The organism is Bradyrhizobium erythrophlei (assembly GCF_900129425.1).
Lineage (GTDB): Bacteria > Pseudomonadota > Alphaproteobacteria > Rhizobiales > Xanthobacteraceae > Bradyrhizobium > Bradyrhizobium erythrophlei_C.
Window position 1 is genome coordinate 8,138,752 of record NZ_LT670817.1, and the last position, 57,671, is coordinate 8,196,422.

General features: G+C 61.8%; 50 protein-coding genes (1 of these 50 running past the window's edge). 19 read left to right on the top strand and 31 right to left on the bottom strand.

All coding sequences use genetic code 11. From position 1 onward, the window contains the following. The 7 genes in view from B5527_RS38740 to B5527_RS38770 are tightly spaced (at most 25 nt apart) and all read right to left on the bottom strand, a layout consistent with a single transcriptional unit that may run on beyond the window. Positions 1 to 913, bottom strand: partial view of an LLM class flavin-dependent oxidoreductase gene (locus B5527_RS38740; RefSeq protein WP_079606186.1) — the 5' portion only. The gene continues 131 nt to the left of window position 1, outside the view; 913 of the gene's 1,044 nt are visible here — the first part of the coding sequence; its start codon is at positions 911 to 913; the stop codon falls past the left edge of the window. 4 nt (positions 914 to 917) lie between these two features. After that, positions 918 to 2,009: an ABC transporter substrate-binding protein gene (locus B5527_RS38745; RefSeq protein ID WP_172842800.1), complete on the bottom strand. Its 1,092-nt coding sequence runs from the start codon at positions 2,007 to 2,009 to the stop codon at positions 918 to 920. Position 2,010: 1 nt separating this feature from the next. Further along, a complete protein-coding gene (locus B5527_RS38750; RefSeq protein WP_079606188.1) occupies positions 2,011 to 4,332 on the bottom strand; it encodes a xanthine dehydrogenase family protein molybdopterin-binding subunit in 2,322 nt (773 codons plus the stop codon). A 2-nt stretch (positions 4,333 to 4,334) separates the two neighbouring features. Beyond that, positions 4,335 to 4,811, bottom strand: coding sequence for a (2Fe-2S)-binding protein (locus B5527_RS38755; protein ID WP_079606189.1), 477 nt, complete (start codon positions 4,809 to 4,811; stop codon positions 4,335 to 4,337). After that, a complete protein-coding gene (locus tag B5527_RS38760; RefSeq protein ID WP_079606191.1) occupies positions 4,801 to 5,679 on the bottom strand; it encodes an FAD binding domain-containing protein in 879 nt (292 codons plus the stop codon). Before B5527_RS38760 ends, B5527_RS38755 begins: the two co-directional genes overlap by 11 nt. Before the next feature lie 25 nt (positions 5,680 to 5,704). Continuing rightward, positions 5,705 to 6,484: an ABC transporter permease gene (locus tag B5527_RS38765; RefSeq protein WP_154072774.1), complete on the bottom strand. Its 780-nt coding sequence runs from the start codon at positions 6,482 to 6,484 to the stop codon at positions 5,705 to 5,707. A gap of 11 nt (positions 6,485 to 6,495) precedes the next feature. Further along, the gene (locus tag B5527_RS38770) at positions 6,496 to 7,326 is read right to left on the bottom strand and encodes an ABC transporter ATP-binding protein (protein ID WP_245332422.1); all 831 of its coding nucleotides are present in this window, start codon (positions 7,324 to 7,326) and stop codon (positions 6,496 to 6,498) included. A 396-nt stretch (positions 7,327 to 7,722) separates the two neighbouring features. On the opposite strand from B5527_RS38770, the gene B5527_RS38775 reads away from it, so the two are divergent. Beyond that, the gene (locus B5527_RS38775; RefSeq protein WP_079606194.1) at positions 7,723 to 8,613 is read left to right on the top strand and encodes an IclR family transcriptional regulator; all 891 of its coding nucleotides are present in this window, start codon (positions 7,723 to 7,725) and stop codon (positions 8,611 to 8,613) included. 25 nt (positions 8,614 to 8,638) lie between these two features. On the opposite strand, the gene cofC is transcribed toward B5527_RS38775, so the two are convergent. The 11 genes from cofC to B5527_RS38830 form a co-directional block, all read right to left on the bottom strand. Then, complete coding sequence (cofC, locus tag B5527_RS38780) at positions 8,639 to 9,250, bottom strand: 2-phospho-L-lactate guanylyltransferase (protein ID WP_079606195.1); 612 nt, start codon at positions 9,248 to 9,250, stop codon at positions 8,639 to 8,641. 98 nt (positions 9,251 to 9,348) lie between these two features. Continuing rightward, on the bottom strand, positions 9,349 to 10,011 hold the full coding sequence (gene npdG, locus B5527_RS38785; protein WP_079606196.1) for an NADPH-dependent F420 reductase: 663 nt from the start codon (positions 10,009 to 10,011) through the stop codon (positions 9,349 to 9,351). A 51-nt stretch (positions 10,012 to 10,062) separates the two neighbouring features. Then, complete coding sequence (locus B5527_RS38790) at positions 10,063 to 11,067, bottom strand: LLM class flavin-dependent oxidoreductase (RefSeq protein WP_079606197.1); 1,005 nt, start codon at positions 11,065 to 11,067, stop codon at positions 10,063 to 10,065. A 63-nt stretch (positions 11,068 to 11,130) separates the two neighbouring features. Next, complete coding sequence (locus tag B5527_RS38795) at positions 11,131 to 12,318, bottom strand: M24 family metallopeptidase (protein ID WP_079606198.1); 1,188 nt, start codon at positions 12,316 to 12,318, stop codon at positions 11,131 to 11,133. A gap of 118 nt (positions 12,319 to 12,436) precedes the next feature. After that, a complete protein-coding gene (gene cofD, locus B5527_RS38800; RefSeq protein ID WP_079607834.1) occupies positions 12,437 to 13,405 on the bottom strand; it encodes a 2-phospho-L-lactate transferase in 969 nt (322 codons plus the stop codon). 14 nt (positions 13,406 to 13,419) lie between these two features. Then, positions 13,420 to 14,187 (bottom strand): coenzyme F420-0:L-glutamate ligase, encoded by a 768-nt coding sequence (gene cofE / locus B5527_RS38805; protein WP_079606199.1) that lies wholly within the window; start codon positions 14,185 to 14,187, stop codon positions 13,420 to 13,422. Positions 14,188 to 14,256: 69 nt separating this feature from the next. Continuing rightward, positions 14,257 to 15,504 (bottom strand): M20/M25/M40 family metallo-hydrolase, encoded by a 1,248-nt coding sequence (locus B5527_RS38810; RefSeq protein ID WP_154072775.1) that lies wholly within the window; start codon positions 15,502 to 15,504, stop codon positions 14,257 to 14,259. A gap of 25 nt (positions 15,505 to 15,529) precedes the next feature. Next, on the bottom strand, positions 15,530 to 17,917 hold the full coding sequence (cofH, locus tag B5527_RS38815; RefSeq protein ID WP_079606202.1) for a 5-amino-6-(D-ribitylamino)uracil--L-tyrosine 4-hydroxyphenyl transferase CofH: 2,388 nt from the start codon (positions 17,915 to 17,917) through the stop codon (positions 15,530 to 15,532). After that, a complete protein-coding gene (locus tag B5527_RS38820) occupies positions 17,918 to 19,060 on the bottom strand; it encodes a TIGR03619 family F420-dependent LLM class oxidoreductase (RefSeq protein WP_079606203.1) in 1,143 nt (380 codons plus the stop codon). 51 nt (positions 19,061 to 19,111) lie between these two features. After that, a complete protein-coding gene (locus B5527_RS38825; RefSeq protein ID WP_079606204.1) occupies positions 19,112 to 20,368 on the bottom strand; it encodes a pyridoxal-phosphate dependent enzyme in 1,257 nt (418 codons plus the stop codon). Then, entirely contained in the window at positions 20,368 to 21,573 is a 1,206-nt protein-coding gene (locus B5527_RS38830; protein WP_245332423.1) for a M24 family metallopeptidase, read from the bottom strand. Before B5527_RS38830 ends, B5527_RS38825 begins: the two co-directional genes overlap by 1 nt. Before the next feature lie 300 nt (positions 21,574 to 21,873). Here B5527_RS38830 and B5527_RS38835 point away from each other — a divergent pair, with 300 nt between their 5' ends. The 8 genes from B5527_RS38835 to B5527_RS38870 are packed head-to-tail and all read left to right on the top strand — an operon-like array spanning position 21,874 to position 31,136. Then, positions 21,874 to 22,761 (top strand): branched-chain amino acid ABC transporter permease, encoded by an 888-nt coding sequence (locus B5527_RS38835; protein ID WP_079606205.1) that lies wholly within the window; start codon positions 21,874 to 21,876, stop codon positions 22,759 to 22,761. Beyond that, positions 22,758 to 23,714, top strand: a complete 957-nt coding sequence (locus B5527_RS38840; protein WP_079606206.1) for a branched-chain amino acid ABC transporter permease — start codon at positions 22,758 to 22,760, stop codon at positions 23,712 to 23,714. The genes B5527_RS38835 and B5527_RS38840 overlap by 4 nt, the downstream gene beginning before the upstream one ends. Then, entirely contained in the window at positions 23,711 to 24,505 is a 795-nt protein-coding gene (locus tag B5527_RS38845; protein ID WP_079606207.1) for an ABC transporter ATP-binding protein, read from the top strand. The genes B5527_RS38840 and B5527_RS38845 overlap by 4 nt, the downstream gene beginning before the upstream one ends. Beyond that, complete coding sequence (locus tag B5527_RS38850) at positions 24,502 to 25,239, top strand: ABC transporter ATP-binding protein (protein WP_079606208.1); 738 nt, start codon at positions 24,502 to 24,504, stop codon at positions 25,237 to 25,239. The genes B5527_RS38845 and B5527_RS38850 overlap by 4 nt, the downstream gene beginning before the upstream one ends. Next, a complete protein-coding gene (locus B5527_RS38855) occupies positions 25,239 to 27,311 on the top strand; it encodes a hydantoinase/oxoprolinase family protein (RefSeq protein ID WP_079606210.1) in 2,073 nt (690 codons plus the stop codon). The genes B5527_RS38850 and B5527_RS38855 overlap by 1 nt, the downstream gene beginning before the upstream one ends. A gap of 2 nt (positions 27,312 to 27,313) precedes the next feature. After that, complete coding sequence (locus B5527_RS38860; RefSeq protein WP_079607836.1) at positions 27,314 to 29,059, top strand: hydantoinase B/oxoprolinase family protein; 1,746 nt, start codon at positions 27,314 to 27,316, stop codon at positions 29,057 to 29,059. Positions 29,060 to 29,113: 54 nt separating this feature from the next. Continuing rightward, positions 29,114 to 30,127, top strand: a complete 1,014-nt coding sequence (locus B5527_RS38865; protein ID WP_079606211.1) for a TIGR03619 family F420-dependent LLM class oxidoreductase — start codon at positions 29,114 to 29,116, stop codon at positions 30,125 to 30,127. 40 nt (positions 30,128 to 30,167) lie between these two features. Further along, positions 30,168 to 31,136 carry an LLM class flavin-dependent oxidoreductase gene (locus tag B5527_RS38870; RefSeq protein WP_079606212.1) on the top strand — a complete coding sequence of 323 codons (969 nt, stop codon included), beginning with the start codon at positions 30,168 to 30,170 and terminating at the stop codon, positions 31,134 to 31,136. A 203-nt stretch (positions 31,137 to 31,339) separates the two neighbouring features. Here B5527_RS38870 and B5527_RS38875 read toward each other — a convergent pair whose 3' ends face one another. Then, positions 31,340 to 32,128 (bottom strand): IclR family transcriptional regulator, encoded by a 789-nt coding sequence (locus tag B5527_RS38875; RefSeq protein WP_245332424.1) that lies wholly within the window; start codon positions 32,126 to 32,128, stop codon positions 31,340 to 31,342. A gap of 227 nt (positions 32,129 to 32,355) precedes the next feature. Here B5527_RS38875 and B5527_RS38880 point away from each other — a divergent pair, with 227 nt between their 5' ends. Then, complete coding sequence (locus tag B5527_RS38880) at positions 32,356 to 33,462, top strand: threonine aldolase family protein (protein WP_338065069.1); 1,107 nt, start codon at positions 32,356 to 32,358, stop codon at positions 33,460 to 33,462. 31 nt (positions 33,463 to 33,493) lie between these two features. Continuing rightward, positions 33,494 to 34,627: an ABC transporter substrate-binding protein gene (locus tag B5527_RS38885; RefSeq protein ID WP_172842801.1), complete on the top strand. Its 1,134-nt coding sequence runs from the start codon at positions 33,494 to 33,496 to the stop codon at positions 34,625 to 34,627. 91 nt (positions 34,628 to 34,718) lie between these two features. Here B5527_RS38885 and B5527_RS38890 read toward each other — a convergent pair whose 3' ends face one another. From B5527_RS38890 to B5527_RS38900, 3 genes are read right to left on the bottom strand one after another with little or no spacing between them, the layout of a single operon-like run. Continuing rightward, positions 34,719 to 35,978, bottom strand: coding sequence for an adenosylmethionine--8-amino-7-oxononanoate transaminase (locus B5527_RS38890; RefSeq protein ID WP_079606215.1), 1,260 nt, complete (start codon positions 35,976 to 35,978; stop codon positions 34,719 to 34,721). Beyond that, positions 35,978 to 36,616 carry a dethiobiotin synthase gene (gene bioD, locus B5527_RS38895; protein WP_079606216.1) on the bottom strand — a complete coding sequence of 213 codons (639 nt, stop codon included), beginning with the start codon at positions 36,614 to 36,616 and terminating at the stop codon, positions 35,978 to 35,980. The genes B5527_RS38890 and bioD overlap by 1 nt, the downstream gene beginning before the upstream one ends. Continuing rightward, positions 36,613 to 37,743: an 8-amino-7-oxononanoate synthase gene (locus B5527_RS38900; RefSeq protein ID WP_079606217.1), complete on the bottom strand. Its 1,131-nt coding sequence runs from the start codon at positions 37,741 to 37,743 to the stop codon at positions 36,613 to 36,615. The genes bioD and B5527_RS38900 overlap by 4 nt, the downstream gene beginning before the upstream one ends. 533 nt (positions 37,744 to 38,276) lie before the next feature. On the opposite strand from B5527_RS38900, the gene B5527_RS38905 reads away from it, so the two are divergent. Beyond that, positions 38,277 to 39,377: a serine hydrolase gene (locus tag B5527_RS38905; protein ID WP_245332425.1), complete on the top strand. Its 1,101-nt coding sequence runs from the start codon at positions 38,277 to 38,279 to the stop codon at positions 39,375 to 39,377. A 109-nt stretch (positions 39,378 to 39,486) separates the two neighbouring features. Here the strand turns inward: B5527_RS38905 and B5527_RS38910 are convergent, their stop codons facing one another. The 6 genes from B5527_RS38910 to B5527_RS38940 form a co-directional block, all read right to left on the bottom strand. Continuing rightward, complete coding sequence (locus B5527_RS38910) at positions 39,487 to 40,101, bottom strand: exopolysaccharide biosynthesis protein (RefSeq protein WP_079606218.1); 615 nt, start codon at positions 40,099 to 40,101, stop codon at positions 39,487 to 39,489. A 264-nt stretch (positions 40,102 to 40,365) separates the two neighbouring features. Next, positions 40,366 to 40,668 carry a hypothetical protein gene (locus B5527_RS38915; RefSeq protein WP_079606219.1) on the bottom strand — a complete coding sequence of 101 codons (303 nt, stop codon included), beginning with the start codon at positions 40,666 to 40,668 and terminating at the stop codon, positions 40,366 to 40,368. Between the two features lie 232 nt (positions 40,669 to 40,900). Beyond that, a complete protein-coding gene (locus B5527_RS38920) occupies positions 40,901 to 41,110 on the bottom strand; it encodes a hypothetical protein (protein ID WP_079606220.1) in 210 nt (69 codons plus the stop codon). Between the two features lie 417 nt (positions 41,111 to 41,527). Next, positions 41,528 to 41,737, bottom strand: coding sequence for a hypothetical protein (locus B5527_RS38930; RefSeq protein WP_079606221.1), 210 nt, complete (start codon positions 41,735 to 41,737; stop codon positions 41,528 to 41,530). Between the two features lie 513 nt (positions 41,738 to 42,250). Next, positions 42,251 to 42,418 (bottom strand): hypothetical protein, encoded by a 168-nt coding sequence (locus B5527_RS45025; protein ID WP_154072776.1) that lies wholly within the window; start codon positions 42,416 to 42,418, stop codon positions 42,251 to 42,253. A 90-nt stretch (positions 42,419 to 42,508) separates the two neighbouring features. Continuing rightward, the gene (locus B5527_RS38940; protein WP_172842802.1) at positions 42,509 to 45,475 is read right to left on the bottom strand and encodes an ATP-binding protein; all 2,967 of its coding nucleotides are present in this window, start codon (positions 45,473 to 45,475) and stop codon (positions 42,509 to 42,511) included. Positions 45,476 to 45,734: 259 nt separating this feature from the next. On the opposite strand from B5527_RS38940, the gene B5527_RS38945 reads away from it, so the two are divergent. Next, positions 45,735 to 48,485, top strand: a complete 2,751-nt coding sequence (locus B5527_RS38945; protein ID WP_197689247.1) for a LuxR C-terminal-related transcriptional regulator — start codon at positions 45,735 to 45,737, stop codon at positions 48,483 to 48,485. A gap of 141 nt (positions 48,486 to 48,626) precedes the next feature. Here B5527_RS38945 and B5527_RS38950 read toward each other — a convergent pair whose 3' ends face one another. The 3 genes from B5527_RS38950 to B5527_RS38965 all read right to left on the bottom strand — a co-directional run bounded on the left by B5527_RS38950 (position 48,627) and on the right by B5527_RS38965 (position 51,323). Beyond that, entirely contained in the window at positions 48,627 to 49,238 is a 612-nt protein-coding gene (locus B5527_RS38950) for a helix-turn-helix domain-containing protein (protein ID WP_079606225.1), read from the bottom strand. A gap of 348 nt (positions 49,239 to 49,586) precedes the next feature. Further along, positions 49,587 to 50,387: an acetoacetate decarboxylase family protein gene (locus B5527_RS38960; protein WP_079606227.1), complete on the bottom strand. Its 801-nt coding sequence runs from the start codon at positions 50,385 to 50,387 to the stop codon at positions 49,587 to 49,589. A 135-nt stretch (positions 50,388 to 50,522) separates the two neighbouring features. After that, positions 50,523 to 51,323, bottom strand: a complete 801-nt coding sequence (locus B5527_RS38965; protein ID WP_079606228.1) for an acetoacetate decarboxylase family protein — start codon at positions 51,321 to 51,323, stop codon at positions 50,523 to 50,525. Positions 51,324 to 51,621: 298 nt separating this feature from the next. On the opposite strand from B5527_RS38965, the gene B5527_RS38970 reads away from it, so the two are divergent. The 6 genes from B5527_RS38970 (at position 51,622) to B5527_RS38995 (ending at position 57,649) form a co-directional block, all read left to right on the top strand. Continuing rightward, a complete protein-coding gene (locus B5527_RS38970) occupies positions 51,622 to 51,981 on the top strand; it encodes a hypothetical protein (RefSeq protein ID WP_079606229.1) in 360 nt (119 codons plus the stop codon). Between the two features lie 259 nt (positions 51,982 to 52,240). Beyond that, positions 52,241 to 54,304: an FUSC family protein gene (locus B5527_RS38975; RefSeq protein WP_079606230.1), complete on the top strand. Its 2,064-nt coding sequence runs from the start codon at positions 52,241 to 52,243 to the stop codon at positions 54,302 to 54,304. After that, entirely contained in the window at positions 54,301 to 54,501 is a 201-nt protein-coding gene (locus tag B5527_RS38980) for a DUF1656 domain-containing protein (RefSeq protein ID WP_079606231.1), read from the top strand. The genes B5527_RS38975 and B5527_RS38980 overlap by 4 nt, the downstream gene beginning before the upstream one ends. Positions 54,502 to 54,511: 10 nt before the next feature. Beyond that, a complete protein-coding gene (locus B5527_RS38985; RefSeq protein ID WP_197689248.1) occupies positions 54,512 to 55,660 on the top strand; it encodes an HlyD family secretion protein in 1,149 nt (382 codons plus the stop codon). A 147-nt stretch (positions 55,661 to 55,807) separates the two neighbouring features. Then, positions 55,808 to 57,139: an NAD(P)/FAD-dependent oxidoreductase gene (locus B5527_RS38990; protein WP_079606233.1), complete on the top strand. Its 1,332-nt coding sequence runs from the start codon at positions 55,808 to 55,810 to the stop codon at positions 57,137 to 57,139. 60 nt (positions 57,140 to 57,199) lie between these two features. Further along, a complete protein-coding gene (locus B5527_RS38995; protein WP_079606234.1) occupies positions 57,200 to 57,649 on the top strand; it encodes a hypothetical protein in 450 nt (149 codons plus the stop codon). Positions 57,650 to 57,671 lie beyond the last annotated feature (22 nt).

The window sequence follows — 57,671 nt, forward strand, 5'->3', positions numbered from 1 at the left end:
CCGGCGTTCCCGTCAGCGAATAGGCCTGGGTGAATTTTTCACTCAGGACGTCAGCCGCGTCATCTCCGGCCTTGATCCGGAGCGTGGCGGCCTCGAACTCGCTCTCCGAAATATCGGTTCCGGCGAACAGCGCCTCCTTGGCGGAGGGAATTTGCTGGCTGAGCCCCCAGTAGTTCGGCATCATCTCGCCGACGGCGCGCTTGCCGATCCTTTGGGCTTCGTCGCGATCGCCGTGAACCGCGCAGGGCATATACTGAACGACGCGCGCCAGGCCGTCACGTCCGGCGGCCTTGCGGCTGTCCATCACCTTCGCCGCCGAACGGCGGCCAAACTCCAGCGAACACATGTTGGAAATCAGCAAACCATCGGCGCTTTCGCCGGTCAGTTTGAGCGTGAGGTCACCCCTGCCCGCCACGAAAATAGGAACGTCTCCCCGCGTCGCATAACCGAGTTTCACGTCCCGCACCGAAAACGCCTTTCCGGTATAGGTGACTTTCTCGCCGCGCAGCAGCGGCTGCAGAATTGCCAGGGTATCCCGCACCGCGACCACGGGCTTGTCCGAACTCGACCCGATCTTCTGCACGGACGAGCCGATGCCGGCGCCGATGCCAAGCATCGCCCGCCCGTCGGAGAGTTCGTCAAGCGCGCCGATCTCCATCGCCATCATGGAGGGATGACGGCTGAACGGATTGAACACACCGGCGCCGATGCGGAGCCGGCTGGTAGCCACCGCGCAGGCCGCCGCCGCCGGCAGCACGCCGCGCGCAAAGGCGTTTTCCGCAAACCATGCGGTCGAGAAGCCGGAGCGATCGGCCGCGATCGCCAGTTCCACGCATCGGCGCGCCGTCAGCATGCCATGCAGCCGAAGGCTGATGCGTGGCAGCGGTCGGGTCTTTCCGTTTTTCGGCGTCATCGCCTTATTTCATCGTAACGAGGTCGAAGTCCCTCGCCTGCTTGCGCACCTTTTCGCGGTCGAACTTGTTGATCTCGGGGATCAGGGCATTGGTGAAAATGCGATCGAGCGGCAGCTCTTCCTTCAGGATGCCATTGGTCTTCATGAAGTCGACCAGGCGCTTCCAGTCGGCGTCGATGAACAGTCCGTAGACGCCCTTGGTCTTCGGCGAATCCCAGATTTCCATCCGCTTGGTGTTGACCATGATGCCGCCCTTCAACGCCTCTTCCGGGCTGACATTCTTCGGCTCGGATTCCGGGAACAGCTTCCAGCTTATCTTCACCGCCGCAGCCGGGTTCGCCACCGAGAACACGTAGCCCTTGGCGACGGCACGCGCAAAGCCCGTCAGCATCTTCGGATTGTCGGCAAGGACTTCGCGGCGGGTGACGAGGCCTACGTCAGGCAGACTGGCGAAGCCCTCGCCCGTATCCAGGTAGCGAATCTTGAAACCGTTGGCTTCGAACTTGTTGGTCTCCTGGGTTGAGAAGATCAGCGCATCGACTGCATTCAGGTTCAAGGCACCGACCGCCTGCGCGCCGCTGCCGACGGCGATGAAGCTGATGTCTCTGACGGGATCGAGCCCGGCTTCCGCGGCGAGCGCCTTGCCGAAGGTCGCCGCCGCACTGCCCATCGCGGCCATGCCGATCCTCTTGCCCTTCAGATCCTTGATGCTCCGGATCGGGCTGTCCGGCTTCACGGTGACCGACCAGATGCTGCGGTAGTTGGCCTCGTAGAAGTATTCGAGATCGAGCGCCCCCGGTGACTGCATGCCGACCAGCGCCTGGCCCGGCGAAGCAAGACCGATGTCGCCGGCGCCGGTGCTGACCGCCAGCGCGACTTCATTGGAGCCGCCGACCGCGATCAGATTGACGTCGAGGCCTTCCTCGGTGAAGTAGCCGAGATATTTCGCGACGCTTAATGGCGAGAACGCCTCGTTGATCAGTTTGGCGGGGATCAGCGCCTTGATCTTGATGTCGGCGGCCTGACCCGGACCCGCCAGCAGGCAGAGGCCGGTCGCCAGCAGGGCCAGCGCGCGGATCGATTTCGGCATGGTCATGTCAAACTCCCGTTCTTGTGGATGGGGATGTCCCGCGCGCCGGCTGGCGCTTGTCTTCGATGAGCTGCCACAGCCGCGGCGGACTGAACGGCAGGTGACAGGGCTCGATGCCGAGCGGCCGCAGCGCCGCGGCAATGGCATTGCCGACTGCGCCGCCGACGGCAATCAGGCCGCCCTCGCCGGCGCCCTTGGCGCCAAGCGGATTGTTCGGACACGGCCGCAACGCCAGCGAGATCGAGCGGATATTCGGAAAATCATCGGCGGTCGGCAGCAGATAGTCGGCGAACGATCCGGTCAGGATCTGGCCCTGATCGTCGTAATGGATCTGCTCTAGGAACACGCTGCCGAGGCCCTGCACCACGGCGCCCAGTACCTGGCCATGCAGCGTCGCCGGATTGATGATCCGGCCGACGTCTTCGACGGTCAGGTAGTCCAGAATCTCGACATGCCCGGTGCGCGGATCCACCGCGACATGCACCGCATGAGCGCCGTAGCTGTAGGTGTGTTTTGAGTTTGAAAAACTGCGTTCCGCAACGACGCCGAGCGCGCCGAGTTCGGCGAAGGTCAGAACGCGGTTGTTGTGCCGGGCCGCGCCTTCGCTGACGTCGACGGCATCCGGCGCGCACTGGAAGATCCCGCTCGCGATGGTGCGGATTTCCGCCTTCAGCGCCTCGACGGCGACGAGCACCGCGTTGCCGCCCATCACCGTGGAGCGCGAATGGAACGAGCCGAAGCCTTCGGTGACCAGCGTGGTCGAACCGTGCAGCAGCCTGATCCGGTCCATCGGCACTTCGAGGGCGTCGGAGGCGATCTGCCCCAGAACCGTTTCCAGTCCCTGCCCGAGCGCCGACGACCCCACCGCGACCGTCACCGTGCCATCGCCGTTGAGCGTGATCCTGGCGCCTTCGCGCGGGCCGGCAGAGCCGCCTTCGATGAACATCGCCAGCCCATAGCCGTGATGGCGGCCGTCGATCAGTTCGCCCTGGCGCTTCGAACGCCGTTTCCAGTCGAACGCCTCAAGGCAGCGATCGAGCACCATCTCATAGGCGCCGCCGTCGCATTCGGTCTCCGCGCTGGGATCGATATGCCGCATCCGCGCCAGCTTGTAGGGCATCTGCGCTTCGGTCACGACATTGCGGCGGCGAAACTCGGCGGGGTCGATGCCAAGATCGAACGCCGCCATGTCGAACAGCCGCTCGCAGAAAAAGCTGGCCTCGAAGCGGCCGGGCCCGCGATAGGTGCCGGCCGGCGTCTTGTTGGTCATGAACACCGCGGCATCGACCGCGATATTCGGCACGTGATAGGGGCCGGAGAGAAACTGCGCGGCATTGCGCGGCGCGGTGAAGCCATTGGTTCGGACATAGGCGCCGAGATCGACATGAATGGTGCCGCGCAGTCCCAGCACGGTGCCGTCGCGCGTGCAGGCGATCTCGATCTCCGCGGACATGTCGCGGGCGTGATTCATCGCGGTGAAGTGCTCGCGGCGATCTTCGACCCAGCGCACCGGACGTTTCACATGCATCGCGCAGAACGGAATCAGGAAATCTTCCGGATAGAACTCGCCGCGCGCGCCAAAACCGCCGCCGACGTCGACCTCCATCATGTCGACGGCCGCTACCTCCAGCCCGAGCATCCGCGCCAACAGGCTCCGGTTGAAGAACGGCACCTTGGCGGCGCCATGCACGGTGAGATGGCGTTTGCGTTCGTCCCAGTCGGCGAACAGGCCGCGGGTCTCCATCGGCATGGCGCCATGGCGCTGCACGCTGAAGGATTCGCGGCGGGTATAGTCGGCCGAGGCGAAAGCGGCATCGGCATCGCCCTTTGCCGCCGTGAACGTCATCGGCCGGTTGCTGCCGGCATCGGGAAACAGCAGGACGCGATCAGCGGAGGCGCTGGCCATATCCGGGACCACATCGAGCGGCGCGATCTCAATTTCAATCAGCGCGGCGGCGTCTTCGGCGATCGACAGATCGTCGGCAATGATGACGGCGATCGGTTCGCCGACATAGCGCACGACGGTGTCGGCGATCACCGGCTGCAGGAACGGCAGCCCCTCATCGAGCACCTGCTGCCGCAGCGGAATCTTTTGAACGCTCGACGGCATATCCGATGCCGTGATGATAGCGCGCACGCCCGGCAGTGCCAGCGCCGCCTCGGCACGGATGGCCATCAACCGGCCATGGGCGACGCTGCTGCGCAGGATCGCGGCGTAGGTGGTGCGGTCGGACTTCAGGTCGGCGACATATTGCCCCTCGCCGCGGAGAAAGCGCCGGTCTTCGGTGCGCTGCACCGGGCTGCCCACCAGCGTGTTGGTCATGCGCATGGTCAGTCCCGATCCGCCGGCCGATACGCGCTACATGCATCCATCACGGCATGGACGATCGGAAGGTAGCCGGTGCAGCGGCAGATATTGCCGGACAGTACCTCGCGAATCCGCTGCTCGCCGGCGTCGGGCTCCTCGGTGAGCAGCGCATGCATCGTGGTCAGGATGCCCGGGGTGCAAAAACCGCACTGCAGGGCGTGATGTTTCCGAAACGCGGCCTGCAGCGGCGAGAGGTCTTCGCCGGGCGCAAGGCCTTCGACAGTGACGACCTCGCTGCCATCGGCCTGCACCGCCAGCATCAGGCAGGAGCGCACCGCGACACCGTCGACGATCACGGTGCAGGAGCCGCAAGCGCCATGTTCGCAGCCGAGATGCGTTCCGGTCTGGCCGGCCCGGTCTCGCAGGAAGTCGGCCAGCGTCAGCCGCGGCGGAACGTCGCCGCTAACCTTCTGCGCATTGAGGATGAAGTTAATGTCCATGCGCGTCCTCTGCGGTCCGGGACATGGATTTCAGCAATACGCGTTCGACCAGCGTGCCGAACAGTGAACGGCGATAGGCCGGCGAGGCATGGATGTCGCCGATCGGAGTGATGGCGTCGCTGGCCACCTTGGCCGCGCCTTCGCACATCGCCAGGTCGGGTCGCCGTCCGCGCAAAAACTGTTCCAATTCGGCGATGCGCGAGGGCATCTCGGTCGCGCCAAAACCGACCACGCGGGGATCGACGACGGCGCCATGGTCATTCAGGTCGTAGGCCAGGCAAACCCCCGCCAATGCAAAATCGCCGCGGCGGCGAGCGAATTCCTCAAAGGCGAATTTGCGGCCGTCCGGCCACGCCGGCAGCCGGACCTCGGTGATGATGTCGGTCGGCCGCAACGCCGTGGTCAGCGGTCCGACGAAGAAATCGCGTGCCGCCATCTCGCGACGGCCGTCGGCGCCGAACACGACGATCACGGCGTCGCAGGCGAGTGCGATGGCGGGCAGTTCAGCCGCGGGATCGGCATGGGCAAGGCTGCCGCCGACGGTACCGCGATTGCGGATCTGATAGTGCGCGATATGGCTGACGCCGGCGCACAACAGGGGATGACCGGTCGCCAGCAGCGGTTCGTTTTCAATGTCGCGCCAGCGCACCCGCGCGCCGAGCGTGACGCCGTCCGCGTCAAAGCCGATTCTGTCCAGACCCGGAATGCGAGCGATGTCTACCAACAGGCTCGGCGTCGCCAGCCGGTAGGCCATCATCGGAATCAGGCTCTGGCCGCCGGCCAGAATCCTGGCATCGACATCGGCGAGCAGCCGCACGGCGCTGTCGAGCGACGTCGGGCGTGCGTAGTCGATGTCGGGCAGCTTCATGTCCAGGCGCGCTCCGGTCCCATCATCAGCCCAGAATCCTGTCTGGCTCGGACCGCACCCAGAACACCAGGCGGCCCTTCGCGTATTTGACGAGGCCGTGCAGCGTCAATCCGATGATGGCGAGGAAGATCAGCACGGCGAACATGCCCGCGACATCGAGATTGAAGTTCAGCGCGGAGATCAGATAGCCGAGGCCGACCTGGGCGCCGACGAACTCGCCGACCACGGCGCCAATCACCGCCAGCACCGACGCGATCTCCAAACCTGCGAAGATGATCACCAGTGCCGATGGAATCCGCAAGTGGCGCAAGGTCTGCATTGGCGTCGCCCCGAAGGCGCGCATCATCTCCAGCTGGTTCAGGTCGATCGAGCGGAAACCGGCGATCACGCTCACCAGCACCGGAAAGAAGCACAGCAGCGCGGTAATGATGACCTTCGAGGTCAGGCCATAGCCGAACCACAATACGAACAGCGGCGCAATGGCGATCTTCGGCACGGTCTGCAACGCCACCAGATACGGGTAGATCAGTTCATCGAGCACCGGCACGGTGGCGATCAGGCTGCCGCACAGCAAACCCGCGAGAGCCCCGGCGAACAGCCCGCTCAAGATCGATGTCAGCGTCGCGGCGAAGTGCGGCCAGATCTCGCCGGTCTGGATCAGCTCGACGAAGCGCTCTGCGATGGCGCTCGGCATCGGCATCACAAGCGGCGAGATGTCGAAGACGCGGCTGATGCCTTCCCACGCGCCGACGACGAGGCAAAGCAGAAGCAGAGATTGCGCCGCCCGGATCGACTTCGAGGTCATGCTGTTGCCTTTCAAAGATCGCGGGCGCGGGCGGATTCCGCACCAAAGATGGTCCGAACCTCGTCGCACAGCGCGCCGAACTGCGGCAACGCCAGCGTCTTCAGATCGCGCGGGCGCTTAAAACCGACATCGAGGATGCTGGAGATGCGGCCGGGGCGCGGCGACATCACCACGACGCGATCGCCCAGCAGCACGGCCTCGGGAATACTGTGGGTGATGAAGAGCACGGTCTTTTTCTCTCCGGAACACCAGCGCATCAATTCGACGTTCATGGTCTCGCGCGTCATGGCGTCGAGCGCGCCGAACGGCTCGTCCATCAGAAGAATTTTCGGGTTTCGGATCAGCGCCCGGCAGATTGCCACGCGCTGCTGCATGCCGCCGGAAAGCTCGAACGGATATTTCCTGCCGAAGTCCGATAGCTCGACCAGCTTCAACAGATCGTGCGCCCGCGCGGTGGTCTCGGCCGAGACGTCGCCCTTGAGCCTTGCGGGCAGCAGCACGTTTTCGAGGACGTTGTACCACGGCAGCAATGTGGCGGCCTGGAACACCACCGAGACATCATCGCGCGGACCGCGGATCGGCTTGCCGGCAATGGTGGCCTTGCCGCCGGTCGGCGCTTCCAGCCCGGCCAGGATGCGTAGCAGCGTGGTCTTGCCGCAGCCGCTGGGACCGACGACGGAGATGAACTCACCCTCGGCGACCGACAGATTGACGCTGGACAGCGCGACGACGCCTTCTCCCGAGCGCGACGAGAACCGCTTGTCGAGCGACGCGATGTCGATCAGGCGGGATTCGCGCAAGCCTCCCGGAATCGGCGCATCCTTCGCCATTGACACATTCATGAGAAGTTCCGTACGCGCATCGAACCCCGTCAGGTTTCCCATCAACGGTATTGCCCTACGTGCTCAATACCGGTACACTGTTCCAACAACAGTAGGCGCGCCGATGCCGGTTCGTCAACGCTGTATTCCGCGCAGTGCGGAACGCGGCAAGGGGCTGTGGTCGGGCGATCGTGTCGGCAAAAGTTCTGCGATTATGGAGCTTCCCGGCGGGTGACGAGTTGTAGCGCGACGCCCGGCTGTTTATTGAGCAGCGATGCCGCATGATGTTGCAACGCGCCGGCATGAAAGCGTGGGCCGTAATGATACGGGCTCGAAGAACGTGACGGACCACGATAGTTCGATTCGATTCAGGGGTGCGACAGATCAGCCCATGCATAAGGCGAAGCCGGGAATTTCATGACTGTCATCGAAAAATCGCCATCCGAGAATCAATCCGTAGCGCGGGCGCTCGCGGTGCTCGATCTCTTGTCATCGACATCATCGCCGCTCGGGGTCCGGGAAATTGCCCGCCAGCTCGGCGTGGCGCCCAGCATTGCCCAGCGCCTGGTCCGCACGTTGGCGAATGCCGGCTATCTAGAGCAGACCGGCGAGGCCTCGCGCTACACCATCGGCTATCGCGCGTTCCAGGTCGGCAACGCCTTCGTGGCCCAGAACAGCATTCATTCTGCCGTGATGCCGGAACTCTATGCACTCGCGGACCTGCACATCAACGGCTTCCTCGGCGTGCTGCGCGACCACGCGGTGGTGTATCTCGCGACCGTGCAAAGCAACGGACCGATCGCCCTCACCCATCGGCCGGGCTCGCAGACCTATCTGCATTCGACGGCGCTGGGAAAGGCGATCCTGGCCGAGATGCCGGATAGCCAGGTTCGGCATCTGCTGGAAGAAGCCTCGCTGCCGCGCCTTACCAACCAGACCAAGATCTCGATCCCGCACCTGCTGGCGGAATTGAAGCAGGTTCGCATACTGGGCTATGCGACCAACGACGAGGAAAACCGCTATGGCGTCTATTCTGCCGGCGCCATCGTCCGGGATTCCGAGAACAGGCCGATCGGCGCGCTGAGCGGCGGCGTGCCGAGTTCGGGGCTGACCAAGAAGGAGCGCAACCGCGTCATCAAGCTGGTGGTCGAAGCTGCCAACAATGCCTCGCGGCGGCTCGGCGCACGGATCGACGGTGGCATTTTCCTGCCGGGGAAAGCTCAGCCGGCGGCCACCCGCAAGCCGGTCGTCAACGCGACCACCATGGCGACGCCAAAGCGCCGCACCGCGCGTCCGGTCGGCACCTAGTTCACTGTCGGGTCGATTGGCGCGCTCACGGCGACAGGGCCTCGCTGCGCGACCAGATTTTCAGGTCCTGCGGTGTATCGAGATCGAACGACAGGTATCGATCCTGCCGTATCACGACGCGATAGCCGAGGGTTTTGGCGGCGTCAGCGTGCTTCGTTGCGCTGCCAATGCCATATCTAAAGCTTGCCGTCCTGATCGGACGCCACAGCAACACATTGGTGCCCTCACCGGCGCGGTCGGCAACGATCATCGCGTCGCAATCGGCTCGAAATTCATCGATCAGATGCCGCAAGCGACTTGACGAAAGCCAGGGCAGGTCGATCGGCAGAACCATGATCTCCGTCGCACCGCGAGCCTCGGCCTGCTTCGCACCCAGCGTTATGGCTCTATTCAGCTCGCAGAGGTCCGATTCAGGACATGCGGTAAAACCGCGGCGTATCGCTTCGGCGAGAACGTCGGGCGATTTGCTGACGACATAGACGTCGGCGATGTCGACCATCTGCGCGACCTGGTCGAACGTATGCGTCAACAACCGCGAATTGAGCGCATGGCGATCGTCCGCCTGCAAGACTTCGGTAAGCCTGGATTTCCCCTCCCGAAGTGACTTGACGGGAATGACGATCGCGAGCGGTTTCATGTCAGATGTCTGCTGCCGGTTCCGTAATGGAGCCCGACTATACCGGCTCTGCAACACCAATGCGAGAAGCGGGCCAAACCGGCGCCGCGCCGAAGATATTAGTCCAGGCCGGTAATGACGATGCCGGCGTCCGGGATCTTGTAGGTGCGGTTGATCCAGATCAGCACTGAAGTCAGGCTTTCGGCCACGGTCGAATTCGCCAGCGGCCCGGCATTGATGCCGCGGAGGCCGGCATCCTGTGCAAGGCCGACGACGATCAGACGCGCGTCCTTGTCGTCGCAGCACACCAACACGTCGCAGGGGATCTTGTGATCGAGCTTCTTCAGCTTGTGCGCCGAAATGTTCTGGAAGGCGGAGACCACCTTCACGCCCGGGCCGACCAGGGTCTGCAGCGCCACCGCGGCGGAGTCCGACGGCGGCAATTGCACGGTGGAAACTTTCGGCGGCACCAGCGGCACGGTGACATCGACCAGAATCTTGCCCTCCAGGTTGCCGGCAAGGCCTTCGACGGTGGACAGCTGCGACGCGTAGGGAACCGTCAGCACCACGATGTCCGCCAGCGCGACCGCATCGGCGTTGGTCGCTCCGGACAGAGCAGACGTTCCGAGGATGGCATTGAGTTCATCCGCGGTGGCCTGCGCCTTGGCGGCGTCCCGCGAACCGATAAAGACCCGATGGCCGGCATTGGCCCAGCGCAGCGCGAGGCCGCTGCCTTCGGCGCCGGTGCCGCCAATCACTGCGATCGTTCTCTGCTCTGACATCGGTCATCCTTCGAATTGGCTTTCGCGCGGCAGCGCGCCGAACGTTTGCGCTTACTTGACGTGCGGCATCACTTCTTCGGCGAAATACTGCACCTGTTCGTTGTATTCCTGCAGCGAATTGACGGCGACCACCATCGCCGCGCAATGATCGACGCCCATGGCGCGCAGCGTCTGGATCTTCTCGATCACCGACGCCGGCGATCCCACCAGGTTCGCCGTAACCTGGTGCTTCGGATCGCGGCCGGTATAGGCCAGCGAGACGCGGTGATGCACGAGGCCACTCTGCATATAGGTCTTTTCGGCTTGCTCGTCGGTCTTGCCGAGCAGCAGCGAAAACTGCGGCGCGATCTCGATCGAGCCCGGATCACGGCCAAGCTCGGCGGCGCGGCCCTTGAGCTGCTTGATGCGCTCATCGATCTCGTTGAACGGACGCCAGCCCGGCAACCAGCCCTGCCCGACCTGCGCGGCGCGTTCGATCGACGCCAGGTTGTGGCCGCCGATATAGAGCGGGAACGGATTCTGCACCGCCTTGGGAAACAGCTCGACATTGGAGAACGAGTAATAGGGTCCCTTATGGGTCGACACCTTGTCGGTCAGCAGGGTGTGCAATGCCTTTAGGCCTTCGTCCATCATGTCGCCGCGGCGAAAGGTCTTGGCCTTGTCGCCGGCCCAGGCCTCGAATTCCTCGCGATAGGCACCGAGTCCGACACCCATCATGAAGCGGCCGCCGGACAACTGGTCGATGGTCGTGATCTGCTTGGCAAGATAGACCGGCTCGCGCATCGGCAGCACCAGCAGCGCGGTACCGACGCGCAACGTCGTGGTGGCCTGTGCGATCATCGCCAGCGTAATCAGCGGCTCGTAGAAATTCGGCGGCGAATTCGGAAACAGCTGGCGGACATAGTTCTGCGTGGTCATGTGGTCGTTGCCCCACACCGAATCATAGCCGAGCTTCTCGCAGAGCACCGCGGTCTTGACGAGGTCCTGCGGCGCGCAGAACGGGATCGGGTAGGCGAGGCCTTCATAGCCGGTCGACAAACATACCGAAAACTTCATGACGTTTCCTTGGTTTCTATCAGGGCCGCCCCGCCGCGGTCGATCAGCGGGCTCGCATCCGCGTCACGCGAGCACCCGCAATTTGCCGTCCCGGGCCATCAGCGATTCGGCGCCGTCCCCGGTGACCAGCATCATGTCCTCGACCTGCAGACCGGCGAAACCGAGTTCGTAATATGGCGTCTCGACGCAGATCACCATGTTCGCCTCGAACACATCGCTGGAGTCGCCGGCGATGTTCGGCGGATCATAGCCTTCGATGCCGATGCCGTGGCCGACATGGCTGCGGTTGTAATGCGGGATGCCTTCCTTCTGAACGGTGTCGACGACCTGCCGGAACAATTCGGAGATCTTCAGGCCGGGCTTGAGAATCTCGTAGGCGCGCTGCACGCCCTTGTAGAGCGCATCGTGATACAACCGCAATTTTGACGAGGGCTCGCCCATGACAGCGATCCGCGAAATATCCGAGCGGTAGTATTGGTAGCGGCAGCCGACATCGAAACGGATCACATCGCCCATTTTCAAGGCCTGGCTGGACGGCTGCACGTTGCTCATGGCGCTGCGGTCGCCGAAGCCGATGCAGCCAGTGACCGGAACGCCGTCGAGCATCGTGGTGCGGCTGTGAAAAACCCGCGCCATCTCGATTTCGGTGATGCCGACCGCAGCGGCGCCCAGCGCCGCCTCGATCGACTGCTCCGAAATGCTGGCGGCGCGGCGCAACCGGACGATCTCATCCGGCGTCTTGATGGCGCGGACATTTTCCATCAGCGCAAATGCCCGCACGAAGGTAGCGTCCGGAAAAGCTGCGACAAGCTGCTCCATGCATTGCGGCGTGATACCGATCTCATCGATTCCGATCCGTGCCTTGGTGAGGCCGCGCTGATTAATCGCGGCGGCCAGCGCCGCAACCGGGCCGGGATACGCCTCGCTGGAGAACAGCGCGATATGGCGCGCGTCGGCGGCGCTGAGCGCCGCGGTCGAGTCGACGTCGGTCTTGAAATAGGAATAACGGCGGACGTCCGCGCTGATATCTTGATCGGCGACCAGATCCAGCAGCGACGTGTTGGTCACGACCGCCGTCTCACCGAGGCCCTTGCGGGGCCGCAGCACATAGGCCTGCGGCCCGCGGCGAACCCACTGCGACATCGCCCAGTAGCCGCTCAGGTAGAGCACGTTTTCCGGGGAGGTGCCGATCACCGCGTCCAGCGACGCCTTCGCCAGGAACTCGTCGAGCCTCGCTTCGTTCAACAGCATGTCTTGGGGCCTGTGCAAATATCGGTACAGTGTTTCAATTACTGTCGCAACTTCCGGCGTGCGAGTCAACGCCGCTTGATGCAGCGGCACGTCGTTCAGCCGGAATGCGGACCGCGCATCAGTGCCTGGACAGCCGTTCGGCGAAGGCAAGCGACTCTCGCGCCAGCGCGACGCGCGACGGCAGGTCGGTCATCAGCGTCGGCGCGGCGTGCACGCGGGCCGCGATGCCCTCGACGTCGGCGGCGTCGCCGCTGTCGATCAGCAGGCCATCGAGCAGGCCGGCATAGTGTTTCGCAATCGAGGCGGAGGTGGTCTCGATCTTCAATTCATTCATGATCTTTGCAGTCGGCCCCTTGACGGCGCGGCCTCCGATGATCGGAGAAACTGCCACAACGGGGGCTCCGCTGCGGGTCATGGCATCGCGAAGACCCGCGACCGCCAGAATCGGATCGATGCTGAGATAGGGATTCGACGGGCAGATGATGATGGCGCCCAGTTGAGGTGATGACAGCGCCGCGCTCACCGACGGGTTCAACCGCGCAGTGTCGGCGCCCTCGAACGAAATACCCTTCACGACCGGTTCGCAGCGGCGCTCGACAAAATAGCGCTGGAAATCCAGCACGCCGGCGTCGGTCGCGACCTTGGTACGCAGCTTGTCGTCGGTGACCGGCAGCAGGCGGGGCGCAATTCCCAGCGTGCTGGCGATGCCTGCGATGACCTCGGTCAGGGTCTCGCCGGCGGCGAGACGCTGCGTCCGCTCGACATGAAGTGCGAGATCGCGGTCGCCGAGCGCGAACCAGCATTCGCCGCCGAGCTGTTTGGTCGCCGCCATGAAATTCCAGGTCTCATCGGCGCGGCCCCAGCCGCGAACCTCGTCGCTCAGCCCGCCCAGCGTATAGATCACGGTATCGAGGTCGGGGCAGATCCGCAGACCCATATGGTCGAAGTCGTCGGCGACGTTGATGACGACGCTCAGCCTGTCTCCGAGCAGTTGTTGCAGGCCCAGCGCGAGCTTGGCGCCGCCGACGCCCCCACAGATCGCGACGACGTTTTTCGACGGATTGAAGGCAGCATCCGGCACCGGCATCTTTGCGTCCCCGGTCAACGAAACATATCCATGTTCTTGGGACGGATCAGCGCAGCCGCGTCGTTCTCCGGTGCGCGGTTCCGGAAGCCACGAACGTGGACGATCGGCGTGCCTTCGGCGCCCTGCCCCATCACCAGCGATGCGGCGGCAGCCAGCTCATCGCCGACAGCGACTTCCGTCACCTTCATCAACCGTCCGAACAGGTCGGGCGATCCGATCAGGTTTTGCAGCGAGGAGATGCCGGCGGCTCCCAGCGCGACGCCGACCACCCCGTTACGCCATGCCCGGCCGAAACTGTCATTGATGATGACGCCCACCGAAACCGCAAAACTCCGATCGAGCGTCGCTTTGATCTCGCGGCACGTTTTGTCGGGATCGACCGGCAGCAGCAGCACCCGCTCCGAGCCCTCGCCGTGCGCGATGTTCGATTCGTCGATCCCGGCATTGGCCATCACAAAGCCGAGCCGATGCGCGACGATGATCACGTTCTTCCTGGTACGCAGCACTTCCGACGATTCTGACAGCACGGCTTCGAGGTGCCGCGCGTCCTTGCCTGTCACCTCAGCCAGTTCCTGCGCCTTGACGGACGGCACGATCTGCCCCAGATCGACATAGCGGTTCTCCGACTTCGAGACGATCTTCTGGGCGATCACGATGACGTCGCCGTCCTGCAGTGTGATCCCCGCGTCCGCCAGTCCGACCTTGATGATTGCGCAGACATCGTCGCCCGGCTGCACCAGCGGGATATTCGGTAGCGCGGTGTAGGTAATCGACCTGGTCATCAGCGGACTCCTGGGGCGGATTCCCTCCCTATAGACGCGCCAGGGCCGAAGATCAAAAGCCGGGCAAGGCTATTTGGTCCGCTTCACGGTGCTGCAGACCTCAATGGCGATATTGGCATAGATTTCGGCGGTGCGGACCATGTCGTCCACCGTCATCGATTGGCCCTTGAAGTTGCGCGGCGGTCCATAGGTAATCGAAGGAATACCCATTTCGTTGAAGATCGAAACGTCGCGCCACATGCTGGAGATCACCGGCGCGGCCAGTTGCAGTTCGGTGCCGAAACTCGCCGCATGGGATTTCTTCAGTCCTTCCAGCAGCACGCCGGTGTCGCCGGCCTCGTAAGAGCGGCGATAGACGAACAGTTCGACCTCGCCGGGAATGTCCTGTGCCTTGAGCAGATCCAGCAATTCGCGGCGGATCGCCAGCGGGTCCGACACCGGCGTCAGCCGGCAATCGAGATAGACCGCGCAGAGTTCGGAGGTGCGCGTGACGTGGTAGGGATTGCCGCCGCGGATCGCGCCGACCACCGCCTTCGGAACGATGACGCCGTCCTTGCAGCGGTAGACGAAACGCTGTTCGTATTGGCGCGCCCATTCCTGCAGCCGCGGTACAAACAGCGCCGCGCGGATGATGGCGTTGGGATGATGGACGTCGACTTCTGCGTTCGGCACGAACGGCGTGTAGAGCTGCGGATCGCCGTGCACGACGATCTTGAAGAACGCCTTGCCGGCCTCGATGGCGGCATAGCCGAAATCGGTGCATTCGGCGACCAGGGCGTAATCCGCGACCCCGCCGTGCTGGATCAGATAGCGGGTGCCGACTTCCTTGCTGAGATATTTTGGTGCCTCGAATTCATCGACGGCCTCGTAGCCGATCTCGCCGGGCACCGCGGACAGCAGCAAATCGCCGCGCAGCCGGATGCCCGAGGCCTTCAACGCCTTGGCGGCGATCAAGAAAGCCGCCATCGGTCCCTTGTCGTTGACAATGCCTTCGCCGAACAAGGTATCGCCCTCACGCCAGGCGCCGTGGTTGATGCCTTCTTCGGGTGCCCGGATGCTCCAGCGATCCTCCTTGCTACGGCCGGTATCGAGGTGGCTGTTGAAGATCAGGCTGTAGCCGTCGCCTTCGCCGGGCAGCGTACCCAGCACGTTGAAGCGTTCCGGCATCATGCCGATCTTGCGCGGCTTGAAACCCTCCCGCTTCATCCAGTCGAGGACGTAGTCGCCGACCTCGGCTTCCTGACCGGCCGGGCTCTCGATGTTGCACAGCGCCAGTGCGAGATCGACGAGTTCGTCACGATTGATCTTGATGCTCACCAAAACCGCCTGTCTTCCGGTCGCTCTACGATACGTTTTCCACGTGTTTCCGCTTGGCGGAGAACGGCGTCATTACCATGTCGGTCAGCGGCGCCGCGCCAAAACTCGCCTCCTGGCGCTCTTTCGGCACCTGCTGATAGAGCGTGGTGCGCTGTTCGAATCGCCGTCCCAGCGATCTGATCACCGCTTCCATCTGCTCGGGCGCGAATTCCTGCCCATGCTGGGTGCCGGCGGCGCGAGAGATGCTCTCGTTCATCAGGGTGCCGCCGAGATCGTTGACGCCGCCCTGCAGAAGCGCCGTGACGCCTTGCTCGCCAAGCTTGACCCATGACGCCTGGATGTTGGTGATCAGCGGGTTCAGCACCAGCCGGGACACCGCATGCATCAGGCGAACCTCGCGCCAGGTCGGGCCGATGCGAGATTGTCCACGCAGCGACATTGGCGCTTCCATGTGCACGAACGGCAGCGGCACGAATTCGGTGATGCCGCCGGTGCGCTCCTGCAGATCGCGCAAATGCAGCAGGTGCTTCGCCCAGCTCTCGTAATGCTCGACATGGCCGAACATGATCGTCGAGGTGGTGCGCAGGCCCACTTCATGGGCGGTACCGATCACGTTGAGCCATTCCTCGGTGTTGAGCTTGTCCGGACAGATGAAGGCCCGAACCTCGTCGTCGAGGATTTCCGCCGCGGTACCGGGCAACGAACCCAGCCCGGCATCACGCAGCATTTCCAGATACCGGCGCACCGGGATATCCAGCGTCGCCGCGCCCTGCGCGACTTCAAGCGGCGAGAAGGCGTGGACATGCATGCCCGGCACTTCGTCCTTCACCGCGCGCAGCAGTTCCAGATAGGTGTCTCCGGTATAGCGCGGATTGATGCCGCCCTGCATGCAGACTTCGGTGGCGCCGCGATTCCACGCCTCGCGGGCGCGCCGCGCCACTTCCTCGAGCGCCAGGTCATAGGGCTTGCCGCGCAGCTGCTCGTGCATCTTGCCCTTGGAGAAAGCGCAAAAGCTGCACTGATAGCTGCAGACGTTGGTGTAGTTGATGTTGCGGTTGACGACATAGCGGACCAGATCGCCGCTCGCCTGGGATCGCAGGGTATCGGCGGCCAAGCAGATCGCATCGACATCGCCGGCCCGGGCCTTGAACAGCGTGGTGACTTCGGATTCCGTGAGCCGCGATCCGGCCGCCGCCCGCGACAGCAAGGCGTCGATGCCGACATTGACCCGCGGACGGCGCGGCGCCAACGGCAACGGCTCCAGCGAACCTGGCATCCAGTCGTCCTCGCGCACAAACCCATCCGCGTCCACGGCGCGGAGCACCCTGGTTGCCAGCTGCTTGTCGAGCCATATCGCGGAACCGGCGACGTAAGCCGGATAGACCGCGAGGCGCTGCTGCAGCGAGAAGCCGGCGCGTTCGGTAGCGGATTCGAGCTTCGCGAGATCGGGCCAGGGTGCTTCGGGATTGACGTGGTCCGCCGTGACCGGAGAGATGCCGCCCCAATCGTTGATCCCCGCTTCCAGCAACCGCGGAAATGCGTCGTAGCTGAGATTGGGCGGCACCTGGATGTTCATTGTCGCGCCGAACACCAGCCGCGTCGCCGCCGCGGTCCAGAGCAGATCGTCAAGATCCGGCTCATCGCAGCCGGCGAAGCGGGTGCCCGGCTTGGCGCGGAAATTCTGCACGATGATTTCCTGCAGGTGACCGTATTGGTCGTGCAGGTCCTTCAGCGCGAGCAGCGACTGAATTCGCTCCAGCCGCGTCTCGCCGATGCCGATCAGGATGCCCGAGGTGAACGGCACGCGCTGGCGGCCGGCGGCTGCGATCATCTCCACGCGCAGCTGCGGATCCTTGTCGGGCGAGCCGAAATGCGCGCCACCGCGTTCGCCGAGTCGCGGCGAAATCGTCTCCAGCATAATGCCCTGGGAGACGCTGACCTTGCGCAACCGTGCGATTTCCGGTTCGGTCATCACGCCGGCATTGATATGCGGCAGCAAGCCGGTTTCCTTCAGGATCAGGGCGCAGACCGATTCCAGATAGTCCACGGTGCTGTCGAAACCGAGTTCGGCAAGAGCGTCACGGGCGGCGGTGTAGCGGAGTTCCGGCTTGTCGCCGAGGGTGAACAGCGCTTCGTGGCAGCCGGCCTTTTCGCCGGCGCGCGCGATCGCCAGCACGTCCTCAGGCGACAGATAGGGTTTTGCGACCTCGCGCGGCGCTTTTGCGAAGGTGCAATAGCCGCAGACATCGCGGCAAAGATGTGTGAGCGGAATGAACACTTTTCGCGAGTAGCTGATCGCGGTGCCATGACCACTACGGCGCAGATCCTGTGCACGCTGAAACAGCTCGGAAAGCGGCATCGTTTGCAGCGAGGCCAGAAGCTTTTCGGGCGAAGCATGCGCAAGCGTATTCATCTACTCTTTCCTCACCGCGACGGCCGCACCAGGCAGAAAGCCATCCTGTCCACCAATCGCCGAATACGCTTCCGGGGCGACTTTGCAATCCATGCATGGACCGGGGCTGATATGCATTGTCACTTCGACGCCCATCACTTCGCGGCCACCTTGGTCATAACGTCGGTGGCGAACCACTCGACCTGCTCGTTCATTCCGGCCACCGAGTTCGCGGGGAACATCAGGGCGCTGCAATGATCGACGCCAATAGCACGCAACTTGTCGATTTTCTCGAGAATCACGTCGGGCGACCCGACCAGATTGGCAACGACCTGATGGCTGAGATCGCGGCCGGTGTAGGAAAGCGACACCCGGTGCGCGACCAGCCCGCTTTCCATATAGCGCTTTTCCGCGGCCTCGAGGGTCTTGTCGACAGTCACCGAGAATTGCGGTGCGATCGATGTCGCCGGGGTTGCGGCCAACCTCGAGGGCACGCGCCTTGAGAGTTGCGATGCGCTCTTCCATTTCCTTCAGGGGCCGCCAGCCCGGCAACCAGCCCTGGCCATAGCGCGCGGCACGCTCGAGCGCTTCCATATTATGGCCGCCGACATAGAGCGGAAACGGCTGTGCCCGGCTCTTCGGAAACATCTCCAGGTCCTTGAAGGTGTAATATTTGCCTTCGTAGCTGCAGCGCGCCTCGTTGAACAGCAACTGCAACGCTTCCAGCCCTTCATCCATCATGTCGCCGCGGCGCGCCTTCTCGACGCGAGAACCGCCCCACGCCAGGAATTCCTCGCGATAGGCGCCGAGACCCACCGCCATGATGAAGCGTCCGTTGCTCATCTGGTCCAGCGTGATCGCCTGCTTGGCAAGATAGACCGGATCGCGCATCGGCAACACCGTCAGCGCCGTGCCGAGCTTGAGCCTGGTGGTGACGGCTCCGATCGCAGCCAGCACCATCATCGGCTCGTAGAAATTCGGCGGCTTCCCCGGGAAAAGATCGCGCACATAATCCTGCGTGGTGACGTGGTCATTGCCCCACACGGAATCATAGCCGAGCCGTTCGCACAATTTTCCCTGTGCGATAAAATCCTCCGGACCGGCGAACGGGACGGGATACATCACGCCTTCGAACCCGGTCGAAAGACACACGCTGAATTTCATCGTTTTCTCTCGGGCTGTTACGCCATTCAGCGAGACGCTGGCGCGTTGTTGCTAGTGAGGAAAAATCCTCGCGGCTTTCAGCGCCGCGACCGCGCCGTTGAAATCTGTCGGAACGGTCAGCAGATCTTTCTGCAAGGAGGCTGTCGTTGCCGGATCTTTGAGGCCGCTGGCCGTCAGCAGCGACACCACGGTTTCCTGCGCGCCGATCCGGCCGGCCTGCGCCAGTTGCTCGACCGCCGCGAGGCCCGCGGCCGAGGACGCTTCGACGAAAAGACCCTCGCCGCTGGCCAGCGTCTGCTGCCAGCGCATCATTTCGTCATTGCCGATGGTCAGCGCGGTACCGCCGGAACGGCGAACGATATCCAGCGCCTGATAGGTGCCGCGGGTGGCGCCGATCGAGACCGCGACGGTCTCGTAATTCTTCCGCACGTCCGGCGGCGTATCGCTGCCGTCGGCCAATGCCGCGCCGATCGATCCGTAGACTTCCGCCGCGACCATCCGCGGCATCCGGCCGGTCCAGCCGAACGCCATCATGTCCTCGAAGCCCCGCCACATCCCGAGCAGCGCGTCGCCATAGCACACCGGCACCACGCACCAGTCCGGCACGTTCCAGTCCATCTGCTCGGCGATCTCATAGGCCAGCGTCTTGTAACCTTCGATGCCGTAGGGGTTGCTGCCGACGACGGGGCCGAAGAACGGCGAGGTTGGAAACCATCCATATTGGCGGACCGCGTGCTCCATCAGGGTCCAGCGATCGGCCTTGTTTTCGCAGGCGATGACTGTCGCGCCGTAGGCACGCATCTGCGTCAGCATCGGGCCGGTGGTGCCCTTGAAGGTAAAGATGACGCAGCGCAGCCCGGCCTTTGCCGAATAGGCCGCCGCCGCCGCGCCGGCATTTCCGGACGAACTCGACACGATCACCTTGGCGCCCATTTTCTTCGCCGAGGATACCGCCATGCAGGCGAGCCGGTCCTTGAACGACCAGGTCGGATTGCGCGTCTCGTCCTTGCCGAACAGATTGGCGACCCCGATGCCGCCGCCGGCCCGATCAAGGCGATGCAACGGCGAGCCGCCCTCGCCGAGGCTGACGCCGTCGGCCCGATCAACCGGAAGCAGATCGCCATAGCGCCACATGCCGCGCTCGGCATCCGCCGCCGGCTTGGCGCGCGCCGTGCGCAGGGCCCCGTCGTACATCACCATCAGGTTGCTGCGCGCAACCGGCCGGCACGCCGGGCAATCTTCGGCAAAATGATCCGCCGGATAGCGCGCGCCGCATCGAACGCATTGGAGGCCGAGGACGGTTGCCATCAGACGATCTGAAGCTCCGTGCTACTCAACATGAAGGAGTCGACGCCGTCCTTGGTGATGACCATCGTGTCCTCGACCTGAAGGCCGGCGAAACCCATTTCGTAATAGGGCGTCTCGACGCAGATCACCATGCCCTCTTCGAAGACCTCGGAATTCGAAGGGGCAATATTCGGTGCATCGTAGCCGTCGAGTCCGATGCCGTGACCGACATGGCTGCGCTGGTAATGCGGGATCCCCTCGCGCCGCACGGTCTCGACGCTGGCCTCGAAAACATCCGCGGCGCGAACGCCCGGCTTGATCATCTCGATGGCGCGGTCGAGGCCGACCCGGATCGCGCGATGGTATTGCGCCAGCTTCTTGCCGGGCTCGCCAAGCACCGCATTTCGCGCGATGTCGGCCCGATAATGCCGGTAGCGACCGCCGACGTCGAAGCGGATGACGTCGCCCCGCGCCAGCTTGCGCTCCGATGGCTGCACATTGGTCATGGCGCTGCGGCTGCCGACGCCGATGCACGCCAGCACCGGCAATCCGCCTTCGCTGATGGTCTTGCCGTGAAACGCCCGGGCGAGATCCAATTCGGTCGCCCCTTCCCGGGCAACGGCAAGCGCGGCCTGGATCGACAAGTCGGCGATCTCAGCCGACCTGCGCAGCCGGGCGATTTCTTCCGGCGTCTTGATGGCGCGGGCATAGCGGAAGATGTCGGCGGCGCGGACCAAAGTCGCGCCGGGCAAGGCCTCGGCCAGCTTGTCCCAGTATTGCGGCAGAATGCCGATTTCATCGACACCGATCCGCGCATTCTGCAGGCCGCGCGCCTTGACCGCCTTGACCAGCGCGCCGACGGCATCGCCATCATCGCCCTGCGCCATCAGCTCTTCGATGCGGGAGTCGTGGGAATCGAGGCCGATCCCGGCCGTGCGATCGATGACGAATTTTCCGAACCGCGAGATGTCCTTCACCCAGACGTCGGGATCGGCGGCCAGATCGATCAGGCCGGTGCTGGCGATCACGACCGGTTCGCCCTTGCCCTCGGCGGGCGTCAGCACATAGGCCTGCGGGCCGCGCCGGATCCACTGGCTCATGGCCCAGAAGCCGCTTGAATAGGTGACGTTTTCCGGCATCGTCGCGACGATGGCGTCGAGCCGCTCCTTCCTCATGCCGGCGAACAGGCGCGTCGCGTTCATCAACATCGTGGTGGCGTCTTTCATGACCAGACAGCTCTGTACCGTTTAACGGTACATTGTTCTGATTATGTAAGCGGCGCGGCGACGCCAAGTCAAGCGCGCGCTCCATCGATCGCGGAACACGCACAGCAGTCGCGGCTGTGAGTGACTAAATTATCGCCCAGGCCCGATCCGGTGCACGTTGACCGGCAATTGCGCGCGCGATGCCGCACCATTGAGCAAACAGCGTTTGAGAAAAATTGACGCGGCTACTCCGTTTCAGTAGACTAAGCGGAACAATGTTCTGGTTATCGGAACAGCTAGCGAATCCAGCCCGCGAATCTCATGGAAGTCAGCGCCACCTATCTGCTGCAATTGATGCTGAACGGGCTGATGCTCGGGCTGATCTACGCGCTGATCGCCGTCGGCCTGGCGCTGATCTTTGGCGTACTGGAAGTCATCAACTTTGCCCATGGCGAACTATTGATGCTCGGCGGCTATGCCATGGCGCTGTCGCTGCCGCTGTTCGGGCTCTCCTATTGGCCGTCGCTCGCGGTTGCGGTGCTGGCGACGTCCCTGGTGGGCGTCGTGCTCTACGAATTTTTCCTGCGCCGCATCGATCAGAAGGAATTCGAGCGCAGCATTCTCACGACGCTCGGGATTTCCATGATCCTGCTGTACGGCATGCAGTATCTGTTCACCGCCACGCCGCTGATGGTTGACACGGCCTACGGCTTCGACGGCATCGAAATCGGAACGGTCCGCATCACAATGACGCGCGTGATCGCCGGCGCGCTGTCGATCGGAGCCTTCACGGGTCTTTATTGCCTGCTGAAATTCACCCAATTCGGCCGCGCCATGCGCGCCATCTCGCAAAACCGCGAGGCTGCCATCATGGTCGGCATCAAGCCACGACACGTTGCGCGCAATGCGGTCGCCCTCGCGGCGGCGCTGTGCGGCCTCGCCGGCGCCGCGCTGGCACCGATCCAGCTGCTGTACCCTGCGATGGGCCAGGCCATCATCTTCAAGGCGTTCGCGCTCGTCGTCATCGGCGGCCTCGGCAACATGATGGGCGCGGTGGTGGTCGCCATCGCGCTGGGCATGATCGAAAGCTGGATCGGCGGCTTCTTCGGCATCGTCTGGCAGGAGGGCGCCATCTTCGCGATCATGATCGTCGCCGTGCTGTTGCGGCCAGATGGCATCTTCCAGCGCGGGGGCATGCGCGTCGGATGATCCAGCCCCCATGGACTCTCGGCGCCGTTGCCGCGGCCGTCGTCTTGCTGCTTTGCCTGCCGCTGTTGACGGGCTCGAACTATTTTATCGGCGTCGCGATTTCCGGCCTGATCTTCCTGACGGCCGCCGCCTCGCTCAATCTGGTTTATGGCTATGCCGGGTTGCTGTCTTTCGCGCAACTCGGCTTCTGGGGCGTCGGCGGCTACTGTTCAGCCTTGGCGGTGATGGATTTCGGGTGGAGCTTCTGGACCGGAGTCCTGTTTGCCGGCGCCGTCAATTTCGCGCTGGCGATGGTGATCGGTGTTCCGATCATCCGCACCACCCGCCATGCCTTTGTCGTCGTCACGCTGACCTTCGCCCTGCTCGCCGGGCTGATCGCCCGGGACTGGGTTGACGTGACCCGCGGCCCACTGGGCATTCCGGGCCTGCCCGCCCCGAGCCTGATGGGATTTGCGTTCGACACCACCGCACGATTCTATTACATCGCGCTTGTTTTCACGCTGGTCGCGCTGGCGTTCCTGTATTGTCTGAAGACATCGCGCATCGGGCTGATTCTCAAGGCGATCAAGCAAAACGATCCCTTGGTCCAGTCCCAGGGCATCTCGCCGGCCTCCTACAAGCTTGCCGCATTCGTGATCGCGGCGGTCATCACCGGCATGGCCGGCGCCATCTTTGCCTTCCATCTCAAGATCATCGATCCGAGCTTTCTGGATTTCTACTACATGCAGACCTTCCTGATCATCGTGATCATCGGAGGTGCCGGCAGCTTCTGGGCCGTGGTGCTGGCCGGCGCCGCCATGGTCGTGCTGCCGGAGGCGCTGCGTTTCTCCAATGAATTGCGCATGGTGATCTACGGCGTCATCCTCGTCGCCGTCATGATGGTCATGCCGCGCGGGATTGCTGGCTGGCTCGACGACCGCCGCATCGCGGCATTGCGCAAGGCGCTGCGATGAACGCGATTCTCAAAATCGCCGGCCTGTCGAAGGCATTCAGCGGCGTGCACGCCGTGCGAAATGCATCGTTCGATGTCGAGGAAGGCAGCATTACCGGCCTGATCGGGCCGAATGGCTCCGGCAAAAGCACCACCATCGACTGCATCAGCGGCTTCCAGCGCCCTGACGCGGGACGGATCGAATTGGGTGGCCGGAACATCACCAATGCCAATCCGGCGACGGTGGCGCGCGCCGGTCTGATCCGCACCTTCCAGAACGTGCGGGTCTACGAGACCTACAATCTGCTCGACAATCTTCTGGTCGCGGAAGCCTCGTTTCGCGGCCTGAGCTGGTATGACGCGCTGATGCGAAGCCGCGCGTTTCGCAACGTGCGCAGGGCCGCGGACGAGCGCGCCCGTGAATTGATCGAACTCGTCGGGCTGACCCGGTTGGTCGAAGCTCCCGCCGCGGTGTTGTCCTATGGCCAGAAGAAGCTGCTCGCCTTCGCCGCGGCCATGATGGCCCGGCCGCGGCTGATCGTGCTCGACGAGCCGGTCGCCGGCGTCAATCCGACCCGGGTCAACGAGGTCGCCGACATCCTGCGCAAGGCCAACCGGACGGGCATTTCCTTTCTGATCGTCGAACATAATGTCGAATTCATCAGCGGCCTCTGCCACAAGGTGATCGTGCTCGAACAGGGCAGCAAGCTGACGGAAGGCTCGCCGGAAGACGTGCGCAACGATCCCCGCGTTCTCGACGCCTATCTCGGCATCGCACCGGCATCCGGGGCCAGCCCGGTGGAGGCGACATGACGCCTTACCCCAAACTGGAGTTGATTGATCTTTGCGCCGGCTATGGTGACGTGCAGATCGTACGCGATTTCTCGACGCGGCTGCAGCCTGGCTCGATCTCCACCCTGATCGGCGGCAACGGCGCCGGCAAATCGACCCTGCTCCGCGCCATCTTCGGCACCAATCGCTGGTTCTCCGGCCAGATCATCCTGAACGGCGATGCCATCGAGCATCTCAGCCCGTCGGAACGTCTGCAGCGCGGCATCGGCTTCGTCCCGCAAGGACGCTGCAACTTTCCGCAGATGACGGTCGCCGAAAACCTCAAGATGGGATGTTACACGTTGCCGGGGCGCACGCACCGCGCGGCTATCGCCCGCGTGACGGCGCAATTTCCCCTGCTGACCCGCAAGTGGTCGGAAATCGCGGGCAACCTGTCGGGCGGCGAACAGCAGGTGCTGGAAACCGCGATGGTGCTGCTTAGCGGGCCGCAATTGTTGTTGCTGGACGAACCGTCGCTGGGCCTTTCGCCAAAGATGCAGGCCGAGGTATTCGCGGTGGCCCGGCAGATTGCCGCGGCAGGCGTCACCGTTCTGGTCGTGGAGCAAAACGTCCATGGCGCGCTGCTGGTGTCCGACACCGCAATTGTAATGGAACTCGGCCGCAAGTTTCTCGAAGGCCCGGCCGCCGAGGTCCGCACGGATCCGCGCATCCGCGAGGCCTATCTCGGCGGCAACATCAAGGAGACGAGTGCGTAATGATTGCGGCACGCCTGGCTGTCGATATCGGCGGCACATTCACCGATTTTGCCCTGGAGGTCGGGGGGCGGCGATTCAGCCGCAAAGTCCTGACGACACCGTCCGCGCCCGAACAGGGTGTGCTCGCCGGCATCGACATGATCCTGGCGGACGCGGCGCTGCGCCCCTCCGATCTCGGCCTGATCATTCATGGCACCACGCTGGCCACCAACGCCATCATCGAGCGCAAGGGCGCGCGCACCGCGCTGCTCGCAACCCGCGGCTTTCGCGACTCCATCGAGATGGCGTACGAGCATCGCTTCGAGCAATACGACATCTTCATGGACAAGCCGGCGCCGCTGGTGCCGCGCAATCTCCGGCTTTCCGTTCCGGAGCGGATCGACGCTACCGGCCGAATCATCGAGCCGCTCGACGAGCAGGCGCTCGCCGATCTCGTGCCCGTCTTGCGCGCCGAAGGCGTCATCAGCGTCGCACTCGGCTATCTGCACTCCTACGCCAACCCGGTTCACGAGATCCGCAGCCGCGATATCCTGAAAGAGATCGCGCCCGACCTTGCCGTCACCATGTCGAGCGAAGTCTGCCCGGAGATGCGCGAATATGAGCGCTGGTCGACGGCTTGCGCAAATGCCTATGTGCAGCCGGTGATGGACCGCTATCTCAAACTGCTCGACGACGAGTTGACCGAGCGCGGTTTTACCTGCCCGATCTTCCTCATCACCTCGGCCGGTGGTCTGACCACGGTGGAAATCGCGCGGCGCTTCCCGATTCGCCTCGTCGAATCGGGCCCAGCCGGCGGCGCCATTCTCGCCACCCACATTGCGCAGGAGCGCGGCCACGATCACATCGTCTCATTCGACATGGGCGGAACAACAGCAAAAATTTGCCTGATCGATAATGGCCAGCCGCATTTCTCGCGATCGTTCGAAGTCGCGCGGCAATACCGCTTCCTGAAGGGCAGCGGCATTCCGATCCGGATTCCCGTCATCGAAATGGTCGAAATCGGCGCCGGCGGCGGCTCGATCGCCGATGTCGATAGTCTCGCCCGCATCCAGGTCGGGCCTGCCAGCGCGGGATCGGAGCCCGGACCGGCCTGTTACGGCCTCGGCGGCCTGAACTGCACCGTGACCGATGCCAATGTGCTACTCGGGCGAATTCAGGTCGATCGCTTTGCCGGCGGAAAGATGCGGCTTGATCCCCAAGCCTCTGCATCCGCGATTGCAAATTCAGTCGGCCGGACATTGAATCTCGACGCCGCGAGCGCGGCGCTGGGTGTCACCGAAGTGGTCGAAGAAAACATGGCAAATGCCGCGCGCGTCCACGCCGTGGAACGCGGACGCGAGCTGACCAACCGGATCATCATCGCCTTCGGTGGCGCGGCCCCGATCCACGCCGCGCGGCTGGCGGAGAAACTCGACATCACCACGGTGATCGTGCCGACCGGCGCCGGCGTCGGGTCGGCGTTCGGCTTCCTGCTGGCGCCGATTGCCTACGAAGTGGTGCGCACGCGTTACACCCATCTCGATGCGGGTTTTGATTTCGCAAGCCTGAACAAGCTGCGTGCGGGGATGCGTAGCGAGGCCGAGGCCGTCGTCCGGCTCGGCGCACCCGATTCGCCATTGATCGAAGGCTGGACCGCCAATATGCGCTACCGCGGCCAGGGCCACGAATTGACGGTGACGATTCCCGCCGGCGAGCTCAGCACGACGTCTGCGGCCGAGCTGGAGCAACTGTTCATCGTGGACTACGCCCAGCAATTCGGCCGCCGGATTCCCGATCTCGATGTCGAAGTGCTCAGCTGGTCGCTGCGGCTGGCCACCGTCGGCGCGCCGATCGAACGCTGCCCACCACCGCCCCCAGATCATGTCGCCAAACCTGCCAGCCACGTCGATGTCATCGATCCCTTAACCGGCAAGCCGGAACTGATCGCGCTGTATAATCGCAGCGCATTGACACCGGGATCGACGATTGCCGGCCCCGCTTTGATCGTCGAGGATGAGACGACGACTTTGGTGACGAAAAGTTTTACCGCGCGAATCGACGCGCTCGGCAGCGTCGTGATGACCAGGACATGACCATGGATGGAAACCTGAACCATACCGAGGATCCGATGTTCGTGATCCATCAGCAGATCATGTGGGACCGCCTGATCTCGGTGGTCGAGGAGCAGGCCCAGACGCTGATACGGATCGGCTTCAGCACCTCGACGCGCGAAGCCGGCGACGTTTCCGCGGGCGTGTTCAACACCTCCGGCCACATGCTGGCGCAGGCGATCACGGGCACACCGGGCCACGTCAATTCGATGGCGCGCGCCGTGGTGCATTTCCTTGACAAATTCCCGGCCGCATCGATGAAGATCGGTGACATCTTCATCACCAATGATCCCTGGAAAGGCACCGGGCATCTGCACGACTTCACCGTGGTGACGCCTGTGTTCCGGCAGCAAAAGCTGGTCGCGCTGTTCGCCAGCACCTGCCATGTCATCGACATCGGCGGCCGCGGCATGGGCCCCGATGCCCGCCAGGTCTACGAGGAAGGCCTCTACGTTCCAATCATGCGCTTCGCCAGCGCGGCTGGAACCAACGAGACGCTGCTCGACATCGTCAAGGCCAATGTCCGCGAGCCGGTCCAGGTGGTCGGCGATATCTATTCGCTGGCGGGCTGCAACGACGTCGGCAGCCGGCAACTGCTCAACATGATGGAGGAGTTCGGCATCGAGACCCTGGATTTGCTCGGCGCCCACATCCTCGAGCGCTCACGCGCCGCGACACTGGAGGCAATCCGCAAACTTCCAAAGGGCACATTCCGCAACAGCATGCGCGTCGATGGCTATGACAAGCCGCTTGACCTCGTCGCTACCATGACGATCGGCGATGACGGCATCGATGTCGATTTCACCGGCACGTCGCCGCCTTCCTCTTTCGGCATCAACGTGCCGTTCTGCTACACCGAGGCCTATGCCAGCTTTGGCGTGAAATGCATCATCGCGCCGAAAATTCCCAACAATGAGGGATCGCTGGCGCTGCTGCGGATGCACGCGCCGGAGAATTGCATCCTCAACGCACTGCATCCGCTCCCGGTCGCGACGCGCCACGTTGTCGGCCAGATGCTGCCGGATCTGGTAATAGGCTGCCTGGACCAGGCGCTGGACGATCAGGTGCCCGCGGAAGGCACGTCGTGCCTTTGGAATCTGTTCGCCTTTGGCGGCTCCAGCCAGATCGACGCCGACTCCACGGAAATGATGAAGGCCCGCGTCTTCAACATCATGTCGTTCCATTCGGGCGGCACCGGCGCGCGGCCCGGCAAGGATGGGCTATCCGCCACCGCGTTTCCCAGCGGCGTGCGCAACGTTCCGGTCGAGGTGACGGAAGCGATGTCGCCGCTGCTGGTCCGCCGCAAGGAATACCGCACAGACTCGGGCGGACCCGGCAAGTATCGCGGCGGCCTCGGCCAGGTCATGGAAGTCGTCACCCTCGACAATGCGGACTTCGCCATCAGCGCCAACTACGACCGCGTGCTCTATCCGGCACGCGGCCGCAATGGCGGCGGCAACGGCATGGCGGGCGCGCTCTCGCTCGGCTCGGGCGGGACGCTGAAAAGCAAGGGACAGCAGACCATTGCGAAACACGAGTCCGTCATCATCGAGATGCCCGGCGGCGGCGGTCTCGGCGATCCCTTCGCCCGCGATCCCGAGCGCGTCGCCGAGGATGTTCGCCTCGGCATGGTCTCGCGTGCGGCCGCATCGCGCGACTACGGTGTCATCCTGCACGACGACGACACGGTCGACCGCGACGCGACGAGAGCGACCCGCCGCCGCACCTGACATTTCGCTGACAACACCCAGAACGAGGCACAAGGTGCCTGACAGGAGCAAACCATGAGTCTGATCGTGAGCGCCGGCCTGCCGACCGGAATGGAAGGCCTGACCTACCCTATTCCGTTTTCCTCCCCGGAAACCCTGATCAGGATCGCGCAGCATGCCGAGAAGCTGGGCTACCACTCGGTCTGGGGCAACGACCACATGACCACCCAGCATTATGTGCGCGAGGAATTTCCGGTGCCGCCGCGGTTCTGGGAGCCGCTGATGACCTACGCCTTCATCGCCGCCAATACCACGACGTTGCGCTTCGGCACCGGCATCCTGGTGCTGCCGATGCGGCGCGACATTGTCGTGCTCGCCAAGCAGATTGCGACGCTCGATCATTTCAGCGGCGGCCGGCTTGAGATCGGTGTCGGCGTCGGCGCCTATCGCGAGGAATTCGATGCGCTGCGTCCCGAAGGCGGCGTACACCGTGGTGACATGGTGGAGGAAGGCGTGCAGGCGCTGCAACTGCTGTTCAAGGAGCGCAACGCGAGCTTCGATGGCAAATATTACAAGTACAAGGATGTCGAGTTCTTCCCCAAGCCGAAGCAGGAAAAATTGCCGATCTATTTCGGCGGCAACAACGAGAACCATATCCGTCGCGTCGCCGAGGGCGCCGATGGCTGGATTCCCGCCGGCATGCCGGCAGACAGACTGAAGACGATGGTGACGCGAATGAAGGAGATGACGGTAGCCGCCGGGCGCGATCCCTCCGAGATCGCCGTGGCGCCGCAATACATCGTCCATGCCGGTAAGAACCACGAGGCTGCCGTGGCCCGCTACAAACAGAGCCAGATGCACAAACATCTCCTGTCGCTGTCAAAATCGACGCTGAAAGGACAGGCCAATCTGGCCATGGAAGACATCAATCTGATCGGCAATCCCGACTCCATCGTCGAGAAGGCGCATAAGCTTAGGGATGCCGGCGTTACGCATCTGCTGGGCCTGTATTTCGCGGCCAACGATGTCCAGGAGCTGCTCGACCAGATGCAGTTCTTTGCCGAAGAGATCACGCCGCGGATAGTATAAGACTATCCCCACTCGGTTCCCTTACGGCCCAAGGCGCGTCATGCCCAGCGAATTTGGACTCTCCTTCGACGGCAGCGAAACGCCGGACACCATGCGCGCCGCGGCCAGGACCGCCGACGAAGGCGGCGCGTCCACCGTCTGGCTGGCGTCGCATCTGTTCCAGCGCGAACCGATCGCGACCGCAGCCTTGGCTTTGGCCCATACAAAAAACATCAGCATTGCGCTGATGGCGATGAGCCCCTACTCGGTTCACCCGCTCTACGCCACGATGGCGGCGGCGACGCTGGACGAATATTTTCCGGGCCGGGTCAAGCTCTGCTTTGGCGTGGGGGCGCCGCGCGATCTGGAAGCGGCGGGTCTTGTCGCAGACCATCCGCTCGGCACCATGCGCGAGGCCATCGGCGTCGCCCGCGCTTTGCTGAGCGGTGAAACCATCGACTTCAAGGGTGAGCGTTTTCGCGTCTCCGGAAGGCGTCTTGCCAATGGCGCCCGTGAGATTCCGATCTTTCTGGCCGCATCAGGCCCGCAGATGCTGGAATTGGCCGGCGCCGCCGCCGATGGCGTGCTGATCAGCGCCGCGACCTCTCCGGCGTTCATCCGCTGGACGCTCGAGCTGGTGCGCAAGGGCGAGCAAACATCCGGCCGCCGCATCCGCAAGGCCGCCTTGGTCTATGTTTCGGCCGATGATGACGAAATCGTCGCGCGTAACCGCCTTCGGCGTCTGCTGGGCTTCATCCTGCGCGGTCAGCATCACGCGCGCAATCTTGAAATGGCGGGCACGGCGCTCGATCAGGCCTCCCTTGTGGCGGCTTACGCCCGCGAGGACTGGGAGGCGGTGAACAGGCTTGTGAACGACGACGTCGTGATGCGTCACAGCGCCAGCGGCACGCCGAGCCAGGTCAGGGCCGCCTTTGCATCCTATGAGTCCGTCGGCATCGATGAAATCGTGGCCTCGGGCATCGGCGACTCAACGCAGCTGAAGAAGGTGCTCGAAACGCTGAAGGGCTAGAGCAAGATGGTTTTAATTTGGATCGGTGTGCGCTTCAGTTCACCTCTCCCCAGCGGGGAGAGGTCGATTTGCGCAGCAAATCGGGTGAGGGGGCGTTGCTCGGCCGATAGACCGTAACCCCTCACCCGGCGCTACGCGCCGACCTCTCCCTATGGGAGAGGTAAAGTTTCCGCTACGTCGCAGCTCAATCTAAGCTCATTTCATCACGCTCTAGCGCCGCGCGTCGCGAGCGAGGCCGGCGGCGCGCCCATCTTGCGCGATACGCTGTCGGCTGCGTTCTTTACCAGCACGCAAAGATTGTCGATATCGCGCTTGTGCAATCCCTGGCGCGGAACGGCGCCGCTCAGCGAGGCTACCACCGCCCCCGAAGCATCGCGCACCGCGGCGCCGACCGAATAGACATTCGGCAGATTTTCCTCATCCGAGATCGCAATTCCGGTCACCCGGATTTCGCGCAACTCGCTCAGCAGCGCCCGCAGCGAGACCTTTGTCTTCCTGGTCAGCTTTTTGTAGGGCTCCCGGCCCATCACCTCGGCCACCTGCTTGTCGGAGAGTGCCGCCAGCAGCACCTTGCCGAACGCCGTCGAGTGCGGCAGCGCCAGCGAACCCGGTGCATTGTTGATGGCAATCGGACCGTTGCTCTTGACGACCTTGAGATAGACCACCGCATGGTCGCGCAATACGCCGAGAAAACTGTTGACCTGGTGCTGCTCCGCCAGCGCCACCAGTTCGGGCGTGCTGGCACGATCGAGATCGTTTTGCGACAGGAACGAGCAGCCGATCCGGAATGCGCGGTAGCCGATGCGGTATTTTTGCGTGTCCGGCGCCTGTTCGGCGAAGCCGGTGGAGGCCAGCGTGCTGAGCAGCCGGTGCACGATCGTCGGCGACAGCGTCATGCGACGGGCGATATCGCGGACACCCAGGGAGCCGTTTTCGGCCAGTAATTCGAGGATATCGACCGCGCGCGCGACCGACTGGCTTTCCGCACCCATGTTATACATTCCGACAAAACGAACATCGTTCGTCACAGCTATGCGACCCGCGCCGGAAGAGTCAATAATGAGCGCTTCCGAGCGAGGTCGCGATTTATAGCGCGACCCGACATTTGTGGCAGCTGGCCACAATTGTGGGCAGTCCCTTGCTTGACAGGTCAGCCTGATTTTTCTCTAATCGGTCGCGGAACGTCGTTCCTATAATAGGAACGAGTTGGGATTGTCTGATGATGGATTTTGCGAGCGATAATGCCGTTGGCGCCAGCCCGCTGGTGATGGAGGCCTTGATCGCCGCAAACCACGGCGCGGTGACCGCCTACGGAAGCGATCCCTGCAGCGCGCGCGCGAAAGAACTGCTTGCAGACGTGTTCGAGCACGAGGTCGCCTGCTTCTTCGTCAGCACCGGCACAGCCGCAAATGCGCTGGCGCTCAGCGCGCTCTGCCCGCCCTGGGGCGCGGTCTTTTGTCACCACCACGCCCACATCGCCAATGACGAATCCGGCGCGCCCGAAATGTTCACCGGCGGCGCCAAGCTTGTCGGCGTCGATGGACCGACCGCAAAGATCAGCCCGGATGCGTTTCGGAAAACCCTGATGGATTTTCCGGCCGGGGTCGTCCGACAGGTTCAGCCCGGCGCCCTCTCGCTCTCGCAGGCCACCGAATGCGGGACGCTCTACTCCTGCGATGAAATCGCGGCGCTGTCCGAGATCGCCCATGCCGGTGGCATCGCGGTTCATATGGACGGCGCGCGCTTTGCGAATGCGCTCGTCTCACTGGGATGCACGCCTGCGGAAATGAGTTGGAAAGCCGGCGTCGATGTGCTGTCGTTCGGCGCAACAAAGAACGGAACATTTGCCTGTGAGGCCGTGATCTTTTTCGATTCGGAAAAGGCCAGGACTTTTGCCTATCGGTGCAAGCGCGCCGGTCACACGCTGTCGAAGGGCCGGCTGCTCGGCGCGCAGATGACGGGCTATCTCAAAGACGATCATTGGCTCGATCTGGCGCGGATCGCTAACGCTCAGACCTCCGATCTCGCCCGGGGGCTGAAAGACATTCCAGGTGTGCGGCTGGCGTGGGACGCGCCAACGAATCAGGTGTTCGCGATTTTGCCGCGTGCCGCCGACGAAGCGCTAAGGCGCGCCGGCGTGCGTTACTACGACTGGGGTTCGCGCGGCCTCGACGCCGGGCAGTCTCCCGCGTCGGACGAGGTTTTCGTGCGCCTCGTGACGTCGTTCGCCACCGAGTCCGGGGCAGTCCGGTCCTTTGTCGGCTTGGTTCGCGAGGCCGTGTCTCGGGATCATGCGACGCCTGTGGCGGCGGGTATCGTGCGTTGATGAACATCAATCATTTCGGAAAGGCTTGACTATGTTGATGAGAACACTGGCTGCGGTGATCGGGCTTTCGCTCGCATTGCCGATGACCGCGAATGCGCAGAACATCGTGATCGGCGCGAGCGTGCCCGATACCGGCCCCGCTGCAGCACCCGCGATGTGGCAGCGCTGGGGTTACCAGTTGGCGCTCGACGAAGCCAACGCCGCTGGTGGCGTGCTTGGCAAGAAGATCGAGCTTCTCGCCTACGACAATCATTGCAATCCGTCGGAAGCCGTCAACGTCGCCAACAAGCTGATCGAAGCCAAGGTCGTCGCCATCGTCGGCGCGCATTGCAGCTCGGCGACGCTGGCGACGATGCCGTTGATCGCCGCTGCGAAAATTCCATTGATCGATGGCATCGCCTCTAGTCCGAAGATCACCGAACTGTCCGGCGTTGGTGGCAATCAGTGGACCTTCAGGATCAATCCCTCCGACGACGACATGATGAACGCGCTTGGCCTTTATCTCGGCCAGGATTCAAAGTTCAAACGCGTTGCCATTCTTGGCGAAGACACCGATTTCGGTCGCGGCGGTGCCGCGGCTTTCGCAGCCGTGGCCAAGAAGAATGGCCTGGAAGTGATCTCCACCGACTTCCACCCGCAGAACTATCCCGATTTCACCTCGCTGCTAACCCGCATCCAGCAGAGCAAGCCTGACGCCATCGCGATCTTCCAGCTCGCCGGCGACCAGATCAATTTCCTGCGCAATGCCATGCAACTCGGCATCAAGATCCCCTACATCGGCCGCTTCGACCCCGGCGGCAACAACCTGCAGATCATCCAGGCCGGCGGGATGGATGGCTCGATCACCGCCTGGACCTACAGCTATCTGGTCGATACCCCCGCGAACAAGGCCTTCGCCGCGGAAGTTGAAAAGCAGCATAAGACGACGCCGGTGCTGCAGACCTGGGCGGGCTATGACGTGATGCGTCTTCTGCTGAAGGCGATCAAGGAGGCCGGATCCACCGACCCGACCGCAATCCGCGATGCGCTGAAGAAGATCGAATTCACCAATGTGATGGGCTCAAAGGTGACCTTCGACGATCACAACCAGGGCGGCAAGGTCGTGCTGATCGAAGGCATCGCCGACAAGCAGGTAAAGATTTTGAAAGAAGTCACGCTGAAGTAACACTCGCGCGGAGGCCACGCGTTCGTCCGCGATGCGTGGCCTCGCAGCAATTGCAATCCAACGTCAATGGGATTGCAGCCATAACCGTCTTTCACGGCATCTCGCCTATGACGTCGGCTATCGCTTGATAAACCATGCCAAGCTCGTTTGCCTCGCTGCAATAAGGCGGCATGATGTAGATCGTGTTGCCGAGCGGCCGGACAAGCAAATTGCGCGACAGGAAGCCCTGATAGAGACGAGGGCCGACGCCAGCCAAATAGCCGGTCTCCCCCGATGCGAGATCCAATGCGGCGATCGAGCCGATCTGGCGGACATTGGTGAACCGCCGGTCGTCGCGGAAGCGATCGAGTCCCAGGGAATGCAGACGGGCGATGGCGGCGACGCGCTCCAGGACCGGTTCCTTGTCCCAGATCTCCAGGTTTGCAAGCGCCGCCGCGCAAGCGATCGGATTTGCCGTATAGGAGCTGGAATGAAAGAAGGTCCGGCTGCGGTCGGTTGAATAGTGCGCGTCGAAAATGTCGGCCCGGCAGAGTGTGACCGCCAGTGGAAGTGAACCGCCGGTGAGTCCCTTGGAATAGCACGCGATGTCGGGTGTTACTCTGGCCTGCTCGCATGCGAATAGCGTACCGGTCCGCCCCCATCCCGTCATGACCTCGTCGGCAATGAACAGGACGCCGTGTGTTTCGCAGACGCGCTTCACCTCCGTCAGCACTTCCGGCGCATAGATCAGCATGCCACCGGCGCCGAGGATGAGCGGCTCGACGATCAGCGCTGCAACGCCTCCCCGCCTGCAAGCGGCACCCAGCGCCCGCAGCGTCGTTTCCTCGCGGCCGGCGGACGGAAACGGCAGCCGCTCGACATCGAACAGCAGGGGATCATAGGGTGCGTTGAAGACGCCGCGTTCGCCGACCGACATTCCGCCGATGGTGTCGCCATGATAGGCGCCCTCAAGAGCCAGAATGCCGGTGCGCTTCTCGCCCCGATGACGCCAGAACCCGAGCGCCATTTTCAAGGCGACTTCAACCGCGGTCGATCCGCTATCCGAAAAGAACACGTATTCGAGTTGCGGCGGCGTCATCGCCACGAGACGCCGCGCAAGTTTCTCCGCGGGCTCGTGCGTGAAGCCGGCGAAAATCACCTGATCGAGACGGTCGGCCTGATCCTTGATCGCCTGCATGATATGGTGGTGACGGTGGCCGTGGGTCACGACCCACCAGGACGAGATTGCATCGAAGATACGCCGGCCATCGGCGGTCGTAAGCCACGCGCCCTCGCCGCTTGCGATCAGCGTGGCATCCGGTTGCACCGCGTGCTGCGTGAACGGATGCCAGATCGGGGAGTTCGATTTCATCATGCAGTCTCCTGCAGGAAGTCTTCAATTCGGAAATGACGGGCGAAAGCCGCCCGCAGCGAGGCACCGGTCAGTGGCTCAAGATGCGGCAGACGGCCAAGGTGGCGTACCTGTCCCAGATCGGCAACGATCCGTTCCGACTCCTGATTTTCGTCGCCGATGAAAACGATGCCGGCAATTGTAATATTTCGAGTTCGCAGTGCTTCAACCGACAAGAGGCTGTGATTGATGGTTCCTAACGTCGTGCGGGCGCAGAGCACGACCGGCGCCTTCCACCGGGCCATGACGTCGATATAAGTGAGCTCGCGTGTCAGGGGGACCAGCAATCCGCCGGCGCCCTCCACCACCAGCGGCCGGTCCGTCTCCGGCAGTAGGAGAGCATCGGGATCGATGACAATTCCATCGCGTTCGGCGGCGAGATGCGGCGAGGCCGGAGTTCGTAATCGGTAGGCTTCCGGCAATACCCGCTCCGGCGAAAGGCCGGACAAGCGCAAAACCGCTTCGCGATCGGTCTCTTCCTCGACTCCCGCCTGAATGGGTTTCCAATAGACCCCATCCAGCGCACCCGCCAGGCCAGCGGCGAAAACCGTCTTGCCGATGCCGGTGTCGGTTCCGGTCACGATGATGCGCACCCTCATGCAGCTTTTCGCAAGTCTTGGGAGAGGGCCTCGAACAACTTTGTCACAGTCGCTTCATCGACATTCAGCGTCAGGGCGATGCGCAGACGTGCCGTGCCCTCAGCGACCGTCGGCGGCCGTATCGCGCGGATATCATAACCCCTGCGCTGCAACGCCGATGCCAGGTTTACGGCCGCCTGATCCGAGCCCACGATCACCGGAATGATGTGCGAGCCGGACGGTTCGATGTTGCATCGGCGGCGAAGCTCAGTCCCTGCGAATTGAACGAGACGCGCGAGCCGCTCCCTCCTCCCGGGGTTCGATCTTGACAGTTCCAGGGCGGAGCGCGTGATCGCAGCGGTCAGCGGCGAAGGCGCGGTCGCAAAAATAAACGGGCGCGCGCGGTTGACCAGAAAATCACGAACTATTCCCGGCGCAAGGATGAAACCTCCGGCCGTGCCGAGCGCCTTGCCGCAGGTGTGCAAGGTGATGACGTTGTCGCGGCCCTCAAAGGCCGCCGCGAGCCCCCGCCCCTGCAGACCGAGTACGCCTGTCGCATGCGCCTCGTCGATGACGACCATAGCCTCGTGGCGATCCGCAACCGCGAGGAGTTCAACGAGGTTCGGACTGTCGCCATCCATGCTGTACAGGCTTTCGACCGACAGCCAGGGCCGCCCCGTTCCTCCGGCCTTGCGCCAACGAACGATCGCGGCGTCGAATGCATCGACATTGTTGTGCGGCACCCCGACGAATTCGGCACGGGTCCGACGGAGTCCTTCGTGGACGCTGGCATGGACTAATTCATCGTGGACGATGAGATCCCCGGTTTGCGGGAGCGTCGAGAAGATGGCGAGATTGGCGACGTAGCCGCCACCGAAATATAATGCGGTTTCGGCACCGAAATGGGCTGCCGCTTCGGTTTCCAGCGCCTCGTGTTCGGGATGGTTGCCTCGCAACAGGCGTGACCCGCCGGCGCCCACAGGCACGCCCCGCGCCACCGCATCGGCAGCCGCGTGCCGCAATTCCGCTGACTCGGCCAGCCCGAGATAGTCGTTCGACGTAAAGTCTATTCCGGAACGTTCGCGCAGCGAGCGCAGCCGCCCTCGATCCGCGAGTTCGCGCAAGTTCGCCTCGAAAACGCCATACATGGTCAGTCACCACTTCCAACGGAAAGCTTACAAGTCTGTTTCCCACGTTTGTATTCGATATCGCGTTACCAAGCAGGATAACAATACGTCTGCAGTGCAACTGGCCCATCAGTTGACCGCGGAGGCAACAGCAAGTACCGACTCACCGTCGAGCCGTTCATCGGAAAGAAGAAGAACTACTCGCCGGCCCAACACCAATCCTTTCTTCGATGACCCGGGGGCCATCATCGTCGACGACGCGCATGCATCAGAGAACTACATCGCCGCCCAATGGACGGTCGGGATAAACCGGTTCGCAGAGGAAGACGAGACTTTGTTTGAAGCCGTGGCGGGCTTGTCGAATGGCCTGCTGACCAAAGCCAAATCGCGTCCGCCCGCAAGTCGGTTGACAACTTCACGGCAAATTGACGGGCGTTTCCCGATAAGCGCCAGAATCGCGCTCGCAAGAGCGTCCCTCGGCTTCAATGTGACGATGGCTCTGGATGGTGACAAGTTCTGCGCGTTGGTGGCGACATCGTCGATTGATAGGCCTGATGATTTTTCCCATTCTGCTACTCGCGCTGGCGCGCGGGTCGGTTGCGGATATTGGTATGGATGCCAAGGTTCAGCACATCGTAACGACCTATCTGGCTCCGGAGGCCATTGGGAAAGCGGGCGGTCTCGCTGTGGCCGTCTACGCTGCGGGCTACACGCAATTTTTCAACTACGGCTTCGCCGACGAATTGACAAAGCGACCAATCACTTCAGACACGCTGTTTAACGTAGCGTCAGTACGCAAACCTTTTGAGGCCATCCTGGTCGCGCTGAGTACGCTTCGTGGCGAACTGAGTCTGGATGATCCAGTGAGCAGGTATGTCCCCGAGTTGCGCGGCGACTACGTCAAAAGCGTAACGATCGGTGAACTGGCAACGCATACGTCCGGACTCTTGCTGCCGACCGATCACCCGCCATGGCCGAACGATTCGTTTACGCTGCAGCAATTCTTCAATATGCTCAACGCATGGACGCCGCAATCAGGCGAGCAGCCGGGGAAGCAGCACATCTATACACATGCGGGGTATGTGCTGCTGCAACTCGCGCTCGAACGTCGCTACGGTCGACCGATCGGTGAGCTTGTCGAAGACCGTATCTTGAAACCCCTCGGCATGAACCAAACGTTCCTCCCCGAGCGCGGGCCGGACAATCGCGCTATAATGGTTCCGGAGCTGTTGAAACGTGTCGTGCAAGGCTACTCCGATACGGGCATAGCGATTGGTCCACCTGGAAACCAGCAGAGTTATTACGATTTCCCTGGCACTGGTCAGATGTTCTCCTCGGCTCGCGATCTTGCCACCTTTCTTGCTGCCTGTATCGATGGCGATGTGATCGATCCGCAATTGCGGCAAGCATTGCAGATGACGCAGCGTGAGATATTTCATGTGACCGAGCAGTTCGGACAGGCGATGGCCTGGGAAAACGTTCATTTGAACGACGTGGACGTTGTTGACAAGCCAGGCGGACTTAATAACGCATCAGCCTATGTCGGCCTCGTGCCGGCACACAAAACCGGCATCGTCCTGCTCGCTAACCGCGGCAATTTCCCGCATGAGATCGCCCGTTACCGCGTGCTTCCGGAATTGGCGCGAGAAGAGTAGCCGTGAATATCGATTGGTTCGCTCAGGCCGTCAGCATTTTTTGGCTGTTACCCGACCTCACCAAACCCGGACGTTCGCGAGAATGCCCGACTGCCCCGGTCATGAATTATCAGAGATCGGCGATCCATTGTGCGCTGACGACCATCTCCCAGACTCCCATCGTTGCGACCGCCATCACGATCATAGCGGCCAGCAAGGCGATCGAGAGCAGGACGCCATCCTCTTCGAGGTAGGCAAGCGATATCAAGGCAATCACCGAGGCGGGGACAACGTTGCTGAGCGGTATCGGAACTAACACCAAGGTGGTGCTCAGGATTAGGACGACGGCACCGACCAAGCGCTTGGTTGATTCGAGCGGCGTATGCCAGCGCGGATGTATCACCCTTTCAAGATATCTGAGCACCGGTATGGATCGTTGCACCGCAGCGGCCAGGTGTCTCGTCGGCAAAGAACGAGTGGCGATGCGGCGCGGGAAGACCGGGGCGGCCTTACCCGCGATCATCTGGACAGCGGGAATCATAAGCAGCAGGCCAGCTATGATCGAGAGCCCTGGTGCGATCGCGACCAGCGCGATCAGGAGCATGATGATTCCGAAGGAGCGCTTGTGCAGGTTATTCGTCAGCCAGGCCAGGGTGAATTGATCCGCCGGTACCTCATCATGCAGCCGCTGCAAGACGACGGTAGCAGGAATAAGCGCTCGCGCGTCGGCAGGCAATCTCGGCATTAAAACGCGTCCTGAGCTGATGGTTTGGCATCCATAGTGCACGTACGCGCGTTGAGTCCAGGCCCGAACGGCCGGCTGTGCCGTTGCGCGCGCTGGAAGGAGAAATAAGTCCGTAACCCGCAGCGACCCTGGCGCAGGCTCCGCGTTCTCGTCCGACATTGTCGCCGGGCAAGCCCCAACGATGGTTGCATGATGCGCCTTTGCCGCTCGTGGCATTGCACCAGAAGGTTTCCCTCGGCGTCCCGCCCGTTAAGTTTCACACGATCAATGCCAGAGGTCGCACGCTGCAACACGATTGAGGTCGGCGAGGCGGTGGTCCGCGCTGGCTCGAAAATCGAGGCTCGCCACCAAGTCGAGCAGCCGTTGATAGGCGCGATCGGCGACCGCGACAGGCAAAGGTTCCTCGTCAAACGCTTCGATGTAGCCGCCGACTAAAGAGCTCAGCAACCGGCACAAGGCTCGTTGCTCGGGCTCGTCCCCGCTCAAAGTTGTGAGTTTTTGCTGGAAGGTGTGGAAGGTCCGCAAGCCGTGATGCTGCTGCAAAAGCCACGCGTGCAAGTCGTTCATGTCAGCCTCTTCAAATCATAGAAGAAGCTACCGATTCATACAGTCCGCCGAGGCTTCGCGCTATGGTGAATTTCGCATCCCTGCGCCGCTGGTTATGCAGCCATCCGCAGACAGTGCGCCAGACTGGGCGTCCGCTCTTCAGCCCTCGGGCAGGCCAGACCCAGAATAACTTCGCATTGACAACTCGGCGCCGATCGGATTGGCGGCGAACTCTCGAGGAAAGCTTTCCACTCTAAATTCCGCTGCCATCCCGCTTGCCGATCACGCAGCGCCATGCCGCCAGGCGCTCGGCGGGATGCTGCTTCATCCACTCCGCCAGCTGCGGCGCGCCCATCAGACAGGATTGCATTGAGACCTCGGCGAAGTCCGAGGTGGTGACGGTCTGCTCGTGGCAATTTGCCGGAGAGGAGAGACTGCAGAGCACGGCGATGATCTTGATCACGACAGGAGAACCCCGTCGCGACGATGGGCATTGGCGCCGCTAACCGTATGACTTGCTGGTGCCTTGTTCTGCTTCTCGCTGACTGGATCAACCGGTGGGAAGATGCTGTCGTATTTCGCGCGGGCCGCTCGAATTAAGCGGGCTCGCTCGCGCTCAGACTTTGGGACAAATCGGATAATTTCGCCCATATTCACTCCCAACATTTGTTAGAGAGGGAGCCCGCAGTTCGAGAACAAGCCTTCCATAAGATGACGGCAATCATTTCATAGAGATTTAAGCTATTAGCCTCAACTTTGAAACTCTGCAGGCGGTAACGAAAGAATAAAAATCTCGTGACTGGGCCGCGCGCCGGGCATCCGTTCGCCTCACATTTCTTCCGCAGGTTGGACTGTGATGCTTTCCATCAAGTCAGATACGCTACTCGTCTTCAGCGTTGGCAGCCGATCGAGCGAATGCTTTGGCCGCATCAACATGCGAGGCTTTCTCAGCTCGCCGCTGGTAGTCGTCGGCAAGGGCCTTAAGCTGACTCGCAATCGCTCGGTCGGTCATGGTTTGGGCAGCGCGAAGCAAAGTCTCTGCTGTTTTTAAGTATTCCTTGCCTCGTTGTGAGAGCCGCTGAAACGTCATAGAGCCCTCACGCGGTTCTCTGTCGCTTGGTCCAAGGCGACTTGGAGCCAAGGTAGCCAATTCAGGTCACTTGCCCGGCGGGCTCTGAAGCGATCGACGCACTTCCTGGAACAAAGGGGGGTTCGCCATGAGTAGTACCGGACGAGACCAAACTTGCCATCACAAGCTGCACATCGCGCGGCTCTGCCGCATCTAAGATTTTCGGAGCAGTTCAGCATTGCAGTCTCCTCTTGGTATTCGTCGTTGTTCGTCGATCATCCTTCTTTCACAGCCGCACTTTATGAGCCTGTGCGCTTTACCAACTTATTCAGCCTAAGACGATCGCGGTCACCGGCTCAATTGAACGTGGGTAATCGTCGGGCATCCAAAGTGGTCACAGAACGATACGAAGGTTTATGGCGCTCGAAAGCCGACCACTTCTCGATGCGAGACTTCGATTAGCTCGGCGGTGTAGGTGCCCTGCGCTTCCGCTTGCGCGGCGAGAGCTCCTGCTTCTTCGTGTCTCACCTACACTCACTCGATTTCGCTTTTGTCGAGTGAGCGGGCGATCAGGTTGAGCGTGTCGCCCGCGACGCCGTAGCAATGCTTGACGCCTGCATTCTGCAAGGTTTCAACAATGATATCCGCGACCAGCTTGCCCATCGAATTCAAACCATGCTGTGACCATTCCTGCCACAACATGCATCCCAACTGCAGGCTTGGGCTTGCATCGGAATGCGAGGACTTGAACCCGACTGCGCAGACAGAGCACAGTACTCGAAGGCTCCAGATCTAGCCGACGGCCTCGGTGTCGGATTGGAGCTGGTTGAGGATCTGCAGGGCGCGCTTGTGAGTGGGGGATACAATTCCGGCTGGTGTTCGATCAAGAGCCGCGCTGAGAGATTTGCAGGCTTCTGCCACGCGATCCTGTTTCAGTAACAGCTCGGCAAGGTCCGTCGCAGCTTTCAATTCAAACAGGCCGGCGGACTGGCGTTTCGCCCAGTCGATTGCCGACAGCAGGCTTCCTTCCGCTTCGAAACAATCCTCGGCCGATCGAGACGCCAGGATGAGCCCTTTCATCCTGAACAAGGCGGGCATGTACAGAAATTTTCCGCCGCGATGCTGCGCTTCAATTGCTCTCTCGGTCATCGTCAGCGCTTCCTGGTGCTCTCCCATGGCAATGAGACCCGCACCGAGGTCGCAGACAAAGTCCATGTTGAGCATTTCGTGACTTTGCGCGTGAAGCTCATCCAAAGCTCTCTTCAGCAGCGGAATCCCCGCGCGGACATCGTTTTGCAGGAGCAGCCACCGACCTCGCAGGCCAGTCGCCACAGCACGGTAGGGTTTCAAGGAATAGGCTGCGGAGAGCTCGGTAAGCTGCGCGATGTATTGTTCCGACCGGCGAGAGTCCGCCAGCGCCAAATAGATTGGAAGAACCAGGCTCAGGGATCGGCAGAGCGTGGCCGGATGATCGGATTTTTCGCTCTCCTCGATGGCGAGTCTAGCGTAGTCAAGTGACTGGTCGAGCAAACCTCTGAACAGCAGACAATGTGCCATCCCCACCAGCAAAAGGCTGCTATGATGAAACAAGTAGTGCCCCGCGCGGAAGCGCGAGCCGGACGCCGAGTGCCTCAGGCCGGATTCGAAATGCGTTAGTGCGGCGAGGTGATTTCCGGCCAAATGATTGGCGGAGCCCAACATCGTTTCGGCGAGCGCCATATCGTCGGGATCCAGGGTTTTTAGGGCGACCTCCTTGCTTCGAGAGGCGATATCAAGCGCACGATAAACGTCGATGTTCCAACGGTAATACATGAAGAGGCCGCTCAGGAGCCGCAGTTCGTAGGCAAAGTCTCGTTGTATGACCGCGACGTCCAGCGCCCGAGAAAAAGCCTCGCCGACACGCTGGCTGCTCCCTTCGGTGTGCATCAGCGCCAAGGACAACGACGCGTAGATCTCCATCTCCCGGCGAGAGTTCTTGTGCTGATCCCCGAGACGGACGATCGCTCGCTCTGCCCAGATGCGGCATTCGATCAACAGGGACAGTTCGAGAAACAGCTGCGTTGAAGCGGCCGCGAGCCTCGTCGCGATCTCGTCGTCACCATGCGACCCAAAGCTCCATTCCAGTGCCGCGCGGATGTTACCCAATTGGCTGGAATGCGTTGAAGCGACCGCGAGTCCGGTCGCGATCTGGTTGTTGCCGCGCGGCCCAAAGCTCCACTTTGGCGCCAGGTGAATGTTTCCCGATGAACCGGGATAGGCGGCGCCGCTTTCAGCCTTTAGCAGAGCCAACAGCGCCGCTCTTTGCGATTCGAGGTATCCGGTGACGTATTCTGCATGCCGGCGGAAGACCACGTCGACTTCGGCATGCTCCTCCAGTTTTTCGAGTGCGTACGCCCGCGTCGTGTCCAGCAACCGATACTGGGCCTGCGTTTCGTCGATCCGAGTTGCTATCAGTGACTTCTCAACCAGGCCGGCGATCGCATCAAAAATCTCTCCGGTGCCTACGCCGAGTTCGCCTGCGACATACCGAGCGCCCTCAAGGGTGAAATGGCCGACGAAAGGAGCAATGCGTCGAAGAACAATCCTCTCGCCGTCAGACAGCAGATTGTAGCTCCAATCCAATGTCGCCTTAAGGGTCCGGTGTCTGGGAACGGCCGTCCGATGGCTTAGTTTCAGCAATTCCAGCCGAGACACCAGCCGGGCAACCGTGTTCTTGAGGCCGAGTGCCGCCACCTGACCCGCCGCCAACTCGATTGCCAACGGTATGCCATCCAGCTTTCGGCACATTTCCGCGACAAACGGCGCCTCCTCGTCGGCGAGAACGACGCTTCCCGCCCTCGCCGCCACGCGCCGTACAAACAACTGCACTGCCGGATATCGAAGCACGGCATTTGCCGCTTGCTCGGACCCGTCCGGCGGAAAATCAAGGGGAAGAACCTGGCAACAATGCTCGCCCTCTACTTTCAGCAATTCGCGGCTCGTGGTCAGAAGATAGACCTGCTCCGTTTCCTGGTAGAGTTGCTCGGCAACCAGAGCGACCGCCTCGATCACGTGCTCACAGCTATCGAGAATGATAAGAAGCTTTCGCGAACGAACGAAGTCGACCAGTTCCAAGCCGGGATCTTTCGATTTGAGTCCAAGTCCCAGGGATGTCGCGACAGCCCCCGCAACGTGCCGCGGATCGGTAAGGCTTTCCAAGTCAACAAAATGGACTTTCCCGCCAAACTCCTCGGCAACGGCGCTGCCAACAGCCAAGGCAACCGTCGTCTTGCCAATGCCGCCGGGGCCGAGCAGAGTTACGAACCGCTCATTTCGAAGCTTGTCGCTAACCTCGCTGACGACCGTTTCGCGCCCAATCATCCTGCGCCGTCGCACGGGGAGCCTGCCTTGCTGGCGGAACTTAGCGTTCTTGCTCTCCATGCCGTCACCGAAGGGGACAACGGTGCCGACGAACGAGTAGCCCCGTCCCTTGATGTTTGCGATGTACCGGTTGCCAAATTGGCCGTCACCAAGAGCCTTGCGGATCGCGGCGACGTGGACCCGGAGGCTCCCCTCCTCGACGGTTACGTCCGACCAGACGTGATCCATGAGTTCCTGCTTTGCGATCACCTCACCCGGACGCTCGGCAAGGTAGATCAGGATGTCGAGCGCCCTGCCGCCAAGGGGCAGTACCACACGGTCGCGCCGAAGCACCCTCTGCCTGCTCGAAAGCTCAAAGGGGCCAAACTGCAGATTTCTTTGAACATCGTCGACAGCCACGGCTCCTGGCCTGGAGTCTGCCTGTCCGGGATGTCCAACCATCCGTGAGAAACCCAAGCGTGCGTTCCTGATAGACATGAGCTTGCTTTGGCTCTCTGCGGGGAGCTTTGCCCAAAAGGATCAGCACTCGGCGACCGGCGGCGGGACGCTTGCAGCCAATGATGCCCGGCGCTTCCCTCTCGCTAGCAGAGGTCGTACACTTCGCCGTTGCTTGTATCCCCCGAATGGGGGAGAGGACCGACGTGGATAGGGGGAGCCCTTGATCCAGCCGCGCTCGAGCCATCCTGCACATGGAACGGGCACCTTGCCCGGCGGAGGACAGCTGCCATTTCTGGCGACCAAGATCGTGCCGGCACGATTCCTGGGGTTGGTCGCACGTCCTCGGCTCCTCGCCATCTTGTCCGAACTCCCGACCAAGCGACTTGGTGTCATCAAGGCGCCCGCGGGTTTCGGCAAGAGTTCACTGGCGGCCGCCTGGGCCGAGAAACTCGAGCAAAGCGGTAATTGCGTCGGGTGGCTGACCATCGATTCAGACGACGACGAGGCCACACGGTTTCTATTTTACGTATCTCAGGCCCTGCACCATGCCTGTCCGGACGTTGGCGCCGGAGCAATTGGGCTGATCCTCGAGAACAACCTGATCGACCCGACAGCAATCCTGTCCAGCTTGATCAATGACCTGGCTGAGATAGAAGATGATGTATACCTGTTTCTCGAAGACTATCACTGGGTCCGCGCTTTTCGCATCCATCAAGCGGTTGCCTATTTTCTGAAGCACGCACCGTCTCACTGTCATGTGGTGCTTACGACGCGCGCCGAACCCCCCCTGCCGCTTGCGACCTTGCGAGCCCAGAATCAGCTGATCGAGATTGATGCTGTAGCCTTGCGATTCGACATGCAGGAGACAAAAGCCTTTCTGGACAGCACCAAGCCTGGCGTTCTGGAACTCGCCGACGTCCAGCTGTTGCAACGCAAGACCGAGGGTTGGCCAGCGGCCCTGCGAATCATCGCCTCGATGCCTTCCCAATCCAGACCCGGCCTAAGGGAGTATGTGCACAACCTATCCGGTTCGCAGCGCCCAATCGCCACCTATTTTGCGGAGCTGCTGGATGGGCTTTCGACCGAGTTGGTCGAGTTCATGCTCCGGACAGCCATTCTCGATCGGCTCTCCGGTCGATTATGCGAAGCCGTCACCGGTGCGAACTCGGGCCGAACAATCTTGGCAACGCTCGCGCAGCGGCAACTTCTTCTCATGCCACTCGACAATGAAGGCGTTTGGTATCGCTATCATGCGCTTCTCGCCGAATATCTGAGGCAAAGGCTGGAGGCGGACCGGGGCATTGAAATTCCCGAGCTGCACCGGCGTGCGGCACTTTGGTATGCCTCCCAGGAATTGTGGACCGAAGCGGTCGAGCACGCGATTGCAGCCGGAGACCCTGATCGTGCGATCAGCTGGATCAAGAATTGCGCAATGGCCTTGATTAAGAGAGGGGATCTCTTCACCCTGCTCGAATGGCAGCGCCAGTTTCCCGATGAACTCATGCGAGGTCAGCCCGAGGTCAGGTTGGCGATCGCCTGGGGATTGGCACTCGCGCTACGTTTTGATGAGGCCTTGCGGCTCGCAACTGAAATAGAGAACTATATCGCCGCTGATCATCTGCCGGAGAGCGATTTGCAGTGCGAGTGCCAGGCGATCCGCTCCGTTGCTATCGCGCTGAAGGACGATAGCGAAAGAGCTCTGCCCTTGGCGGAGGATTGTGTCAACCGATCTCGAGATCCGTGGACCGCAAATGTGGCCTCCAATGTTGTTCGCTTTGGCCACATGCAAGCCGGTGACCTCAAGCAATTCTACGCGACGCCCTGGATACCCTATTCGCTGGAGGACGACCGGAGAAACGTATTCGCGTCGGTATATCGGCGTTGCCTTCAAGGTCTCGCAGAGCTCCGGCAGATACGTCTCGTCGCGGCGGAGGGGCATTACCGTGAGGGGTTGCGCATTGCGGAGCAGCATGTTGGCCCGAACTCGGTAGCGGCGGCTTTGCCTGCCAGTCTTCTTGCACGGATTTTGTACGAGCAAGGCCAATTGGACGAGGCGGAAGCTTTGGTGATCGATCGCGCACCGCTGATCATCTCTGGAACGATGCTGGACTGCGTTCGGAGCGCCTATTTCGTGCTGGTTAGAGCCGCGGCTGCTCGGATGAACCTCGAGCGGGCTCACACGCTCCTGGAGCGGGCTGAAAACCATGGCATCTCACGAGATTGGGGAAGGCTGACGGCAGCTGCGACAGCAGAACAAGCGCGGCTTTACCTCAACGAAGGGCGCGCGGATGAAGGCGCCGCATGCGTCGATCGCCTGGAGCGACTTGCGCGAAAGTACCCTGCGCCCAGGCTTTGCGCCTGGTCGGAAATTCAATGGGACCACAAACTAGCCCACGCTTATTTGTTGGGAAAACGGGAGCGCCCCGAGGAGGCGATGTCAATCCTGCGGGAGCTGCAGCGCGAAACCGAAGCAGCACAGCATCGCTACTTCTTGATCCGAGTTGGAATTCGCATCTCGGCCCTTCAGCTAAGCGTCGGCAAAGCCGCGGACGCAACGAATCGATTTCGCCGTATTCTTGCCGCATGCGCGGGCGGAGGTCTCTATCAGATCATTTTGGACGAGGGTTCGATCATTTCCGACCTCGTCCAGATGGTCCAGAAGAGCGGCAGCACTAACGCGCATTTAATGTCTTATGTCGACAGGCTCGTGGCCGATTCCCAAAGGGCACGGCAAGATCGCTTGGTACCGACCTTCAGAGCCCAGGCTCTGCACGCATTGAGTACACGCGAGACCGAAATCCTCAAGCTGATCGCACAAGGATTGTCCAATAAGGAAATCGCTCGGAGCCTTGATATTGGTCCTGAGACCGTGAAGTCGCACCTCAAGAGCGCCTTCACCAAGCTGGGTGTGGAGAGGCGCGCGCAGGCGGTATCCCGTGCGCAGACCCTGGGCCTTGTCACCACGCAATGAAGCTAAGCCTGGGTACTATTCGATACAGACGATTGGACCGACGAACGAGTGTTTGAGATATATCCGCTGCCAAATTGACGCTCCCCGAGCGCCTTCCAAATGGCCCCATGTGAACCCCCAGGCCCGCCAAGGGGCCGAAGCTCAGCACTTCGCTGCGCTGATCGCTCGCGGCATATTCTCGTCCATGCCGGTTCTTGAGGTGGCCTCGCCAGGGCTTCCGCGCTCACGTCGCCAGTTGGCCGGACTTTGACCAAAGGCCTGTCTGAAGAGCCTGCATAGATGTGCTTGATCCGAAAAGCCCACGCTCAAGGCTATTTCGCTCAGCGGTTCCGCACTGGTCATCATCAGGTGGCAGGCTTTCTCCAGACGCCTTCTCACCACGTAGGCATGTGGCGACTCGCCAACAGCCAGTTTGAACTTACGTGAGAAGTGCGCCTTGCTTCGACGGGCAACAGTACTGAGATCCCGGATGTGAATGGTACGATGTAAGTTGTTGTCAATGTAAGCTCGCACTCGAAGGATCTGCCAAGACGCCAGACCGCCCCTTGTGGAGCCGTTAGCGCCCGAACAACGTTCGATCTCCGCTTGCAGGATGTGCGATGCTGTGACCAGCGACGCCTTGGCCGCCTCCTGATCACGCTCCAACTCTCGCTTGGCAGTTTCAAGCAGCTTGGCTACGCTGTTCGCAACCAGGTGGAACTGTTGATCGGCTGCAATGGAAGATTCCGGTGCGGTGGTTTGAAGTCCTTCCATGATCACTCCCTCGACGAACTATCCGAGGCTTCGGATTGGCGAGAGAGTGCACCAACCGGTCCCTTTTGGCTCGTTAATCAGCGTTATGGAAAGTTAATGTTGCCCAGCCCCACGGGACAAATTTAGTATTAAAGATCAATATGTTACATCTTGGCGAACCTGGGTTCGCAGCGATTCGGAACTTCCCGGCGGTCGCCCAGATCCAAAATGCCATGAGAGACACGAGGATGCAGACGTACAGGGCCGCCTCCGCCAGCGGAGGATTCGCGAACATCGATCTCAATCCGCGACCGACAACAAATCGAACAGCGATCAGGATCACCAAGGCGAGAAACGGTATCGCACTACTCACGAGCCATGGTCTTCGAGGATCTTCAGATCGCTAACTGAGTATGAAAGTGAGTAGCGAAACCCTGACTCGATCCTGTTCGGCGCGAGCGCGTCGAGTTCTTCGCCATTCGCTTCCGGAAAATTAAGCTCGCCCTTCCCGCTCCATGCCCCGACAACAGTGAGTTTGTCGGTGATCGACATCGCCAGCTCGTTGACCGCGGGTTTGTCCTGGTAGCCGGCTGCCAATCTCGGAAAGTATCGCAACAAGACCGTGGGTCGGCTAAGGAGAGACATTCCGTTTTCGACCGGCTTGTGCAAGGTGACGCAGGCTTCCGCAAGACGCTGGCCATGCGCCGAGAGGCTGGCGCCAAACCGGCTGCCGGACGCGACCGGCGCTGCGGCGGGGCCTGAGGCCGCAAAGGAGCGCGTCTGAAAAATGCTACCCATTTTCTTTGGAAACCCCTGCGTCCAACCGCGCGCCAGCGCAGCATCATTGTCGACATAAATATATGGACACCACATGACCGGCACGTCGCGATACATTGCGTCGACCAAAACAAACGCCTCGCGATATTGATAACGAGCCGGCTCAAGGTATTCGTCGTCCTGGGCGGTGAATTGCCAATCAAGAAACATCATGAGGGCGCGACCGTTTGAGTTCGGATCTGGGGAAAGACCCTTCGGCAATGTCGCCGCCGTCGCATCGGGGTGCGTCCAGAATTCGACTCCAACAACGTCGCCGGCATAGTGCCAGGGTGGCGGCGGAGTGAGTGCGGCCTGACCGAATGGCGATTTCGGAACTGTAAAGCCCTTTAGCATTTCCGTACCCTGATGCGTCGATCACTTTCGGAACCGAGGCTATCGAAACCAGCCACAATTGATTTGATCGAAGTGCGCCGACTTGTTTATTTCTGCCGCGATCCACAAAGCGCCTGTTGGCATCAGCCGCGATTGCTAGGCGGTCAGGTCTGCCAGGATCTCGATATCGGTGACGGAATAGGAGAACGAGAATCGATATCCGCGCCCCACCTTCACCGGTCCCAGCACTTCCAACTCTTCGCCAAAGGCCTCCGGAAAATCGAGTTCCCCGTCGCCGGTCCAGATGTTTGTGACCAGGAGGCGGTCCGAGACGCATCGAACGAGTTCATCCACGGCTGGCTTGTCGTGCAAGCCCGCGGAGAGCCGCGGAAAATATCTCCGCCCCACAATACCGCGATCGAGCAGGCCGACAAGATGCTCCGCTTTTTCGCGCAAGGTGACACGGGCTTGCACCAGCAGCCGACCATGAGCGGACATGCAGGCAGAGAACCGGCTATCGTGCGCGAGCGGCGGCGAAGCCGCGCTCGCGGTGGCAAAGGTGCGGGTCTGGTGCACAGCGCCGAATTTTCTCGGATAGCCCTGGATCCAGCCTCTCATCAAGGCAGCGTCGTTATCGGTGTAGCAATATGGACACCATGCTATTGGTGACCCCTTCCACATCGCGTCGAGGAGGACGCTGAACCCGCGGCACTGATATCTGGCAGGATCGAGATGCTCGTTGTTCTGCGCAGTGAACTGATAGTCCGTGAAGAGTGCTACAGAGTGGCCTGGACATTTCCTATCAAGCTCGACGCCCGTCGGGAGGGTGTGGACTGATACCTCGGGATCATTCCAGAACTCCACCGCCAGGACGTCACCCGCGAAATGCCAGGGGGGCGACGGGACTAATGCAGCAGCGCCCAGAAGGGACCGGGGCGCAGTGAATCCTTTCAGCATTTCTAGTCCCCACCACCAGTGGCGTATCAGCCGCGCATTATTTCAACATGAAATGTTAGCGTTGGTCCTGTTCCCAGCGCTTGGACAAACATGTAACGACTTGCTGGTTTGTGCGCACCCGACGTCGATCGCACGATTCAGGATAGTGCGAGCACGTTTCAACAAGCGCTCTACGCCGGCTTTTCCTAAAGCGGATCATCGTTCGGACATCTGAAACGCGCCGCTGCCTGTTTCGAATATCGACGAGGTCTGTTGAGTTTTCTTGCAAGCGGCCGCTTCGCCTAACGGAGATGTGTCAATGAAGATTCGTTCGCTCTGGATGATTGCAGCGGTCTGCTTTGTGGCCCCGGCATCTGTCACACACGCGAGATCCGCCTATGATGGCTCCTGGGATCTTGTCTTCGTGACGCAAAGGGGCTCATGCGATCCCACTTACAACTTCACCGTCAATATTTCCGACGGCATTGTGACCCATCCCAACCTGGTAAGATTCAGGGGATACGTCGCGAGATCTGGTGCGGTTCGTGCGTCGGTGACGGTTCAGGACAAATTTGCGTCCGGCACGGGCAGGCTGTTCGGGACGTCCGGTCGCGGAAAATGGAGCGGCCGCGCGGGAAGTGCGCGATGCTCTGGCTATTGGACCGCGCAACGCAATTAGCATCCATCGATGGGAAAGAGGAGCATCCGGGCGATCGCCTTCATCCTGCGCTGCTCGGGAGCGGCAACGATCGGCTACGAGCTGGCATCTTCGCTGGGATTGCATGAGTCACGATCGCCCTGCCGGCGACGCTCCTGTCTGCTCACGGGCGAACCGCGGAACGAACGATTGCCGCCGCTGAACGATATCGCGCAGATCGGCGGCGGGCACGAGCGAGTTAACTCGTCCGTAAACCGCCGCAAACGGACGAGAACCGGTAATGGCAGATACATTCGACCCGACCGAACCAATCGCTGAGGCAAGTGCTGTTGGCCGATGGACCTCCGCCATCGCGAAGGCTACTCCGTCGCTGCTGTTCGCACTTCGACTATGGACGGCGGTATGCCTCGCGCTCTTCGTTGCATTCTGGCTCGAGCTCGACAATCCATTTTGGGCCGGTACCTCCGCGGCGATTGTGTGCCAGCCTCAGCTCGGAGCTTCGCTGCGCAAGGGCTGGTTCCGGATGATCGGCACCGCGGTCGGCGCCACAATGATCGTGGTGCTGACCGCGTGCTTTCCGCAGGATCGCATTGCCTTTCTGGTGCTTCTTGCCCTCTGGTGCGGCATCTGTGCATTCGCCGCTACGGTGTTCCGCAACTTCGCATCCTACTCGGCCGCGCTCGCCGGCTATACGGCGGCGATCATTGCCGCCGACAATCTCGGCGCGACCGGGGGCGCGAGTTCGGATGTCTTCCTGCTGGCGGTCACGCGCGCGAGCGAGATCTGCATCGGGATCGCGTGCGCCGGCATCGTCCTCGCTGGTACTGATCTCGGCGGCGCCCAGCGCCGGCTCGCAGAATCACTTGCAAATCTTGCGGCCGAGATCATGGGCCGATTTGGCCGCATGCTCGCCCTTGCAGAGGCGCAACTGCCGGACACGCAGGCCGAGCGTCGCGAGTTCGTCCGGAGCGTCATCGCACTCGACCCCGTGATCGATCAGGCGCTCGGGGAATCCAGCCACCTGCGCTACAACTCGCCGAAGCTGCAAACAGCTATGTATGGCTTGTTCGGGGCGCTGGACGGCTGGCGCGGAGTTGCGACGCATCTCAGTCGTTTGCCCGAGGCCGCAAGGCGGCAGGGGGCCGACATCATCCTGCGAAGCCTCCCGTCCGAGCTTCGATCGGTACCGGAGGCGGGCTCGCCGGTGCTCCGGATCGCTGATTACCGCGCTTGCGAGGAGGCGGTGCGGACATTGATCGTCCTGCCCGCCGACACGCCATCGTTGCGGTTGCTCGCTGACGAAACGGCCAAGTTGCTGGCCGGCATCTTGCATGTGCTCGATGGGTTGGCACTTCTTGTCGATGCTCCGGATCATCCTTCGCTTGGCGCGCGCAGCTTCCGGCTAAGCGAACCCGATTGGTTGCCTGCTCTCATCAATGCGGCACGCGCGTTTCTCGCTATCGGTGCTGTCGAGCTTTTCTGGGTCGCGACCGCCTGGCCAAACGGCGCCTCGACGATCGTGTTCGTAGCGGTCGTGGCTCTGTTGCTTTCGCCGAAAGGCGATCTTGCCTACGGCGGATCTCTCGCATTCGCGCTCGGCACCACTGGCGCCGTGGTTTGTGCGGCAGCCGTCAAATTCGCGATGTTGCCGGCGCTGCAAACGTTCCCGGCCTTTTGCGCCGCCCTGGGTCTCTTCTTCTTGCCGGCCGGCTTTGCAGTGGCCGTGAGCCGGCAACCCATAGTGACCGCCGTCCTAACCGCTATGGCGTTCAACTTCATCCCTCTCCTCGCGCCCACCAACGAGATGAGCTACGACACCATGCAATATTACAATTCCGCGCTTGCAATCGTCGTGGGCTGCGGCGTGGCACCGCTGGCATTTTGGCTGCTGCCTCCGTTGTCGCCGGCCCTTCGAGTGCGTCGCCTTCTCGCCTTGAGCTCCCGTGACCTGCGTCGCCTCGCGATCGCTCCCGAGCTTCCGACACCGGAGCATTGGGAGAGCCGCATTTACAGCCGGCTCTCGGCGTTGCCAGATCAAGCAACGCCGTTGCAGCGCGCACAGCTGCTGGCAGCGCTTTCCGTCGGTACCGAGATCATCGGCCTTCGCCAAATGGCTACGCACGTTGGGACGACCGCGGAGCTCGACGCCGCACTCAATGACATCGCGCTCGGACACAGCACCAAAGCGATCGCGAAGCTGCGTCAATTCGACGACCGACTCGCCTCTACGCGTGGAACCGGTACTGAGGCAACCAGGGCCCTTCGAGGGCGCGGCCGCGTCCTGATCATCTCCGAGGCGCTTGCCGAGCATGGCCATTACTTCGACACAGGAGCGCCCGCGTGAGGTTTACCGATATCAACCTGTTCGGTGTCTACGTTGCGCCGATCTCAATCATGATGATCGAAGCCTGGCTCGTTACCATCGTACTGCGTCGGGTCGCTGGCCGCTGGGGCTTGCTGCGGTACGTCTGGCATCCCGCTTTGTTCGTGTTTGCAGTGTACATCATCGTTCTTTCGTCCTTGGTCCTGAAGATTACCTAGCGAGCTCGTCATGACTATTACTGAAGTTACATCGAAGCGCGACAAGGCGGCGGACTATCTCGACAGAAACGCCCCCTCACGCCCGCCGGAATTCCGCACCGCTACCAGGCGCAGTATGGAGATACGTCCGCTTTTGATCACGCTGGCAGCGGTAGCACTTGCCGGGCTGCTGGGTTGGGCGATGTGGGGCGACTATATGGAGGCACCGTGGACGCGCAACGCCACCGTGCGCGCCTATGTCGTCACGATGGCGCCGGAGGTCGCAGGGCGCATCGTCGAGCTATATGTGGTCGACAACAAATATGTTCACAAAGGTGATCTACTGCTGGTGATCGATCCGACGAACTTCAGGATCGCGGTCAGCCAATCCGAGGCGGCGGTGCAGCAGGCGCAAGCGAACGTCCAGAGCATCGAAGCGCAAATGACTGTCCAGCAGGCGCAGATCAATGCCAGCCAGGCACAACTACAGCAGGGGCGCGCCGCCCTCGTATTTGCACAGCAGCAGGCCGACCGTTACCAAACCCTGGCGAAGGACGGCTGGGGCACCGTTCAAAATGCCCAGCAATTTACGTCCCAGCTGCATCAGCAGGAAGCGGCGGTGCAGTCTGCGCAAGAAAACCTCAATCAGGCGCTGCGGCAAGTCGAGTCGCTGAAAGCGCAGCGCCTGAGTGCCGAGGCGGGTCTCGCGCAAGCCAAAGCCCAGCTAAACCAGGCGCAGGTGAACCTCGAACGCACGCGCATTCTCGCTCCGGTCGACGGTTATGTGACGAACTTGTTGGCGCAGCTTGGCGACTACGTCAATGTCGGCGTAAACACCATTTCTCTTGTCGACGCCCATTCATTCTGGGTCGACGGATATTTCGAGGAGACGAACCTTGCTCCTATCCGGGTGGGAGATCCGGCTCAAATCAGGCTGATGGGCCGCGATCAGATCGTGCGCGGTCACGTCGACAGCATCGCCCGCGCAATCAACGTTGCGAACGCGCAGCCCAACAGTCAAGGGGTTGCTACCGTCAATCCCATCTTCACCTGGGTACGCCTGGCCCAACGCATCCCGGTTCGCATCCATATCGATGAGGTGCCTCCCAATGTCGTCCTTTCGGCCGGCATGACCGCCACAGTTGAGATCCACGATCAAGGTCGGGCGCCAGCCACGTGAATGCGGGCCTCTGTTCGAGCGCTTCGTCCCCACGCCCGCATGAACCCGCACAGACGTTCTACGCACCGCATCACCGTTCAAGAATAGCTCGGCGCGCAGCTGTATCCAGTACTGCGGGGGGTGGCGGGGAACAGGTCGGGCAAATAGATGAGCACAGTCCTCACAAAAAGCTTTCCGCAGGAAAAGCCAATCGTCGCGAATGCGGTTCGCGGCAAAAAACGCGTCTTGATCGTCGGCGGCGGTTTCGCCGGCATTGCGGCAGCACAGGCGCTCAAGCGAACCGATGTCGAGATAACGCTGATCGACCGGCGTAACCACCATATTTTTCAGCCGCTCCTATACCAGGTCGCCACCGCTGTTTTGGCGCCATCCGAGATAGCGGCGCCGATCCGGCAGCTTGAGGCGAAACAGAAGAACCTCAGCGTATTGCTGGCCGAAATTACGGGCATCGACCTGCGGGCGCGCGCCGTCGAGGCCATTTGCCCGGGGATTGGCAGTCGAAAACTCGAGTACGACTTCCTGGTGATCGCCACCGGAATGCGTCCGGGCTATTTCGGTAATGACGAGTTCGCGCGCTTTGCGCCGGGCCTCAAGAACCTCAACGACGCTGAGACGATCCGAACCAAGATCCTGAGTGCATTTGAACTGGCTGAATCGACCGATGACGAGAAAGAACGCGCGCGCCAAATGACCTTCATTTTAGTGGGCGCTGGCCCGAGCGGCGTCGAGCTTGCCGCTTCGATCGCTCACATGGCTGCGGTGACTCTACGCAAAAATTTCCGGAAAATCGACCCTGCCAAGAGCCGCATTGTATTACTGGACGGCGGCGCTCGTATTCTTCCAACATTTGCGGAGTCGCTGTCGCGAAAAGCGGCCAAGCGACTAACAAAGCTCGGCGTTGAAGTTTCGACGAGCGTAAAGGTCGAGAAGGTCGACGACCAGGGCGTGATCGCGGCTGGCGTCCGGATTCCCAGCGCCACCGTGCTTTGGACAGCGGGCGTTAGCGCCTCGCCGGTTGTGAAAATGCTGGGGACGAAGACAGACCGCGCCGGGCGTGCGTTCGTCGGCGCTTTCATGGACATCCCCGAGGCGCCCAATGTCTTTGTAGTGGGAGATGCAGCCACGATGAGCCAGGATGGTCACCCCGTCCCCGGAGTAGCGCAGGCAGCCATTCAAGAAGGACGATTTGTCGGACATGTCATCGCCAACCGAGTCAGGGGACGCGAGGATGGTCAACCGTTTCGGTACCGCGACAAAGGCAACATGGCGGTGGTTGGCAAGAACTTCGCCATCCTTGAGGCCGGTCATTTGCGCAGCAGCGGCTTCGTGACCTGGCTGGTGTGGGCGGTGCTACACGTGCTCACGCTGCCGCAGCTTCAGAACCGGTTCCGCGTTCAGACACAATGGTTCTGGTCGTACCTGACAGGGCAGCGCAGCTCACGGCTGATTTCCGAAGCACCGCGACCGCCCGCGTCATAGTAGTGATCTGGTCCGGTAGTCCATCACTGCCGGTTCTGAAGCTGGTTGGGGACCGCACCTGTGGACGCCTCCATCATCTCCGCGCTCGCCGCCCTGACAGGAGCAGCTGTCGGTGGCCTGACGAGCGGAATAACGAACTGGCTGAACCAACGAAGTCAGCTCCGCGCCCAGTGGCTGCTTCACGAGAAGAACCGCCGCCAGATCCTCTACAGGGATTTCATTGAGGAAGCCTCCAAGTGCCACATAGATGCGCTCCAGCACGGTGAAGCCGACATTCCGGGTCTGGTCGGTCTTTACGCCAAGATAAGCAGAATGCGGGTCCTGTCTTCAAAGCCGGTGATCCATTGTGCCGAAGACGTCGCCCGAAAAATCATGGACACCTATCTGGAGCCGGACAGGAACTTCGTTGAACTGCGTAAAATGGCCATCGACGGCACGATCGATCTGCTGCGGGGCTTCAGCGACGCATGTCACGACGAATTCGAGGAACTGCAGCACAGGCAATTCTAAGCTTCACCCGCGCCGTCTCTTG

What these genes read in the sequence shown, in the direction of transcription:
- B5527_RS38985 (WP_197689248.1), top strand. Translation starts at nt 54,512, where the DNA reads ATGACTATTACTGAAGTTACATCGAAGCGCGACAAGGCGGCGGACTAT.
- B5527_RS38840 (WP_079606206.1), top strand. Translation starts at nt 22,758, where the DNA reads ATGATCCAGCCCCCATGGACTCTCGGCGCCGTTGCCGCGGCCGTCGTC.
- B5527_RS38875 (WP_245332424.1), bottom strand. Translation starts at nt 32,128, where the DNA reads ATGGGTGCGGAAAGCCAGTCGGTCGCGCGCGCGGTCGATATCCTCGAA.
- B5527_RS38975 (WP_079606230.1), top strand. Translation starts at nt 52,241, where the DNA reads ATGGCAGATACATTCGACCCGACCGAACCAATCGCTGAGGCAAGTGCT.
- B5527_RS38990 (WP_079606233.1), top strand. Translation starts at nt 55,808, where the DNA reads ATGAGCACAGTCCTCACAAAAAGCTTTCCGCAGGAAAAGCCAATCGTC.
- B5527_RS38965 (WP_079606228.1), bottom strand. Translation starts at nt 51,323, where the DNA reads ATGCTGAAAGGATTCACTGCGCCCCGGTCCCTTCTGGGCGCTGCTGCA.
- B5527_RS38755 (WP_079606189.1), bottom strand. Translation starts at nt 4,811, where the DNA reads ATGGACATTAACTTCATCCTCAATGCGCAGAAGGTTAGCGGCGACGTT.
- B5527_RS38885 (WP_172842801.1), top strand. Translation starts at nt 33,494, where the DNA reads ATGTTGATGAGAACACTGGCTGCGGTGATCGGGCTTTCGCTCGCATTG.
- npdG (WP_079606196.1), bottom strand. Translation starts at nt 10,011, where the DNA reads ATGTCAGAGCAGAGAACGATCGCAGTGATTGGCGGCACCGGCGCCGAA.
- B5527_RS38745 (WP_172842800.1), bottom strand. Translation starts at nt 2,009, where the DNA reads ATGACCATGCCGAAATCGATCCGCGCGCTGGCCCTGCTGGCGACCGGC.
- B5527_RS38760 (WP_079606191.1), bottom strand. Translation starts at nt 5,679, where the DNA reads ATGAAGCTGCCCGACATCGACTACGCACGCCCGACGTCGCTCGACAGC.
- B5527_RS38820 (WP_079606203.1), bottom strand. Translation starts at nt 19,060, where the DNA reads ATGAAATTCAGCGTGTGTCTTTCGACCGGGTTCGAAGGCGTGATGTAT.
- B5527_RS38865 (WP_079606211.1), top strand. Translation starts at nt 29,114, where the DNA reads ATGAGTCTGATCGTGAGCGCCGGCCTGCCGACCGGAATGGAAGGCCTG.
- B5527_RS38855 (WP_079606210.1), top strand. Translation starts at nt 25,239, where the DNA reads ATGATTGCGGCACGCCTGGCTGTCGATATCGGCGGCACATTCACCGAT.
- B5527_RS38880 (WP_338065069.1), top strand. Translation starts at nt 32,356, where the DNA reads ATGATGGATTTTGCGAGCGATAATGCCGTTGGCGCCAGCCCGCTGGTG.
- B5527_RS38765 (WP_154072774.1), bottom strand. Translation starts at nt 6,484, where the DNA reads ATGACCTCGAAGTCGATCCGGGCGGCGCAATCTCTGCTTCTGCTTTGC.
- B5527_RS38950 (WP_079606225.1), bottom strand. Translation starts at nt 49,238, where the DNA reads ATGGAAGGACTTCAAACCACCGCACCGGAATCTTCCATTGCAGCCGAT.
- B5527_RS38830 (WP_245332423.1), bottom strand. Translation starts at nt 21,573, where the DNA reads ATGAAAGACGCCACCACGATGTTGATGAACGCGACGCGCCTGTTCGCC.
- B5527_RS38960 (WP_079606227.1), bottom strand. Translation starts at nt 50,387, where the DNA reads ATGCTAAAGGGCTTTACAGTTCCGAAATCGCCATTCGGTCAGGCCGCA.
- B5527_RS38870 (WP_079606212.1), top strand. Translation starts at nt 30,168, where the DNA reads ATGCCCAGCGAATTTGGACTCTCCTTCGACGGCAGCGAAACGCCGGAC.
- B5527_RS38795 (WP_079606198.1), bottom strand. Translation starts at nt 12,318, where the DNA reads ATGCTGTTGAACGAAGCGAGGCTCGACGAGTTCCTGGCGAAGGCGTCG.
- B5527_RS38790 (WP_079606197.1), bottom strand. Translation starts at nt 11,067, where the DNA reads ATGAAGTTTTCGGTATGTTTGTCGACCGGCTATGAAGGCCTCGCCTAC.
- B5527_RS38915 (WP_079606219.1), bottom strand. Translation starts at nt 40,668, where the DNA reads ATGAACGACTTGCACGCGTGGCTTTTGCAGCAGCATCACGGCTTGCGG.
- B5527_RS38775 (WP_079606194.1), top strand. Translation starts at nt 7,723, where the DNA reads ATGACTGTCATCGAAAAATCGCCATCCGAGAATCAATCCGTAGCGCGG.
- B5527_RS38770 (WP_245332422.1), bottom strand. Translation starts at nt 7,326, where the DNA reads ATGAATGTGTCAATGGCGAAGGATGCGCCGATTCCGGGAGGCTTGCGC.
- B5527_RS38860 (WP_079607836.1), top strand. Translation starts at nt 27,314, where the DNA reads ATGGATGGAAACCTGAACCATACCGAGGATCCGATGTTCGTGATCCAT.
- B5527_RS38825 (WP_079606204.1), bottom strand. Translation starts at nt 20,368, where the DNA reads ATGGCAACCGTCCTCGGCCTCCAATGCGTTCGATGCGGCGCGCGCTAT.
- B5527_RS38835 (WP_079606205.1), top strand. Translation starts at nt 21,874, where the DNA reads ATGGAAGTCAGCGCCACCTATCTGCTGCAATTGATGCTGAACGGGCTG.
- bioD (WP_079606216.1), bottom strand. Translation starts at nt 36,616, where the DNA reads ATGAGGGTGCGCATCATCGTGACCGGAACCGACACCGGCATCGGCAAG.
- cofE (WP_079606199.1), bottom strand. Translation starts at nt 14,187, where the DNA reads ATGACCAGGTCGATTACCTACACCGCGCTACCGAATATCCCGCTGGTG.
- B5527_RS38750 (WP_079606188.1), bottom strand. Translation starts at nt 4,332, where the DNA reads ATGCGCATGACCAACACGCTGGTGGGCAGCCCGGTGCAGCGCACCGAA.
- B5527_RS45025 (WP_154072776.1), bottom strand. Translation starts at nt 42,418, where the DNA reads ATGTTGTGGCAGGAATGGTCACAGCATGGTTTGAATTCGATGGGCAAG.
- B5527_RS38900 (WP_079606217.1), bottom strand. Translation starts at nt 37,743, where the DNA reads ATGTATGGCGTTTTCGAGGCGAACTTGCGCGAACTCGCGGATCGAGGG.
- cofH (WP_079606202.1), bottom strand. Translation starts at nt 17,917, where the DNA reads ATGAATACGCTTGCGCATGCTTCGCCCGAAAAGCTTCTGGCCTCGCTG.
- B5527_RS38850 (WP_079606208.1), top strand. Translation starts at nt 24,502, where the DNA reads ATGACGCCTTACCCCAAACTGGAGTTGATTGATCTTTGCGCCGGCTAT.
- cofC (WP_079606195.1), bottom strand. Translation starts at nt 9,250, where the DNA reads ATGAAACCGCTCGCGATCGTCATTCCCGTCAAGTCACTTCGGGAGGGG.
- B5527_RS38930 (WP_079606221.1), bottom strand. Translation starts at nt 41,737, where the DNA reads ATGACGTTTCAGCGGCTCTCACAACGAGGCAAGGAATACTTAAAAACA.
- B5527_RS38905 (WP_245332425.1), top strand. Translation starts at nt 38,277, where the DNA reads ATGATTTTTCCCATTCTGCTACTCGCGCTGGCGCGCGGGTCGGTTGCG.
- B5527_RS38890 (WP_079606215.1), bottom strand. Translation starts at nt 35,978, where the DNA reads ATGAAATCGAACTCCCCGATCTGGCATCCGTTCACGCAGCACGCGGTG.
- B5527_RS38845 (WP_079606207.1), top strand. Translation starts at nt 23,711, where the DNA reads ATGAACGCGATTCTCAAAATCGCCGGCCTGTCGAAGGCATTCAGCGGC.
- cofD (WP_079607834.1), bottom strand. Translation starts at nt 13,405, where the DNA reads ATGCCGGTGCCGGATGCTGCCTTCAATCCGTCGAAAAACGTCGTCGCG.
- B5527_RS38970 (WP_079606229.1), top strand. Translation starts at nt 51,622, where the DNA reads ATGAAGATTCGTTCGCTCTGGATGATTGCAGCGGTCTGCTTTGTGGCC.
- B5527_RS38910 (WP_079606218.1), bottom strand. Translation starts at nt 40,101, where the DNA reads ATGCCGAGATTGCCTGCCGACGCGCGAGCGCTTATTCCTGCTACCGTC.